The organism is Spirochaetota bacterium (assembly GCA_040756435.1).
GTDB lineage: Bacteria > Spirochaetota > UBA4802 > UBA4802 > UB4802 > UBA4802.
Genome location: JBFLZD010000012.1, coordinates 1 through 57,671 on the forward strand (window position 1 = coordinate 1; position 57,671 = coordinate 57,671).

Here is a 57,671-nt window from a genome sequence, read left to right on the forward strand (position 1 = left end):
GAAAATTCCTGCATGAAAATGAGTAGTAAATGGGATTTTTTAATTTTTTTCAGTATCAAGTACTTAAAATAAAAAAAAAGGCCGTCCCATAGTTTGTTTTGAGACGGCCCCTATATTCATTATGAAAATTTTTAAGGAATTATTACTGAAAAAGTTTAGTACCTTTGTCACAGAATATTGTAGCCTTTTATTATGAACAGTATTTAAAGGTATTCAATAAAAAAACTAATTTTTATAGTAATGTCCATCATTTTTGTTAGTAGAAATTTGCAGTTTGACAACAATTTTGTAATTTATAACCGCAAGGCAAGGAAGCTGTTTCCTGAGCGAATATAAACTGTTTTAGGTGTTACTGACAGTATTTCAGTATTTCTGGTAGGTAACGTATACGACCATAATACTTCACCGCTATCAGAAATTTGATAAAAAACATTCTCAGCTATACAGACAATTCCCTTTGAGGTATATTGTAATGAATGTATTTCTTTGCCGGGATTTATACGCCACTCTAACGTTCCGTTAGTTGTGATTTTACCTAATGTACCCTTAGCGGTTGCAAATACTATCCCTTGAGGATGTTCTACTGCTGCCACTATCTCACTGTCGTCATGTCTCCATATAATTTCATCCCGTAAAAGATGAATTTTTTGGATAGAAGCAGGTGTTACTATATATATTTCAGGGTAACGGGCAAAAATACCATTATCCAGAACCTTCCCAATATGTTTCCTGTAAATGCTGACACCTAACACAATATCTATTGCATACAGATATCCATCAGCAGTTACGACACATACCATCTGACCAAATGAAATGGGCCTTGAAACAATTGGAGCATTGCAATCAACCCTGTGCAGTATCTTGCCATTTTTACTAATAAAATACAGTAAGCCTTTTGTGGTTGGAATTACCAGTTTATCACGTATCTGGACAATACTATCGCCAATACTATTCCCTTCAATTTCTATGGCCCATTTACTGTTGCCTTTTGTATCAAGAGCCTGCAACATTTTACTCTGAAAAATAATAAAATCATCCCATATATATGGTTTAGATAATGGATAAAAATCCTGCGTCCATTTTATAAGATTATTCTCACAATAATAGATGCTGTTATTTGTTGTTACAACTACAGCATTCCTGAATGGCGTGATAGAAACAATAGGATAAAGATCATTAATACTGGAAGGTTTTTCCTCATCAATGACAACTTCACTCACATCCTGATTAAGCGCATGAAGGACGTTTATCGCTTTTTCATCTGCTACGGATACAGGAATCGATTCCTGAATTGCTTCATCCAGTGATACCTTTTTTTCTCTAATAGCTTTTTGTATGGTTCTCAGTGTACGGGTATCGATAACACAGGATTTTCCTCCATCAACCACAACACCTGTAATATCTTCCTGTTGGCTATCCTGTAAGCGTGGCGATAGAATCACCTTGCCATCAAGCACAACCAGTTTGGTTGACTGGCTATCGGATTTTACCAGAAAAGAAGTTCCGCGAATACCTGCAACTGCAGTTTTTGTTTTTACTAAAACACTATCTCCTTTTTGCAATTTCTGCACTGTTGCATAAAGTATACCTTTATCCATTGAAGTAGCAAGCGATAGCACCTGTTTTTGTTGCAGAGAATCAAGTGAAACTTTAGAATTTGCGTCAATATGTAATGTTGCTGAGCCAATCTCTATTACCGCCATTGAGCTTTTATCACATACAATAATATCAGATTGCAACACTTCCATACCGTTGGTAAGATGAATATTTTCCTTACCCCTTTGTATCATAACATTGCCAACAACAGCTTTACATAGTGCATGCGATTGAGCAGGTTTTTCCATAAAGCGGTTAAAAAGTACAATACCAAATATAACAATAGCAGCTACTCCTGCCGCAACAACTGAAAGTATCTGTTTTGAATATGATTTTGATGTTCTTGACTGTTCAATGATATCGTTATACGTACCTGTGTCACGCAAGGCAGGTAATGATGATTGCCAGTTATGCAGTAATGTAAACAAAGCATCTGCCGAATCACCGGCATACCCGGCTATTTCTGAATACAGTTCTTTATCATCAGCCCATCTATTCATAACAATCCTATAATCACAGTATATCTCTCTTTCAACACCCAGTTATACATGAAATGTTATATGGCTCCCCTTTTTTTAAGAAAGTCCGTGATATACATGATAGCTCTTTCCATACGCCATTTTGCAGTGCGTTCTGAAATATTTAAAATTGTTGCAATATCACTATATTGCAATTGCTGCCCAAACCGTAACAGGAATACTTCCCTAAATTTATCAGTTAATGTATCAACAGCTAAAGAAAACTCTTGAGCCAATTCATTATCAATGATATGTTCTTCAGGTGTTTTTACCCCTTCTGCCTGTATCAGACGCTGTTCTTCCCTTTCAATCATGGTATCAGTTTTACGTACTTTATACCTGTGATTCTTGGCACAATTAATTGCAATCTTATAGATCCATGAAGAAAATGTGCGCGTAATATCAAACTTATGCAAATGCCTGTAAGCTCTTATAAATACATCGTGCATAAGATCTATTGCGTCTTCCTCATTGTAAACATAGCTATATAACAGCTTAAAAATACGTTCAGAATAACGCTGGTAAAGCTCTTCAAATGCCTGGTCATTGCCATCAATCACACACTTAACCAATTCTTCATCTGTCAGAGCTTTAAAAGTTTGACTCATTGTTATTAGTATATATCACTGGAATGTAGTAAAAGTGCAATGCAGGTAAAATTTTTTTTGGATATTTATTATTTCATTCATACTATCTATTTATAGATGCTGACGGGGTTTCCCGGATATACTGAAAACATCTCCAATCAACCCCTCGTCAAGCATTGAAATGAGCATATTGGTTTTTTCACGGATTTCATCAGTTGCCATATACTCAGATTCTTTAATCTGAAAGAGTTCGTCCGCAATATTTAGCGCAGCAAGGATTGCAATCTGCAGTGGGCTTGCATTTGTTATGTTGTTTGCAACATCATCCATTTTTGCGTTAACAAAATCAGCAACTCTTGCTATATAATCAGCTGATGCATCTCCTTCGATTGTATAAACCTGCCCCAGTATGGTTACTTTTACCTTATTGGGATTATGCACACCTGATATCATTTTTCATCATCCTCAATAATTATAAAATCTTCATCATCAGAAATTTTGTCTTTTGATTCTTTCTTTTCCGTTGTTTCTTCATCAATGATTATCAAATCCCCATCAACATCATCAATAACTATCTCTTCATCTGTATCATCCAGTAATACGATTTCATCTTCTTCTGTTGGGAGGGTTTCAACTTCCACATCACCCTTTGAGCCTTGCGTATCATCAATAATGATAATATCCTCTTCTTCTGGTTTCTCTTCCAGAAATTCCTCTACAGGTTTTGGTTCAGGGCGTTGTGGTTTTGGTTGCTCTGGCTGCGGCTCTGGTTTTGCGTCAAATGCAGGAGCTTTACCCGATTTTAATGTATCAAGTTTACCCAGCATTTCAATAATCTTCTTTTCCAGCACTTCCTCGCGCTGCTTAATCTGATAAAGCTCATTGGTAGCATTCTCTATCTCCTTTTTAAGCCGTGCTATTTCCTGCTCCTTTTCTTCTAAGCTCAGACGCGCTTCTTCAGCCTGTACTTTTAGCGATTCATTATCTGATTCTAACTTGGCATTTTCGGCTCTAAGATCTCCAATAAGCTGTAATGCTTTTATAATCCTGCTTTCAAGCTCCTCTAATTGCTGCATTGTAATCATGAGAAAATCCTCCCGAATTAATCATTTTATAAAAGTTTTACTGTATTAAATGTCGGCACAAAAAAAACATCAATAAACTAAAATATTATACCATTCATCTAAAAAAAAAATCAGCATACTTTTAAAAATACTCAATAACTCTGGCAACCGTTTACATTGACTGACAAACAATGTACCAGGTTACCCTTTACATCAGTAACAATAAAGTATAATCATCACAGTATAAAATCAAGAGAATTTTTTTAATTTTTATTATAAAAAATTACCATACCGATGCTACCTCTATCCCAATTGCATAACGCAGGGAATAATTATAATCTTGCAATGCATTGTATACTAATCCAGAACCAATGTATGTTTTTTCACTAAAAAAATACCGGACACCTAAAGAAATAACCAGAAAGAGTGTATCATTATATCCTTTATACAAAACAGGCAATCCATGCTCTCCATATACAGAGCTGTTATTAATCCTATCTCCTACACAAAAGGATACATACGGTATCACAGGGTATATCTCATAAACAAAAGTTAAAGAAAAAGAGCCTATATCATCTGATAATTTTTTGTAATAAAGCATACTATCTTTTTTCCATGGGTTTAAACCAAATAAGCTGCTCCAGGTACTTGAACGAGTTACATTAAACGTAAGCCCTTCAAATACCGATTCACCAGGTTCGGGTATAAATGTATAACAGCCGGAAAATAGTAGAGTCATTGCATGTTTATTATATGCAGCCACAAAATGTAATGAAAATGTTGTAAATCCTAACTCGGTAGGAAAGGTTTTTTCATTAAAATATGCATCGGGAGCGGTTGGTAATCCCAATTCAATGAGCATACCTGATGCCACAGTATTCCATAACAGCCCAAAACTGTGCCAGATACCAATTGCGCAATCTCCTATGGTATTGTTCGATAGTTCATGCAGAGTGGGCTGTAACAGTGAAGCAGAAAACCTGATATCAGTCCCGGGCACTATGCCTGTTTGCATGTGCATGGTTTCTTTGCTATATGTTGATTTTGTTTGAATTACATCTATACCTAAATACCCTTCAATTGAACCCTCATCAACAGTATACATTGAAGGTGTTAATGGCCTGCCGGTAGCCTGGTTATTGGAGATAGTTACCATAAAAACAAAAAGCGCCACAATAATGGCGCTTGTAATTTCTTGTTTGAATAGCATAATCAATTACATTACTATGCAGCTTTGTTGGTTACCTTTTCAACAATTGCTTTGAAAGCATTGGTATCGCTAACTGCAAGTTCAGCCAGCATTTTACGATCAATAAGGATATTGGCTTTCTTCATACCGTCAATGAGGCGGCTGTATGAAATACCATAAAGCCGTGCAGCGGCATTAATGCGCATAATCCATAATGCCCTGAAATCTCGCTTTTTACGCCTTCTATCCTTATACGAATTCTGCAACTTTTTTCTGCGGGCATCTTTTGCAGTTCGCCACAGGTTTTTACGTGCACCGTAAAAACCTTTAACATCTTTCAATATCTTTTCTCGTCTTTTATGATGAACCTTACCTGTTGTTGCTCGTGGCATAATGTGTACCTCACTGTATTATGAATATGGCAGTAATCGCGCAAAACGCTTTGCATCTGAATCAGATACATATGAAGCCTTTCTCAACGCACGTTTGCGCTTTGGGCTTTTTGATTCCAATAGATGGCTTTTCCATCCTTTTGCACGTTTTATCTTGCCAGTAGCTGTCACTTTAAAACGCTTCTTTGCTCCACTGCTGGTTTTTAACTTGGGCATCGTATACCTCTCTTCACTTATTGGTTATTGTGCTCCTGAATCCGCTTCTTCTGTGCAGCTGACATTGGAGCCATTATCATGGTTATATTTCTGCCTTCTTTTGAAGGATTAGTTTCTACTAACGCTACATCTTCTAAAGCCTGTTTCACATCTTCCAACACCTTGAATCCCAAATCGCTATGCACCACTTCCCTTCCTCTGAACATGACAGTGAATTTTACCTTATTGCCTTCCTCAATGAATTCACGTGCGTGGCGCACCTTATGTTGAAAATCATGTATATCAATAGAAGGTCTAAATTTAATCTCTTTTACCTGAATGACCTTCTGTTTCTTTTTGGCTTCTTTGGCTTTTTTGATTTGCTCAAATTTGAATTTGCTGTAATCTATGATTTTCACAACTGGTGGATCCTGATTGGGCGATATTTCAACTAAATCCAGCCCTTTATCCTGCGCTTTCTGTAATGCTTCCTGTAATGGAATTACCTGTGGCCCACCATCTTCGCCAACTAAACGAACCATAGAGGCTCGTATCTCCTCATTTACCCTGAAACGCTTGGTATCAACCCGGTCTATGTTACCCTCCTTACACTTTTTCTATACACAAAATTTATAAACTAATTGATATACTATATACCGTAGTATAGGAAATATTTCAACGAAAAAATTTTCCACATCTTATCACTGTTATATATTAATCAACAACAATTTGTACAAAAACACAAAAAATATTATCTTATGCACTGCACCCTTAGGTTACTAAAAGTAGGGTGAATGAACACATCTTCATATTCTGATCACAAGATTACACACACCTATTGTTTATCAGCTATCTGCCTCTGAATGAATGTAATAAAATCTTCCGTTTTCATTGTTTCAGGCTTCTGCTCGCCTCGTTTACGCACAGCAATAGTATTTTCCTGCATTTCCCTGCCACCAATAACACCTATATAGGGAACTTTCTGTTCAATAGCATCACGTATCTTATATTTTATTGTCTCATCACGCAGATCAGTTTTAGCCCGTATTCCCTGCAAGAGCAGTTTCTTGGCCAGATCTCTTGTATAATCAGCCTGTTCAGGCCCCACATTGACCAGGATTACCTGTACTGGCGACAACCATACAGGAAACCTCCCGGCATAATGTTCGGTTAAAATGCCTATGAAGCGCTCCATTGATCCTAACAGTGCCCTGTGTATCATGTACGGCCGGTGCTTCTGTGCATCGCTACCAATATAGTAAAGGTCAAACCGATCAGGAAGATTGAAATCAAACTGTATGGTGGTCATCTGCCATTCACGGCCCAATGCATCTTTTACTTTAAGGTCAATTTTTGGCCCATAGAATGCTCCACCACCTTCATCAACTTCTATATCCAGCTTTTCAGCCTCTACAGCTTTTTTTAACGATTCCTGTGCATCTATCCATCGGCTACTATCGCCCACTGATTTTTCAGGTTTTGTTGCTAAATATGCTTTGATATTGGAAAATCCCAACACCTTCCACATATACAGTGAAAAACGTAACACCTCGCGTACTTCATCTTCCATTTGTTCAGGAGTACAGAAGATATGCGCATCATCCTGCGTAAACCCGCGCACGCGCAGCAATCCGTGCAACACGCCCGACTTTTCATACCGGTACACTGTGCCAAGCTCTGCCCACCGCAGCGGCAGATCCCTGTAGGAGTGCAGGCTGGTTTGATAAATCTTGATATGGAAGGGACAGTTCATTGGTTTTATATAGTAGTCATTGCCATCAATATCCATGGGCGAATACATATTTTCTTTGTAGAAATCTAAATGCCCTGATGTTTCCCACAATGTTGCACGCCCAATATGTGGTGTATATAATATCTCATAGCCATTTTTAAAGTGCTCGTCACGCCACCACTGTTCTAAGATTGCCCTTAGCCTTCCACCCTTTGGATGCCAGTAAATAAGACCACCGCCTGCATCCTCGTGAATGCTGAATAAATCTAACTCCTTACCTAATATCCTGTGATCGCGCTTTTTTATTTCCTCTAAGAAAGCTAAGTGCTCTTTAAGCATCTTTTCATCAGGAAAAGCAACACCATAAATGCGCTGCAGCATCTTGTTTTTTTCATCACCACGCCAGTAGGCACCAGCAATACTTAAAAGCTTAAACGCTTTGATGTAGCCGGTACTGGGAAGATGCGGTCCACGGCATAGATCAACAAAATCGCCCTGTTCATATAATGAAACAATTTCGTCCGATAGTTCCTGTAACAGTTCAACTTTATAGATTTCACCTAACGTTGAAAATAAATCTATGGCATCCTTTCGCGATAATTCTTTGCGGATAATGGGTATATCCTCAGTAACTATCTGCTTCATTACCTCTTCTATTTTTTCTAAATCTTCCTGGGTAAAACCGCCGGGTTTATCAAAATCATAGTAAAAACCCGTGTCGATAGCAGGACCAATAGATACCTTCACTTCAGGGAAAAGCCGTTTTACTGCCTGAGCCATAAGGTGCGATGCAGAATGCCAGAACACATCCCTTCCTTCAGGGCTATCAAATGAAACAAGCTCAACCTGTGTGGTGCCGCTTACAGGCGTTCGGAGATCTTTCAGTGCCCCGTTTATTCTGGCTGCAACAGGTTTACTCTTTCCATTAAGCTGGGCAACAACGTCAAGCAGCGTTTTGCCATCCTGTATTTCCAGTGTTTTCCCGTTTTGTAACTGTACCGTTGCCATTTTTAAAAGCCTTTATAATAAAAAATTGGGCGATACTGGAGTTGAACCAGTGACCTCCTGCGTGTCGAGCAGGCGCTCTAACCAGGCTGAGCTAATCGCCCATAAAAAATAGTAATTACTTTTAAGGATGCAATGTAAATACGAAAGAGCTTGTTACCTGTCAAGACTTTTTCATAAATTCACGCTGTAGTGACAGTATAGCACACAATCCAAAAACCACACACCAAATATTAATAAATGCGTTGAGCACTCCATCCATTACTGTGATTGTGTACATGCCATTCTGCCAGTTGAACGCCATATCAAGTAACCCTAAAAATATCAATCCACCACTTGCCGGTAAAAGTAGTACCAGTGAGGCTACCCCTTTTTTTATTGCTAGCATGCCACCTATAATTAACGATATGGCCAATACTGTATCAGGCACGGGGAAGGAATGTTCATAGGCAAAATAGCATGCTGGCGGATTTTCCGGAGCAAGCCCTACCGTGAAAAAGGCAATCCAGAATAAAAGGATCCCTATCCCGGTAACTATCGCCAAATATGCTGTTGTTTTTAATGACATAAAACCTCCTGTTATTATTTTTTACCCTTTTTCTTTTGCACCTTTTTTATTTGACTATCCATTACTGCTTCAACAAGCCACGGAGCATACCGTTTAGCAATCCAGGTAAATTTACTATCACCGTTTGCAAGGATAATAAATTTTTTCTTTTTCATGCCTTTAAGCAAGGCCTGTGCCACTTCATCGGGTGTCATAAGCTTTGCCGATTTAGATATTTCTTTGGTTTCATCAGGCTTTGTTTTATTTTCAACTTCAAAGCCAGGAGTGTCGGTGTCAGGGGGACAGAGCACCGATACGGTAATGTTATATGGCTTTAATTCACTGCGCAATACCTCTGAAAAACCTACAATAGCAAATTTTGATGCGCTATAATCGGCATATCCAAACACACCCACAAGCCCTGCTACCGATGAGGTATTAACGATATATCCTCCTTTTTGTTTCATGTGCGGCACCATAAATGAACAGGTATTCCATATTCCAAAGAGATTTATTTTCATGGTTTCTTCAAACTGCTTATAGCTTATATCTTCAAAATACTTTGGATAGGCCCTGCCAGCACAATTGATGAGAATATCACATGAGTCAAACTGACGTAAAGCCTGCGTAAAAACTTTTTTAACCTGTGCATTGTCTGCAACATCGCACTGATACCAGGCAAAGCGCTGTCCATGGCGCTTTTTTGCCTGTTCAATTTGTTTCATTGCTTCTTCAAGGCGCACACGGTTGCGGGCAAAGATAGCAATATTGGCTCCCTGCCCTGAAAGAAGCTTGGCTACTGAAAGGCCTATACCACTTGAGCCGCCTGTGATAAAGACTGTTTTACCTGCAAAATTTTCCATAGTAACTATCTCCTCTGAAAATATGATTTTATAAATGTCATTACGAACTAGATCAGGAATTACAATACCGTCATTCCGAACTGGATTCGGAATCTCTCATTGATTTGAGTTCCTGAATCAAGTTCAGGATGACTTTGCATATATTTTATTTTCATCACGTTTGATCTTTTGTGCCATAATCATGAGAAACGTTTTACTTTGTCTTCAATGATTCAAGGTCAAGGCTTTTCAGCCACTGCATGGTGCGCGTAAAGCCTTCCTGAAAAGAGATTTTTGGTACCCAGCCCAACTCCCGTTTTGCCTTATCAATGCTGAATTGCAGGCGCGACCCTAAATTTTTTACGGTATACGTGGTGAGTAGAGGACGCTTTTCTATAGCAAATAATTTCCATAACGATTCCATGACCACAGCTGCCATATATGCTGTCCAGTAGGGTATATGGGTTTTGATGGGTTTAACACCTAAAGCATTGGCAATACCTTCGCAAAATTTTTGCAACGTAACGCTTTCTCCATCATGCACCAGATAGCCATTACCAATAGCGCGTTTATCAACGGCAATCAACAATAGTAAATCTACAAGATTTTCAACATAGGTTGGCCACACCAGTACATCTTTGCGCCAGAAGATAAGCTCGCGTTTGATAATGGCATCCGCTAAAAGCGGCACAAATGTCTGGTCACCAGGTCCATACACCCAACAAGGGTATACCATGGTTACGGGGAGCTTTTTTTCACGATGGTAGCGCCACATCACTTCTTCGGCTTTGATTTTATAATCAGGATAGGGTTCCCCCCAGGGTTCAAGCGGGAAGGATTCATCCATAACCACATCTTCTCGCAGGCCAAATACATCATTGGTGGAAATATCAACAAGGCGCTTAACCTTTGCCCATACTGCAGCTTCACAAACATTCTTTGCTCCACCTACGGTAACCTCTTCAAAAAGCTTTTGCGGTGCCCAGTCAGTCACCACAGCAGCACAGTTAAATACCACATCGCAACCGTTTACTGCTTTTTTAACAGATTCAAGATCCCTGATATCACCCTGCACAACCTCTACTTTATTCTTTTTTAGTTCCGGAATTTTGGGGTCGTTGGGTAATACCAGTGTCTTTACTGAATGCTTTTTTGCCAGCAATGCTTTAACTAAATTTCCTCCAATAAAACCAGTTGCACCAGTAACACATGCTTTCATTGAAAACCTCCTTGAATGTATTATTTTTTGGATATCTTTTTTTCATCAGGTTTGATGTTATGTTTCATTATAGTGGAAACAATTTATTTCATTTTTTAAACTATCTATAGTCATATTCAAAATTTCAAGTAAAATATATGCTTTTTGCTTGCATTTGTTTACTTTACGAAAGTTGCCAAAATCTGTATGCAGGCAAGTGAGTTTGATTGAGAGCATATTGATGCTCTGACCCTCTTTTTTCTTTTGTAGTGATATTTATGGCATTGTATAACTGCATAAAAAGTAATAGCACAGAGTTAGTTACCATATGCTATCAAGCACACGTTTACAATAGGGAATATTTTCATTCATATCCCTGAAAGGCTCTGATAGGTGCTTCATCCCTGCTTTACGACATATAGCCTCATATTTACATAAAGAACATATTGTAGCATCTTTTCCAACTGTGTCCATATAATCCTGGGATGAAATGATACGAATAATTTCACCCGGGCTGTATACTCCTAATGATTGATGTATGGAATGAGCTACCGTAATGCGTTTATCAGCCAATATTGTGATTTTCCCTGGTCTTACCAGTTGTGGTGTATTGCAAAACCATGGCAATTGTAATATGTGAGCTGCAACTGTTGCAAGAGGGTTTTCAAGCAATGAAACATTAAAACCATATACATTTAACATAGAAACCATTTTTACTAATGATAGAAAATCATCAGGTGATAACAATTCATTGGATATATCAAAACCATTATTGGCAACACGAATAAGTTGTATTAAGGTAATTTCCTTTATACCTGGAAATTTCTTGTATGCCCATTGTATAAAATGTGGTACATGTGGTAAAAGGCTTTTTCCAATCACGCAGAAAAGATATACTGGAATAGTATGGTATAGTGCCATTTCAATCCCTTGTGTTGTTTTAACAAAAGAATTATAACCACGGAAAGTATCATGTATTGCTTCAAATCCCAATAAGCTGATAGAAAGATTCAATTCTTTTATAGATTCAAGTTGCTGTAATGTTTTACAATCTAACAAAAATCCATTTGTATTTAAAAAAATTGACTCATAACCCATTGAAATAGCATCTTTTAAAATATCAAAAAGATATCCCCACAATAGTGGTTCACCTCCTGTTATATGGAGATGTCGATAGCCAATTTCGTAACCTTCCATTAGTATGGAGAATACTGTTTCAAAATCAAGATCATGATATTCAATACAACCAGATCGTACAAAGCAATAGGTACAGTTACTGGTACATCGTGAGGTAACTTCAATTGAAAGGTTTTCTTTCTTTACAGCTTCCAGAATTTCAGATGGTATAGAATTAATCGCTGACATTGCATTCTCCACTATCAACTTCTATCTATCCCCTGAACAAAATGAACAAGTAATTTCATTATTTCATCTGAAAGGCCAGGAAGGCCAATATCTTCCACATGTTTTGCAGCAGTTTTTAATTCCTTAATAATCCTTTTTTTAAGAATAGGGATGACACCTGAATCCTGTATCATTTCTTCAAGCATATTGATGTTATCATTTTTATGCTCTGGTATATTTTCCCCTTCAATTACGGTGGTTCCTATTTTTAAAAATTCATTCCAGCGACAACGCACTTCCCCGGGCAGGCTAAGAGTCACTGCAGAATTCCGTCCATTATTCAGATCATCCATCATGTCCTGGATATCATCATATATCCGCCAGGCTAAACCAAAACTCTCAAGTGAATTTTTGACACTTTCTTCCATAGATATGTCCCCTGCTAATTCTACAGCAAGCAGTGGGACAATAAGCCCCGTAGCCATTTGATCCCTGAAAATATGTAGATATTCTTCCAGGTCATCAATGACTTTATACGTGATCATACTTGCATAATATCTATCCAGACAGCTATTGACTATCTCCTCCCCTTTATGAATAATTGGGCATAAAATTGAAATAGAATCCCAGAATAGTTTCCATGCCTGACTTCGGATCAGGAGAGTCAAATGATCTGGTACAACCTGGCCATCATTAATATGATTATCTAATGAATGAAGGAACATAACCATTGCATGAGCTATCGCAGCACGATACATAAACTCCTGTTTAACCTGTGTATCTGTACTCCTTGTTATGATATGAGGAATAATTGACCATATAGGTGAATAATAATTCCTGAAAAAATCCATATTTTCACCAGGCTCAATACCGGTATGTTGTATAAAGAAGATCATTGCAGATGTTTGAACTGAACGGGGCAGAGAACGTACAAGGGTAATTATTGCATCGTTCAAAAGCACATAGAAAAATGCTCTGTATTCTTCACAAATGCTCCCATTTTTGGCATAAGCATGCGAATGTTCATTATCATCCCATGATTGCATGAAGGACACCTATGAATTTTGAATGAAATAGTAATCTATAATATTAAAAACCGTAAACTTTTTTTTGACAATCAATAATTCTATTTTTCTTAGATATGATAAAATTTTGATTGATTTATTTCAGTATATCTACTCTATTTTAGAGCATAAAAAATGTATCAGGAGGTAACCAATCATGGCAGATTTTATTGATTTTATTGCAAAAGAAGCAGGGAATCGTGACGTTGGAAAGAAATTCATTGAGCTACTAAAAAAAGGTGATGCAGCAGAACTAAAGAGTTTTTTTGATTCAATTGATTATACTGGTGTATCACTTGATGATTGCAAAACTTTAATTAATAATAGACAGAATATTATTAATTCAACTGAAACAAATCTTAAGGATTATTAAATTGTGATTGTTTTTTACAGAATATTTATAGTATTATCATTTTTGCTCTTTGCATTTCATACTCCAGTTTTGCCATTTGATCTTAAGGAAGATCATGTTTTTTCTTTTTCGGAAACAATTATGCCTTTACCAAAATTATGGTATTTCCGGGCTGAAGATTCAGATAGTTATAAAGAAAAAAATTTTGATCATTCTAACTGGCAGATCTGGGCTATAAATCAACCATGGCATACTCAAAAAGAATTTCGAAATTATAAGGGAAATGTTTGGTACAGGCTTGTTTTCAACTGCATTCTTTGTAATGACTATAAAGGTGACCTTGCACTGTTAGTGCCAATACATTATCGAGGAGCTCAATTTTATTTAAATGGAGTATTGGTTAAAGAAACACGTCCTTTTATAAATGGCATTTCACCACTGAAGCTTGGCAAACCTGATATTATTGTTCTTCCCCATGATATACTAAAAAATGAACACAATGTAATTGCTATACGAATGGGCTCTTTTGACTATAATTCTGGTTTTGAAGGCATACTGCACATAGGGACTCTGCCAGAAATAACTAAAAAATTTGTTCAGAATAATTTATATTACGGATTATTGTTGGGAATTAATTTATTTTTATCATTATATTTCATTATTCTCTATTACTACCGACGAAAAGAACGATTTTATCTTTATTTTTCAGGTATGGCTTTTTCATTTGCGCTATGGGCTGCAGGATATGTTGGTATCATACTATGGATTATTGACTCAAGAATTGCCTATCTTGTTTCAGCATATTGTGGTTCTGTGAGCATTGTTATTTGTGCAATTTTATTTATCCATTCCTTTTTAACATTACGATACAACCTGTTTTCAAAAATTCTTCTTTCACTATTACTGTTTTTATTAATCTACTGCACTACGGAAATCGTTATTAGAGGATTAGTTGAATCATACCGTATGTATCTATTCAGGATTTTCCTGTTAACCTGCCTGATATATATGATTTATACTGCTATTTTATGTATGTATGCAATCAGGATACGAAGACCTCATGCTGTAAAAATATTAATAGGAATTGGAACAGCTTATTTATTTATATTCTTATCAATTCTTACATGGCTTCATATTATAGATTATACCCCTTCATCAATTGAACCATTTATGGCAATGATATTTGTTTTTTCTCTTGTCCTTGCTTCACGCTATGCACAGGTATTTTCCGATCTTGAAAAAGCCCATTCAAAACTTCTTGTTCTTGATAAGATGAAAGATGATTTCCTTGCTACTACCAGCCACGAACTTAAAACCCCACTCCATGGAATAATAGGGATTGCAGAAACTATTATGGATGGTTCATGCGGACCGGTGACCGAAAAACAAATACAAAATCTGGCACTTATACGGGATGAGGCATCGCATCTCAACACAATGGTAAGTGACATCCTTGATTTCAGCAAGCTGCGTGCAGGGAAGGTTGATCTATTCCTTGAGCATATACTGGTGGAACAGGTTGCAGCAACGATTGTATCACTATTAACTCCTGAAGCTAATAAAAAGGGACTATCGCTAACAGTAAAATCTTCAGGACCCTGTGAGATAGTTGCTGACCGTACCCGCCTAAGACAGATACTCATTAACCTGGTGGGAAATGCTATTAAATTTTCAGATAAAGGCACTATTACCGTAAATGTAGAATCATATAACGAGGGTGTAATAATTTCAGTGAGCGATGAAGGCCCGGGTATAGACGATAGCGATAGAGAAAGGATATGGAATCCATTTGTACAGGCAGAAAGCGCAGACAGTCGTCATTATGGAGGTACAGGCCTTGGACTCCCAATAACAAAATATTTAGTGGAACTTCATGGTGGGTCCATTCATATTGAAAGCCAAAAAGGTAGGGGAACATCCTTCATTGTTACACTCCCAAAAGAGCCCAAAACCCGTGGTATACAAAAAATCAAACAAATTGAAGCAGAAACTGATAGCCTTGTGCTACCTCAAGAAATTGCTCCTTCATCTTTTGAACAGGATGAAGCTCTTGAAAAAATCCCATTTTTCACAAAAGCTAAAATCCTGGTTGTTGATGACGATGAGGTTAATCGCAAAGTAATTGAGGGTTTCTGTACAATAGCAGGATATGAACTAATACCTGCATACGATGGACCAACAGCTCTTGAACTTATGGAAAAACACAACATTGATCTTGTACTTCTGGATCTCATGCTTCCTGGAATGAGCGGATATGAAGTATGCCAGAAAATACGCCAGGCAGAAAAATTTATTAACATCCCCATTATTATGGTAACAGCTCGCGATAGTGCATCAGATATGGTGCGGGGTTTTGTTACCGGTGCCAATGATTACATTACCAAGCCATTTACCCGAAGTGAGCTACTCATCAGGATTGAGAATCAATTAGCCATTAAACAAATGCTGGAAATAGAGCGTTCAATTGTGCATGAACTCAATAAAGAGATGGAATTGAACAGAGGTCTTTATCAAAGAAGTATTGAGTTAAAGCAGATGGCAACGCAAATACTTTCCTGGGAGCGGGTAATCAAGGAAGATATGGAAGTTGCCAAAGTTTTCCAGAAACGTCTCATGGCATGCCCCACACATATACCAGGACTCCAATTCCATGTTATGTACCATCCATTAGCAGAGTTAAGTGGTGATGTGTATGATATTATTACACTCACTCCAGATATCATCAGGATATTTATAGCTGATGCTACCGGTCACGGGATTACTGCTTCACTTAATACTATAAAAATTCTTTCAGAGTACTCATCTGTTAAGGAAACAATGCATTCACCGCAGGATTTGCTCACCTTTCTAAACCAGCGATTCATGGAATTATTCAAGGATTATGCAATAGTTTTTACCTGCCTTATTGCTGATATTCATCTGAATGAAGGCAAACTATCAATAGTTTCAGCAGGTCACCCTCCTGCATGCGTAATATCAGATGGGATAGTTAATTTTATTAAACCCCATGGCCCAATCATTGGGCTTTCTTCCAACTATAAATATCAGCCAACAATAGTTCCTTTTAAAAAGAAAGATACAGTGCTTCTTTATACTGATGGACTGCCCGAATTCATTTATGCTCAAAGTAAAAACTTACAAGATTCTTTTAAAAATGAGTATGATAAGCTAAAAGAAATAATTGAAGGGCAAAATACTACTGGCTCATTAGAAAATCTGTGTAGATCACTTATGGGATTAAATTCTAATAGTTTTAACACATTTATCAATGACGATATAACTATCATTGCTTTTCAGAAAGAATAACTTTAGGCTCTGACCCCTTGATTGTGCAGCTTTTAAAAGGCTCTTTATAAAATATTATTTGACAGCTTATACCTTTCTGCTTTAGCATATTAATATTAAAAAATCACTAAGAAGGTTTATCATGCATTATAAACTCTCTTTAGTTAAAAATGTATTATCACAGCATATTATATCATTACGCAAAAAAAAGGTATTCATAGTATTCTATATTTTTATCACAATTTTATATGCCACCCATTTATCAGGACAATCATCTGAAAAAAAAATAAATATACTTGTATATCCTTTCACTAATTCCGGCAATGCTCAGTATTCGTGGATATCTACTGGCATGACACAATCAGTCATATCCGATCTTTCCAAAATCTCCAGCATATCTGTATTTACTGAAGAGGACAGAAAAAAAGCCATTCAAGAGATTGAATTAGGCATGACTGGTCTTGTAAAGGAAAGCGACGTTGTCAAGGTTGGCACCATTATGGGTGCGCAGCTTATATGTTCTGGTAATTATACCGTTACCGGTAACAGAATACGAGTTAACGCAAAATTGGTTTCTGTTGAAAAGGCAATTGTTGATAAAGCAATTTCTCTTGATGGTACTGTTGATAATCTTTTTGAATTGCAGGACAGGATTGTTACGGAGCTTATGTCCACTGCACAACAAACAAACATTCCCGGAACCAGGAAACCTGTTTTTACATTAAAAGATAAGGAAAATATCAAAAAATTACCTCGTCCTGATATAAAAGCATTTGAGCTGTATGCAAAAGGCCTTGAAAATTACGATACAAATCCTCAAGAAGCTTTGAAGTATTTTAACCAGGCACTTTCAATTGATACAAACTATTTTTATGCATACCTTGCTGCTGGTGGGGTATGCAGTATTCTGGGGAATCTTGACAATGCTGAAAACTATTATGCAAGAGCAGTAGAAATATTAAAAAAAGAAGGGCTTGATAACTCTTTTGAATCAGCATCTCTGTATTATACCATGGGGATTAATTTCTGGAATAGGGGCGATAGTGACCATGCAGTAACCTTTGCTGTCAAGGCATTCAATATCCTTGCAGCATTAGGTGAAGATAACTCCCGACTGGCAGCTGCCGTCCTCATGCTGTGTGGTGCAGGATATAGAACCAAGAACAGAATAGATGATGCACTCAAGTGTACTCAACAATCCATAACAATCTACGAATATCTTGATTTGCAGAATACCAGCGATTATGCATGGGGGCTTAACAATCTGGCGGTAATCCATTCAATGGTGGGAAATCACAAAAAATCTGTGGAATTGTATAAGCAATGTTTAAAGATATGGGATACTTTAGGGTTAACAGTATCAATGGGGACCGCTTATACCTATTGCCAGATTGGATATGAATATTATGTGTTGAAACAATACGAAAAAGCATACGACAATCTTATTAAAGGGAGAGATTATTGTATTAGTTTAAAACTTGATAATTCATTTAATTTTGCATATTACATGTGGTATCTTTCCCTTGTCTACAGCGAAGGTTTTGGAGACTATTGCATCGCAGCTGAATTCCTTAATACATCAGTGAATATCTTCCAAAAACAGAAAAATCCTGTTGCAAATGATGCGCAAAAATCATTGCAGGAATTAGAAAAAAAATGCGGATTTATTAGTGCAAAAAGAAAAAAAGAGGAAGAACTAATCTCTGCAGCTGTCAATGGTAATATAACAGGCGTTCAGAAGCTTATTAAAGAAAAAGTTAACATTAATGCCAGAGCATACTGGAAAGGCGAATCAGCACTGTATAACGCCGCATCTGTAGGCAATATGGACATGGTTAAATTCCTTGTTGAAAATGGTGCTGATGTTAATATTCGTATGTATAAAGGATTTACACCACTTATGGTAGCTATATATAAAGGACATTATGATGTTATCCAATATCTCCTTTCAAAAAATGCACTGGTTAATATGCCTGACTGCCGCGGAGAAACTCCATTGATGTTGGCGGTCAGTACAAATACCAGTGATAAAATTATTGAACTTCTTATAACAAAAGGCGCTGACGTCAATGCCAGGGATGATAAAGGTGAATCTGTAGTACAGAAGGCAAACTCAAAGACAGCATTAATATTACGAAAACATGGGGCAAAGTAGGTGTACAATAATTCATTTTCATAAATATAAGGGATTTTGAATTGGCTTATCCGTATTCATAACTTTTATTAAGAGGTAATCATTATGAAAAAAATGATTTTGCTTTTTTTTCTTGTTTTTGCTCTATCATTTATACTATCATTGTATGCACAAAGTACAGTTAGTGACAACTGGATACTTATGTGTTTGGATGAATGTACAAAAAACAACCCATCACATAAAGACTGCAACCAGAATTCTATTGCCTTTATTGGTGATGAGTACGTACGTGCACGAAAAGGCGAATCCTACTGGCCATCTGATGGGGGGAAAACTTTTTCATTTGCTTTCCAGGCTGCTGACCACAGGTTTTCTCAACTTAAGGAAATTTGTCCCAAAGCTGCAGATGTATTGAAACGTAGCATCTATTAAATAGATGCTGTAGCCATCTACCACACTATTACTGATTTATACTTATTTGTTTTAACAACAATATCCCCGGTTGCTGGTGTATATTGCACTAAGTTGCAATTAATAAGTTGCTTATGCTGTTTGGGGATTCGTGCTCGTATATAATAACTGTGTCCTGCTCCGCCGGGAGTGTATATTTCAATGCTATTACCCCTAATTTTAAAATTAACAGCAGAAGAATTATATACAACAAACTCATAGAAAGCATCTTTCACAGTCATCCATCGTATCCATGGGTAATGTTGTTTTAATGTACCAAATTCTTTTTCAAAGTTGCTTTTTAGCCAAAGCCACCCCTCATAGGATTTTGAGCGCATTTCATCAAAAACATCGTCAGGATGGATAAAATGGCTTATTACACCAAAGTTATGAAATGCATCATAGAGTGCAAATTTGTCAAAATCCTGAAAATAATATCCAGAAGTAATGCGTGGTATCTGGTAAAACCTGTTATCTGGTGTCCAATCAAATTCCTGCTCAACCTCACCACTTTTTGCAACATACAAAGTAGCTACTACACGTATGCTGGGAAACACCTCACCTAATGCCTGCAGGCCTGTTGCATCAATAATGTTATGGGGTGCAACATACGTGAATGGTAAAGCACTTTCTCCATATAATGCAATCCATTCATTTTTTGCTACCGTCAAAGCCTGTATTATTGTTTTCTTATCAGGCCATGGTACTGAATCATATTCCTTGGGTTTTGTTAAAGTTAATGACATGTGATTAAACCCATGAAGGCCAAGTTCAAAACCATTCTCAAGTGCAGCTAAACCCATTTTAGCGCTCAAGCCATTTTGTGAAAGATAAAAATCCCTTACAGAAAATCCAGCTTCATCTGCTTTTGTGTCCCTGTTATAATTGAATATCAGAAAACTTGAATAAACAAATCCAAACTGCTTTTGCCATGCCAGTATGTCTTTAAACCATACATCAGAAATAAAAAGGGTGTCTGTTTCTTCAGGTAGTTTCTTTAACTTTTCAATGATCTCCTCTAATTTCTTTCGGTTAAATTTATCTTTTTCATTTTGTAATAAATCGCTGTAGTATTTGATTCTATAAGGCTTATATGCAACATTCCACCATGGTGCAGGGAAATCATCAATCATCATTAAACCAACATTTATCATCCCTGTTGCAAACACATCTGCTATTTTATAAATGCTCTGAACAATCATTCCACGAGTCAACTTAGATTCATCCAGCAAATTAGTATTCCAGTACAATATTTTGCCTTTCTTTATTGTTCGTTCCCATACTACAGGATATTTATCAGCATCAAATAATGTATTAACTGTACCAAGAACTTTTACATCATTTTCCAGAACTGCTCTGCGTACATTACAGACTATATCATCACCAGGCACATTTACTCCATTTAAAAACAATGAGGGTTGTAACGTAAAACCCTGTTTAAAATATTCTTCTTTTTTTATATATTCTTTAATTCCTATAAACGTATTCAATTCACTATTTGGTTCAACATAATTTAGAAATATACATTTTCCACCATTTTCCACATAACCTTTCAATAACTTTAATGGAACAGCATCTGCAGTTTTAGTTGCCACCAGTAGCGCTTCATATTCAGTTAAATCATTTGCCACCAATCCTTTTATTTCTTCTTTTGTATACACATCACAGCGAATCTTTGCATATTTAAAGGCATAGAGTATATTATTGTTTACTACATTTGATCTGTCTATGTCACCAATTATCACACCCACATTAAGATAGCCATCATCATAAAAGAGTGCTTCATGTATAAACCGTGATGTATTGAGCATTACTTTGCTCCCACGCACCACGTAGTTTTCTAACGCAAATGCTCCCGTCTTTGATATAACAATAACACTTGATTTGCCATCCCCTGCTTGAGGTGGTGCATCAGTTCGTTGTAGCTGTAAATATGTCTTCACATCTTCACGCAATGGGATAATCTGCTGATAGTGCAATGATTTTGTTACATCCTGCTTTTCATCCTTTTCTACCATTGCACTGTCTTTATATATGATCTTTATATTGTTTGGATTGTTGGTCCAGAATCCCTGGAAGTAAATCCCTATCTTTGTAAAAAGAGGGCGTATATAGGGAAGTAAATCCCATTTTGTTTCGTTGCCATCCTTATAGCCATATGCACCGTAGGAATTGACAATGATAATTTTTATCCCTTTATCAGCTGCATCAATCATGAACTTTGCATAGTTTATACCTATGTCCTTGCTTGCCACAACGCCGCCATTATACCAGGTAACTATCGCCCGTATATCATCAAGATTACTTAACGATGAAAAGCCCTTATCAAAATCATAATATTTTACCTGCAAACCATTTGCGGTAATATCCTTTTCAAAAAACCATTTTAACGGGTTACTATCATCGGTATACCCTTCGGATGATTTATAGATACACAATACCGAAAGCCCTTTTGCTTTTGCAAAAGAACTCACTGTGCTAAATATAACAATACAGAAAGATACTGTTATTAAAGCGATAGTTTTAATAAAGCTCAATTTCATAACGTATATCCCATTTTGAAGGTTTATCTTTAAGGTACTGTACTTCTGCACCTGCACCAACAGTTTTTATTTCTGCAGCAAGATTTTTTAATCTTTCAGCTATTACTGCAGCCTGTTTTTGCGATAAAGCCATATTGGATTGCTTGCTTCCTACAGCATCAGTATAGGCAACAATATTAATCCGTGTAAAGCCACCCATCTTTGCCAGTTTACCTGCAAGCTGGTCAAGTATCAGCACCCCATTGGTTGTAAGCTCATCACTTCGTCCTTTAAATATTGTATCCTGATTGAACATATATACAATACGTTTGCCTTTCTCCTGCTTTATCAGAAATCCCACCATAAACGGTACTTTCTTTGATACTGCGGTATTGCCTGCATCATCTGTTATCTCCATTTGGGCTTCTAATTGCATATTATACACTGCAGGTTCACCTTTATCATCGGTCCCATCCCAGGAAATTACTTTAGGCGGCATGCCTGCACCATTAATTACTTTAACAACAGCACCATCATCGCGCATAAATCTAATCTGCCACTGCGCAACATCTCCATCAACTGATGGAGTAATACGCAATGGTGTTTGCAGCGGTGTAATTTCATTTGGCTCAACTTTTATGTCAACTGCTACTTTAGTAACGACAGTAACAGTAGCAGCTGGAGACTTAACGACAATCCCATCATCATATTTTATAGTAAGTGCAGCTACATATTCTCCATCAGGTACTGTTTTGAGATTATCATCTAATCCGTCCCATAATACATCATACGGGATAAAGTCATTTCCTCTAATTGTTTTTACAATTCTATTTTTATTGCTTATAGAAACAAACCAACTGGCTATATTTTTCTTGTCCGTTGCCTGAATAGTAAAACTTACTGTATCCTTAATTTTATCACCGTTTGGTGAAAATTTGGGATATGATGGGTTCAGAGCTATAGCACGTTTTGCTGCAGATAGTACAATCTCCTGCTTTTTAGAGTTGAATCGCTCACCTGCAGAATTTTGTATGGTAAGCTGAACATAGTATTTGCCTTCCGCAGCCAGCACATTGTTTCTGGCCGTACCATCCCATCTGAATGTTCCCGGCACCGCACCAGCAAGGCTATATTCCTGAATCTTCTGCCCTTTTTCATCATAAATTTCAATCCACCACTGCTGGATACCTTTTTCATCAAATGCAGTTAAACTCAACGTTGCAAAGTCATCCTTGCCATCGCCATCAGGTGTAATAAGCGTTGGATTGGCTGACACAAATAGTACTGGTTTGCCACCGGCCCCTTTTGGGCTATATATGCTGAAGAATTTACCTGTTGCACCAAACTTCAGGTCATGTGAGATATATGTTTTATCAGCAGTAGATTTGGGCAGGGTAACATTTGAATACGTATACTCTGCAAACAGATTAAGTTTATCCCAGCTCTGTGAAAGTGAGATTCCTGGCATCATTATGCGCTGATCAAGTGAATCATATTGATACTGCAAAAATACAGAATACAACAACCGCCCGCTAAAAAGATTTTCAACCTGCTGCGTTATTTTAACCATTGGGCCATAATAAGAAACCCCCCGTGGAGCCCAGTATGGAACAAGCAGTATATCTCCGGAAGAATACTGGTTAAATTTTGTATCCTCGTACGAATAAATACCTGCAATATCAAAAAACATATTCCATTGCGGTATACGATATACTCGTACTGTAAGCTGGTTAAAGCTAGACAATCGAGTATTGGTATCCGATAGCATGCGGTATTGAAGCGCATTATACCAGAAAAGCCGTTTACTCAATGGGAAATCATATTCAGAAAAATTTATATCAAGAATACCCTCAAACATATCATACGTAATGGCATCTCTAAACTTCATCTTTAACGACTGTGAGAGATCATTTTCATCATCATGACTATACGCTACTTTTACGGTAACTCCAGTACCTGGCGGCATCCACCAGAACCCAGCCCCATAGGACAATGACATATAACTTAGTGATGTATCATACAAAGGATTGCCGTAATCTACCGTACCCGAATACATGGTACCGCCCAGATGTGCAAAAAGCCGCATATACAAAAACCTGAAGGGAACTGCAATTTCAGCAAAAGCTTTATGCATTGTCACATTCCCTTTAGATGGATAAAAGAGCTGCCCGGTTGTAGCAATGCCTCCAGAATCAGTTTGTTTATTCAATTCATAGCCCGCCTGTAATGCAAAATACTGGCTGGGCTCATATAGACCACTTAAGCCAATACCATAGCGTGTGCGTATATTGTCACTAAAATATATACTATTGCCAGTAATAGAAGGAGCATGCTGTTTTTGTAATTCATAATGAGCCTTACGTGCATATTCAAAATCCGGTTGTGCATTAATGCATATTTCATAGTTTCCCTTAGCATCCTTCCAGTATCCCAAAAATTCATTGATATTGCCCATAGCAAAATTTGCTTCCACGTTCAACGGCTGCACTTTTAAAATATTTGAATAATATTCTCGTGAGGCATTATAATTGCCGTTTTGCAAATAGAAGTTGGCTATCTCTTTATAAATACGCGCATTGTCTATCTCCAGGTCTAAGAACTGCTTTTCATACACATTGCGCATTGTGGCAAGGCCAAATGAAAGCTTCTGGTTAACATCATCATCAATAGATTCCAGCAATGAGTCTGTATTTGCCAGTAAAACTTCAATATCCTGAAGTGAGCTTTGAGAAGATATTTCTCCTTTACTTAATTTTACCAGTGAAAGCATTTGTTCAATATCATTCTTATATGTTGCAGATACTTTTTTACTCTGCAATGACTCTTCTAAAAGAGCTATCGCCTCATTGTATTTTTTTGTTTGTGCATAGGCAAGGGGCAACCCGGGAAATTCAGCGCCGGCAGCCAATTTTTTTACCAACTCAAAAGAACTGACTGCATTTGACGGTTTATCATACAATAAATCAATGGTTCCCTGAACCTTATATGGTTGATACATTTGTGGATTTAATTTCTTTGCAGTTGCAGCATACCTATAAATCCTGTCAGACTCAAAGTGCCAGCCTGTTGCCGCCTGCATTGCTGTATACGTCTGCACATCTTTGCCAAATGCCGCAGTGATATCATTGTATACATACAGCTCTTTCTGTATTTCTTTTAATTTTGCGTTGTACCATTCAAGCTTTGCTTTATCGCTGGCAAGCGACGATGGCTCAATGACAGCCTTGCCTTTCTTTTTATCATCTATCAGTTTTGCATATCGTTTTTTAATTATGCTACCATCATCCTTAATGGTTTTAATCAAAGGCATTAATGATTGCAATCCAACAGTATGTATGGCCAATCGTGTTACCTTTTGTTCGGCCTGCTCAATTGAGTGAAACATCTTATATGCAAGCAGAGCATCATATTCCTTAACCGCATCACCATACATTCTGTTCCATATATACGTATCAACAAGCCCTTTGCGTAAATTGACATCATCAGGATTTTTTACCAGTGCCTCTTTATAACTATCTATTAATGCCCGACGCTCTTTTGCAAGCTCATCTTTAACATCTAATGATATACCCGATAGTTCCGGATATAAATCTACAACCTGTTTTGCATCATTAATTATTCTTGCTGCTTTTGTACTTTCACCTAAATCAAGATATATCTTAGCCAATTTTTTATATGCTGATATCTGCTTTTCATTTATATCGATTATGCGGTAATATTGTCGTATGGCATCATACGCCCTTCCTGCCCAGTAATAATTATCACCTAAAACCTCAAGCACTTCAATATTACTGGGGGCAATAGTTTCAGCCTTTTCAAATGTGGCGATAGCTCTGTTCATTTCACCTTTCCACGAATATTGTGTACCCAGTGAAATATACGCATCCACATTTTCCGGATCTATGGCAATAATTTCCTGATAATACTTTATTGCTTCATCATAGCGATTGTTCCAGCCTGCAAGTACTGAAAGAAGCTTTCGTGCGGTGATATTTTTTTCATCAATAGCAATGATATTTTTATATTCACTGATGGCTGCATCTAATTGATCTGACCATGAATAAAATGCAGCAAGCTCTAGCCGCATATCAAGATCACGTGGATTTTTTTCCAAATATTTTTTTAGTAAAAATATTGCTTTGTTATAATCATATAGCCAACCATAAATTTGCACAAGGGAAAATAGTGCTTCTCTATCACTAATATTTGCACGTAATTTTTTTTCATAAAATTCAGGAGCATTAAACAGTATGCCATCACCCGGAGTGGCAAAATCTTTTGGTGCAACCTCAGGAAAATCCATAAGCTGTGCTATACCTGTACTATATTGAGGCAATAATAAAATGGCATCAACATAAAAGTAGTAATCCCAGCCGCTGCTTCTTTTTTGTTTTACTCTAATTGTCAGGGTGTGTTTCCCAGCATTGAGTGTACCACTGGCAATTTTTACCCAGTAGAACCCACCAATACCATAAAAACTTTTCACATACACATTCTCAGCTGATGCTGTCTGAAACGGGCCGTTGTCAATTTGCCATTCAATGGGGGATGCATAGCCAGGCCTATCCTTATATGCTGATCCGGGAGGGGTGCATCCCATCCAGAAATCATATTCCTTGGTATGGGTAACATAAAAAACATAGGTAGCAAAATAACCGTCCTGTGGGGGATCAACATCTTTTGAAAGTTGTAACGCAAACTTATTACTGCAAAAGAAGTTATATATGGGTTCACGAGCAAAATTCGTTGATACCGCGTTTTCACCTTCTATCCATATATAATTTTTATATGTTATCTTAGAAGTGCGGTTTTTTTCATCGCTTTGAGCATTATCGGTAAATTGTGCATAGGTTATTGCTGCTATAACCAGAGCACTTATTATTGTAAAAAATATCTTTAATCTTCTTTTTATAATCATATATACCCCTCATCCCCAAATGGTGTCTTACTTTACTAATTTTTGAAGTATCATTATTGCCTGCAATCCTGTTACTGATTCATCAGGATATGCATCCTGGCTCAAGGAAGCAGTCATAATACCCATATCAACGGCCAAACGCATAGCATTATAATATTCATTATCATTTTTTATATCATTGAAAAAAGGAGGTGATTCATTTTTAAATTTTGACCGTAATCCTTCATTATTACGTGATAGTACTAAAAAATCCTCAACTAGCTTTGCCATCTCACCACGAGATACTACCATAAATGGTTCAAATGCGCTCCCCTGAATATACGAAAAGAATCCCTTCTGTCGTAAAGAGACAATTGCACTTTTATACTGAGACTTCTCCAGATCAATAAAATTGGCATCAAGTGGCTTTGCAGTAGCAATATACTTTTGCAATTCAAATATTTCATATAATATATATGCAAGCTTATCTCTTGTCATTGTGGGCTCAAGAATAAAGTCAGAAACTTTTGCTACATTGATGGACAGTGTCTTTATACGGGATATAACTTCAAGTCGGTTGGCAGCAACAACCTGCAATTCCCTGTTAAGCAATAAGGCTTTTGTGTAATTATCACGTGCCTTATCATAATCTGCTTTTAAAAAATACGCATCACCCATTGCTATAAATGCCATTGGATTATCCAAGCCTTCCACTGCACGTAAGATATCAAGTGCACCCTGAGCACCCGCTTTCCCTTTTGTAGAAAGCAGTACACGTGCCTGTATAATTGCCCCCAATGGATTATTCCCTGATGGAGAAGAGGCAAGTTCAACCTGTGATGATGCATCCTGATAGTTCCCTTTTAAATAATAATAGTAGGCCAGTAAAGCAGCTACCGTTGTATCAGATTTTTTTTCTTTTATCAGTTCTGCCTGCCGTTGCATCAAAAGAGTATACGCTTTGTTAATAAGCTTATCTTTTAGCACAGGATTTTCCAGTGATTCCGCATTGGTTAAATTTTTATATATACGTTCATAATCCTTTTGTGGGCTCTGCTTTATTAATTGCCCGCAAGAAATAAAAATTAGTAGAATAAAAATAAATATCTTTTTCATAACACACCACCATCATATTATTTACACTAAGCTCAAAGTATTATCAATAAATTATACTAAAAATAACTCATTATTTACAAGAAAAATAATGATAATTTTTTACATCACCAAAGATAGTGCACTGAGTTAATAATCTTTTTTTCATCAATAATAGCAGGATACTGCAAACAGAAGCTGTGCAGGTGCATACAATGACCATGTCACAACAGTGCTATGAGGTACTTTGTGTACAAACTGGTTAAATGCAAGAACACCGTCAGATATGGCAAAAAGGATTGCTGCTATGGTTACAATGGCACCCCGGGGGTATACATTTTTCATAAACGTACCAATAGCCAGGAGTAATACCAAGGATAAAACAAGCATATACAGTATGACCGGAATATATAGTTTACCTTTTGCTTTGTGAATTACTAAATAATACAAAAAGAAAATCAATAGAATAATCATTATAATAATTATATCAATGGTTCCAAAATGATAATTAATACTCAGCGCATACACATAGCACAGATGGGTTAATAAAAAGAAAAAAAGTCCATGGATAAAAAAGCTTATCTCTTCAATCATAAGAAAAGTATCCGCAATCAATGCAAAGACAAGTCCGGCAATAATAAAGATATTATACACGGTAAAACCACGGACATATGACAGATACAATGCAATAATAATGACAATATAGGTGATAAGGGGGGTGAAAATATATTTAAGCTTCAAAATCTTTTTAAAGGCCACTATCTCACGGAGAATAAAAATAATAAAAAATATACCTACAAGATATGCAACATTTGTCTGTACAATAATATCGGGCATTTTCCCTTCCCCAAAAAATAGGATTTCACCACCATCATTCCCAACATGATATGGATTCAATCACGTGATTGTAAGTCCTGAATCATGTTTGAAGATGACAGGATAGTGTTATCATTTACAGCAGGTACTTATGAACTGTGTTACTATTATTTTTTTTGGTTGTCAATGTTTTTTTCTTTATGAGTCTGCAATATATCAGTAATATCTTTGAGTGTTTCGGGTTTAAGCTGAGATTTCATTGCGGCAATATTTTCCTTCTGTATTTCTTCATATATCTCTTTACGGTGCACTGCCACCGATTTTGGTGCCTTGATTCCTAATTTAACCTGATCACCTTTGATATCAATAATAACTATCTCAATGTCATCGCCAATCATGATACTTTCGTTTACTTTACGCGCCAGTACCAGCATGCAATCACCTCTTCACCTGTGCTTTTTTTATCTCTTCCAGGATGTAATGGCGCACCGTGTATTTATCGCTTAATGATATGGCCTGTTTGCCACGTCGTGTTTTAGGATTAATAAGAACAGGCCCCTGTAGATTGGCGGTCATTTGTGAAGGATCTTCTGGTATGGTAACTATCGCAAACACTATGACTTCATCAGGGCTTTTTGCACCTATATCCTCTAAATCTTCTGACATAACGTTCAGTTCATACTGCATCATAAAATCTATGGGGCGTATAATCACAAATGCTAAATCAGGTTCATCATACGCCTGCAGCCATTTAAATGGTGATTTTTCATTGGCATCCAGAATGACAAATTTTTTAATGTCCTCAAAACCATAAATGCCTTCAGGGAAATCAATAATCTGCCGTTCATCAACTTCAATTTGCCCAAATGGTTTTGTTGCTATTGTTACCAACGGTTGCACCTCTTCATAGCGTTATTATCGCAGGAAATCCATAAGTGTGGGCTTGATTGACCGCGCACCAACTGCCAGTGCATAGTTGTGTACTGATTCAAGCCACCTAAAGTTCATTATGGTTTCAGGAAAATCAATCCCTTCAGATTTTGCCAGTATGTCAAGTATATTACTCTTTGCATATTCCGAACGTTTTGCAAGTTCCTCAATCCTGTTTTCTTTTGCACCAACTGCAGCAATGTGGCGCAACACATTATCAAGCGCCATATCAATAAGTCCCAGGTCACGTCCACCAACAAGCTCCTGATCACCCCGCACCAGGTCATCACGCAATTGTATAACCATATCAAAAATTGACATACCACTTACTGACACCGTGGGATCAACATTGTTTGGCGGATTGGGAAAATCAGGATTTACCATGCCAGCATCGCGCAAAAATGTCCCGCTACCTTCATCTTCAAGCCATATAGCATGCGGTACCGTTGTTTCAAGCACTAAATTGTTTCGCGCACCTAATGATGCTTTTACGCTCAGGCCAGCATTATTAATCTTGTCTATAACCATATCAATGGTATCACCGGCGGCAATCTGAATTGAAACGCCATCAATCTTAAATGATTGTGTGGCAAGGGCTCTGTATTGCGACACATCTTTGTTGGCCGATAGCACCTGATTGGTTGCCCAGAATGCCCAGTTTCCCGGAACATTAACATCCAGATACTCGCTGTTTGCAACCTCGCGCAGTATTTTGCCTATATTTCCACGGTACTGCACACCAATCATAGCATTCCCCTGATTGCCTGCAGTGAGTGTTTGATAGATGGGGACAAATGGGTCAGGTATATTTTCAGTGCCTGTTTGATAGCCACCAAAGATGGGCTTACCTGTCGCCCCCCTGATATTTGCAATGTTAACAAGTTCTTCTAACATCTGATTGATTTCGGTTGCTGCAGCCTCTTTTCGTTCAAATGAAGTGTAGATGCCATGTGCACCCTGAACTGCCAGAACACGCAGGCGCTGAAAAATGCGAATAACCGATTGCAGTGCTGAATCCACCTCGCTTAATTTTGATTTTGATTCATCAATGTTTTTAATATACTGCTCTATCTCAACCAGTGCAGTCTTGTACAGCATCTGATTGGTGGCAGCCACAGGATTATCACGCGGGAACTGCACATTTTTCCCTGTAGCCAGCATATCCTGCATTTTATCCATTTCCTGCTGATGCTTATTCAGGTTGTATATCATGGTATTATTAATCATCTGGTTGGTTACGCGTTGCATGGTTTATACCCCCTGGCCTAATTTAATGATAGTTTCAAGCATCCGGTCAATCATGGCAATTACTCGCGCTGAAGCATTGTATCCATGCTGGAACTGTACCATATTTGCCATCTCTTCATCTAAGTTAATCCCTGATACTGACTCACGGAGATTGGCCAAATTTTTAAGCAATGTTTCCTGGCTTGCAATTCTGTCTTTTGCTTCTTCGCCCTGCGAACCAATGCGCGAAATAAGCGAAGTATAAAAATCATTGAACGTTGCATTTGAGTCTATCATTGCATGCTTGTGCTTGAGAGCTGCCAGTGCCAGTGCGTTAGATCCATCACCAACACCATTTGATGTATTGTAGTCACCGGTACCACCTAAATCTTTTCCTTTTGCAGCAGCTATTGAATCAATATCGTATTTGATTGCATCATCAATATCCATGTACGATGCAGGATTAAACATTGGCGTAATGGTGATATGTTCTCGCGATGCAATTATCTTGCGTATATCATCCACCCTGCGATAATCAAATGCACCCTGTGGACCTGACTCTTTCAAAATGCCTGCATACCCCACTAATAGTTGCCCTGAATCTTCTAAGTGCCGTATAATAAAATTTTTCTTATCAGTGTCTTCGGCGATAGTAGCTTTGAAAGCTAACTGGCTGTTGTGATTAATGTAACCCACAACGCCAATCTTTGCATCATTCACACGCTTGATGACATCAAGCAGCGTGTCAGTTGCATAATAATTTATCTTGATTTCCTGATCCATTGCGTTGTTTTTCACGAAGGTAAGTGTACCGGTAATTCCAATGGCAGCGGAAGCATCAACCTTATTGTTACCTGAGATTTTAAAAAGTGCTGTTACATCATAGATGCCATCATTGTTCAGATCAAAGTTTCCTTCGACATTGTCGCTTACCGCGATGTGTTTAAAGAAATTATTATTTGTTTGATTGTTTTTCCCAAAGCCATCTCGGTGCACTTCATTTATTAAATCAGCCAAATTTATTGCAAAAGCATTCACATCATTAATATTCTGGCGCAAAACTCCATCACGTATAGAAATAAGACCTGCTAACTCACCGCTCTGAATAGTAACATCGGTGAGTGTCTGTTTCCACAGTACCTTATACATGCCATTATTGTCGGGATCCTCAATGGCAACAAGTGGCCTGAATACCTCACCCTGCACCAGGTTTTCCCCACCAATATACACTATAAGCTCATCCTTGTCCGTGCGGCTGACACTAATATTTATAAGCTGGGACAGCTTTTCTATCAATGCATCACGCTTATCTTTAAGGTCATTGGGATTATCGCCTAAGGCTTCAGCTTTCAATATTCGTTCATTCAAATCACGGATTGTCTGCGCGTATTCGTTTATCTGCTCCACGGTATGCCCAATCTGCCTGTTTGCCTGCTTCTGCAGTTCATATAATTTACCATACGTATATTTCACTTCATTTGCTAAAGCTATTGCCTTTTCTTTAACCACCTCACGAGTTGAGCGCTCTTCGGGGTATTTTGACAATTCCTGAAATCCTTCCCATAGCGCATCCAGGCGGCTTCTAATTGACTGGTCAGAAGGTTCATTATATACCATTTCAATCTGATAGATAAAATCATTGCGGGCTTTCCAGTACCCAAAAGCCTGCTTTTCAACCATAATGCGGTCATCAATAAATTCATCACGAATGCGCTGAATCATTGCCACTTCACTGCCCTGACCAATATTGCCAGGCTGGTTAGCCCTGTTTAAAGCCGGTACATACAATGGATCAGATGCTGTTATCACCACTCGCTGGCGTGAATATTCTTCATTTGCAGCATTTGAAATATTGTGACCGGTCACATGCAATGCCTGCTGGTGGGCAAGTAACCCTTTTTTACCAATTTCTATTCCCATGAATGTTGAATTCATATACCACCTCACACTGTTTTATTCATCAGTACTGCCCCGCTGGCACTGCGTTTTGCTAATCCTTCTGGTCCATAGCCTGTTTCAATGGTTACCGCTTTTCGTAGTGAAGTCAGGATTACATTAAAAAACTCTATATTATCATTAATAAGCTTTTTGTTTGCTTCATGAAGGCGTGCAAATTTTTCAATAGTAGTTTTAAGCTTTTGAGCCTGTGCTACAAGATTTGCGTCATCATGCATCCTGGTTAGCGTAATAAAGTCCTTGAGTGTCATATCGTGTGATTGAAATGTACGACCGGTTGCATGGGTTTTAATTAACTGTTGTCGTGACTTTTCCAGCTTTTCCAGAGTAAGGATTAATGTTTCCTGCTCTTTTGATAATGAAAAAAGTAAATCACCGTTAAAAGCCGTTATAGCTTCTTTCTTCTGTTCTTCCAGCTGTACTAACCGGCTGTATATTTCTTGCTCCTGTGAAAGGATAGATTGCAGGGTTTTGGTACTCATGAACTCCCTCCTTGGATATAAGGATACTACTGTTTCCTATCGGAATATTTGGGCAGTTCATGAAGATTTTTATTTGGCAGGTTAGTTAAACTTTCACACCAGCAGATTCTAAATATTCGTGGTAATGGACTTCGCTCAATGCATCTATATCTTTAATCTGACAACCAACTTTAATGATCTTGTTCTCCATCAAAGCAATATTGCGCACCACACACAATACATTTGCCCTGGCACCATTGGGCAGTAGAATATCCCCAATGACATAGCTTCCTTCTTTAAAATACCGTATATACTTTCGTTCCCTGAACACAATGCCAATTCCGCTAAATGATGCATCAGCAATAAGCAAACGATCAGTTTCGGGGATAAATAGCTTATTTTTTTTAAAAAGCTCATCAGCAACAACACCCAACCGTTTTATAACTGAAAATATACCATCAGTCAGTGGCTTGTCACTGTTAACCTGTATATAGCCATAGGGGATCTTGCCATGATACAATACCGGCACTGCAATTTCAGCAATAAGATTTTTTCTGTTTTGAAGAGCATGATCCTTTGCATAAATCTCGTTTATATAGGTGTTAAATATCTTCTGACTTTTTGCATCAGGTTGTGCATTGATATTTGGTATAAAAAAAGGAATCGGGTTGGCATAAAAATATTTCATTCGTGGATCGGCCATACCCTCATTTAAAAAATATATTTTTACATACGGGAAGCGTTTTTCTAAATCAAACCGTAAAATTTCCTTAACATTATCTACTTTTTTAAGCGATAGCGCCAGCGAATTTTGCAATATATAATCAGAAATCAGGTTAGTAATAAACAATACTGCCTTTCCTGCACCTAACTCAATTCTTTCTTCTTTTCGGGGAGTTGAAATTATCTGAAACTGTACAGGATAAAAGACATACATATCGTCAACATCTTTTTCTTTTAACTTAAACACACCATTAACGATATAACTGTCTTTACGGGTTAATATAACACATGAATCAGGCATATTTTTAACATAGGGAATTTTGAATGCAACCGTGCCGTCAGCAAAACCCATATAGACTATCTTTAAATCCCCACTGGCAGTTCTTAAAAAAACATCATTATTGGCAAAAAAAAGAGAAAATATTTTTGGAAACTGCCCTTTATCTGTTATAGTGCGTATCTGTTCTGACATGATTACCTTGCATTTTTTACTACTTGGACAATTTTAGTACAATTGGACTGATTTTCAATAATTTTTTTGATACCTTTAAATGTTGCATACATTGAATATACTTAATTTTCAATCAATAAAAAAATACTTATCTTTGATTCTGCCCAATCTTTATAATTATATATTAAGAGCTCCATTGATACTCTCACTCACTCTCATCATTTGTGTATAATATATATAATACTATGGGAACAGGATAATAGTCTATCTAATTTGTTAAACTTCTTCAATGGGTGTAATTACCTATAGGTCAATTTTTCCAATTCTTCTGGGTATCTATCTCCACACACAGAGATTTTTGCTAAAGCATCGTCAATTTCTTTGAGTTCATCTTCAGAAAATTTAACTCTAACTGCACCAATATTTTCTTTAAGTCTTTCCAGTTTAGTTGTGCCAGGAATTGGGACAATCCATGGTTTTTGCACCAACACCCATGCCAGGGCAATTTGAGCTGGCGTTGCACCTTTTCTTTTTGCAATGTCTTTAACAATTTCCACCAGAGACATATTTGCCTTTCTTGCTTCAGATGAAAATCTTGGGACAATGTTTCTAAAATCAGAACTGTCAAAATTGGTATTCTCATTAATTGCACCTGTTAAAAAACCTTTGCCAAGTGGACTAAAAGGGACAAAACCAATCCCTATAAAATTTAGTTCAAAATTCCAATGGCGTGCAACCACTCAGTAATATCTTTGTCAGCATTGTGGACGCTCCCTCCACGAATTGCCAGTCCCTTTAACACCTTTGAATGTGGGCATAGTCTTTTAATATCACTTTCACTTTTACCCATAACACTTCCCTCATGTGTGCACACTGGAGCAATAATTTTCCCTGAAAAATCATGCCTCTCAAGAAATGTAAAAACTACCATCGGCATAGTTCCCCACCAGTTGGGATAACCAAGAATTACAATTACATAATTGTCTATCGATTCAAGGTGATGCAAAAGTTCTGGTCTGACGTTTTTCCTTTTCTCTTCCTTTGCTATTTCTACTACCTGGTAATAATCTTCAGAATAAGATTTTATTGGTTTGATTTCAAAAATGTCACCTCCTATTAAATTTTGAATTTTTTGAGTTGCCACCTTTGTATTACCACTGTGCGTAAAATAAGCAATGAGAATTTTTGAATTTGGCATTTTCTACCCCTCTTTAGATTTTTAACAGTATTACTTTGTCATGTGTTTTTCCCAAAATTTTATAGCATTATCTATCCAGCCTTCTGCGACTGTTCCTTCCCCAAGCCCAAATCCATGTGAAAGTCCCTGAAAAACCTCTATTTCCGCATCGGTTCCATTTGCCTTAATCCTGTTGATTCTATCCTCCATCGTTTTGTACGATGCAATTCCGTCATTCGTTCCCACGCATGCAAATGTCGGGGGTTCCTTTCCTGTCACTTCCGACAAACCGGTATACTGCAAAATGACAGCCACAGGACGCGGATACCTCTTTTCTCCAAAGCTCTCAGTTCCGTAGCTTCCAAGCCATGCTGCCATACGCGCTCCGGCAGACCCTCCCCAGAGAGAATAGTCTTGCATGTCTATTCCGAGTTTGCTGGCGTTCTTATGCAGGAAAGCAATTGCCCTTGCAAGGTCCTCACAGGCAGTACGCGCACCTGGGCGGTAAATTAAAGCAAATGCGTTATACCCCTTTTTGCTGAGTTCAAGAGCATGGGGAAAACTGTCATGCATTGCTCCGACATATACAAATCCTCCGCCTGCATTGACAATTGCTGTTTTTGCGCCTTTATTGCCGCGAAAAAAAACAGCCCTGTATCCTCTTTGGTAGGGTCTTGTACTTTTTCTTTATCAGAATAAATTTCATAGAAAATTGTATCTCCTGATTCGGTACGTTCTTTCAAGTAATTAACGATTTCCACTGTTTTATTCGGGTTAATGTTGCTATACCATGTCAGGGAGAGTTTTCCAAGAGTATCTCCACTGTAGTACCTTTTATCAGTCGGAAAAAGCAGCCTTCCAAAATTTCCAAAAGCTGGATCCTTAATCACATCTTCAATCCTTGTATCTGCAGTAAAAGCTTTATAGGATTGATCATTTCCTAACACTGACCTTACTCCTTTATCCTGTGAATTCTTCTTACCACTCCATAATACTTTCTTCCCGTTATAGGTATATTTAATTTCAGCGTTTCTACCAGGGGAATACACTTTTTTAAAACAATACAGAAAATTGCCGACCACATTATCCTCAACATCAATAGAATAAACGGATGTTCGCATTAGATCCGTCCTGTTTTTGTCGTAGGTGTACGCAAAATCATCGGTTCCTGTCATTACAAAGACGAAGTAATAATTCTGTATTATCCCTAAGGCACCAAGCAACAGTGCCATGAGCAGTACCAGTACAGTAATGGCATTTTTCCTCATTTGCTCGCATACCCTGTGTAATATACAACATTTTAAAGGACTTTTTTACTTTAAGTCCTTTCAACTGCATCTATAACCTATCTCTTTAATGAACAAATAAACTTGACCGTTTCAGGATCCCTATGAGAAAAGAAAGCGCTTTCTTTTGCATCCAGTGCCGCAATTCTATCCATATCTTCAAAAGAAAGCTCAAAATCAAATATGTTGATATTCTCAATGATCCTTTCTTTGTGCACTGATTTTGGAATTGCAACAACCCCCCTCTGCACAAGCCAGCGCAGTATAATTTGAGCAACCGATCTACCATGCTTTTGGGCCAGCGATACCAGCACCTCATTTCTAAACATGTTTTTCCTGCCCTCAGCAAAAGGAGCCCATGATTCTATTTGCACTTTGTATTCTTCCATTATTTTTTGACTGTCAATCTGCTGGCAGAATGGATGCGTTTCCACCTGATTTACCGCAGGAGTTATTTCATTATGGAGGATTAGATCAACAAGCCTGTCTGGGTAAAAGTTGCTTACTCCAATTGCCCTTACTTTTCCCTCGCGGTACAGCTCCTCCATAGCTCGCCATGAACCATAAACATCGCCAAAAGGCTGATGAATCAAATAAAGGTCAAGATAATCAAGCTGAAGATTCTTAAGCGATTTTTCAAAGGGTTTTTTGGTTTTTTCATAACCGGTGTCCTGAACCCAAAGTTTTGTAGTGATGAAAAGTTCTTCTCTCGGGACACCGCTTCTTTTTATTGCTTTCCCAACAGCTTCTTCATTGCCATATGATGCAGCAGTATCAATAAGACGATACCCTGCTTCAATTGCATCACAAACACAGCGTTCACATTCATTAGCATCATTTATTTGATAAACGCCAAACCCTAAAATCGGCATTTCTACACCATTATTTAAAATTACATTTTGCATAAAAATACTCCTTTTACTCCAATTCTGTTTCGATCGACAATTTTCTGAAGTCCTAGAAAATCTACAGCTGCACTGAAATCTTCTGTGAAAATCTCAACAGATGCTACATGTCTGGGTTTCCCACTGCTCTCTCCTGTGTATGATGGGTCAAATGCAATGCAACAAAACCACGTTCTGCCATTTGATTTGCATATAAACCCGATGATTGTTCTTTAACAGCACCAAAAGGTCCACTAATGACAATTGCGGGCAAAGATCCGCTTTGTCTGTTTTTAGGAATATACAAGTCTCCTGACAAAATAATTCCATACCTGTTTTTGAATGTTACTTTTTGTCTGGTTACTTTGTCACTTAATTGAAAGGTGTAATGTTCTGATTTTTTCAAAATATTCATATTGACTGAATTTTGATTTTCATTGCAGGCTTGCCCCAATAACATTACTGAAACGATAGCCAAAATTGATAATGCTCTCATATTTTTCCTCCTAACGTTAAAATATTTTACTAGCCTATTTACAAAAAGAACAAATATCTTTTCATTATCCTCAAAAATTACAGTGCTGATTTTAAAACTTCAATAATATCTCCCTCACTCATTGGCGGAAGTCCTGGCAATTTACCATTTTCATCATGTATAATGCGAATTGTATCAGCAGCATATTGAGGTATCAGTTTATCATCAATAGTAAGTTCAGATAATCTTGTTGGGCATCCAATACTTCTAAGAAATGATTCAAAACGATTTATTCCTTCAAAGGCACAATCAAGATCTGAGGAAGATTTTGCCTTTAAGCCAAAAATTCTTTCGGCAAACTGCACAAATTTTTGAGTATTATACCTTGCTGCAAATCTCATCCATGAAGGATTGATAACAGCAAGTCCTGCCGCATGAGGGATATCATGATATGCAGACAAAGTATGTTCTATCATGTGGACGGGATATCCACCATTTACACCTGCTTGAACCCATCCATTTAATGCAACAACCGATGCCCATTGAACCTGCTCACGTGCTTGCACATTGCTGCCATCAGCCACTGCTTTTGGCCCCCATTCCATTGCAGTCAAAATAACACCTTCGGCAAAGCGATCCTGAATTGGCGTATAATCACTGCTATTAAAATAACCCTCTGTTACATGGGTGATTAAATCACATATTCCATACGCTGTATGATCCGCAGGAACAGTTATTGTAAGCTCAGGATCCACCAGTGCAACCTTTGGGTATAAACACTCTGCCTGAACAAAGGATTTCTCTCTTGTTTCTTCATTTGTTATTACTGCACCATCGTTCATTTCTGATCCCGTAGCTGCTAATGTTGGCACAGTAATTACTGGCAGAGCTTTAGTTGGATAATATGGCTTTGCCTGTCCATGATAAATCATATCCCATGGATCTCCATCATAATAAAAGGCTGCTGCCATTACTTTTGATGCATCCATGGTGCTACCTCCACCAAGAGCTATAATGACATCACACTTTTCTTCTCTTGCAATAGAGGCTCCTCTTTTTACTGTGGTAAGTCTTGGATTTGGTTCAACCCCACTGCACTCAACCCACTTTATCCCTGCCTCTTCAAGGCTTGCTACAGCTTTATCAAAGGTCCCATTGCGTTTTACACTTCCCCCACCTGTAACTATCATAGCCTTTTTACCATATAGACTAACGAACCCACCAAGTCGTTTAACCACTCCTCTTCCAAAAATAAGACGTGTTGGGTTATAAAATTCAAAATTCATGAAATCCCTCCTTATTAATTAAAAAATTTTGACTTAAATTAGCGCATTTCCATAATTCTGTAAATATCTGAATTTACAAATAATTGCCTGATTCTACAAACTTTTAAAATATTTATTGCATTAATTAGCTATTTTTTGCTAAATTATACAAAATGCTATAAATCAGGTATAATTTTATGAATCATAACAGAATGGTTGAGCTTTTAAGCTCCCTTGTGCCAGAAGAAGGTGTTATACAGAATGTTATTGAAGGAGTGGATTTATTTCGTATAACATCATCAACACCAAGAACACCAGTAACTTACAGCCCGGCAATTATTATACTTGCACAGGGACAAAAGAAGCTTTTCATTGGTGATGATATTGTTATCTATGATCCACTTAACTATCTGGTTTTATCTGTTCCACTGCCGATGGAATGTGAAACAACAGCTAGTGCAGAGAAGCCCTTGATGGGTGTTAAAATCAAAGTAGATACAAAGACAATAGGGGAGATTCTTCTTGCAATTGATAATGATAATCACAACATGACATCCCTTCCTAAGGGCATTCATTCAGTTCCACTTGACGAGCAGATAATAAATGCAACTATCAGGCTTTTAGAATCGTTACATTCATTAAGAGACCGTCGTTTTCTTGGACCAATAATTGTAAAAGAAATTATATATAGGGTCCTCTGTGGTGAAAAAGGAGGGGCCTTGATGGCACTGGCTTATAGAAATAAGCATTTCTTTCAGATTGCACGTATTCTTGATAAGATACATGAATCATACATCGAAAAGCTTGATATAAATTCTCTTGCTCATGAGGCAGGTATGAGCATATCTGCTTTTCATGATAACTTTAAAAAAGTGACGAATATGACTCCCCTCCAATATATAAAAAATGTCAGACTGCATAAAGCTCGCATATTAATGATGGAAGAAGGAATCAGCGCCTACAGTGCAGCCTACCATGTGGGATATGAAAGTCCATCACAATTCAACAGAGAATACAAAAGGCTTTTTGGCATAACACCAGGAAAAGATTCTGGAAAAAAGTTGATAAATCTTTAATGAAAGATGTATCAATAATTTAGAACTTATGAAAAATTACCTAAAAGCAACATATATCTTTTCGCTACTGCCACAGCAGGTAAAAAGTCATTGCCTGACATCATTGAACAATACTCAGCGTTCATTGCTGGAGAAAGGCCTTACAGAAATAAGCACTTTAACCACTAAACAGCAGATCACTATACTGACAGAATATATCAACTATCTGCAAAGGATACAACTCCATTATATTCATCTGCGGGATATATGCGTTATAATTTCTTTTTCTATTTTTGTGGTGCTCATTATGTTGTCGGTACTCTTATCGTATGGAAGTGGTCGGGCACTCTCTAGTATGATGTACATATTGCAGTACGGTGGTGCACATGCAATCATATCCCCTTTTATTGCTGTGTATGCATACAGGGTAATGCAAAAGCAAATCATTCTACTCTTGACACCGTTACATACTTTTCGTGATCTGCTGGGTGCTCTGGGAGCTACTATCGCAATTATACTTCTTTTTTCCGTTACAATTCACGCGCAGGCGATAGTTGTTACAAAAATATCTATTGCTACTGGTATACTATCAATTACAGCAGTACCTTTTACCGAAGAATTATTTTTCAGAGGGATAATCTTTTTGCATGGTGGGAAGAAATATGGGTATGGTGCTTCGTGGATTTTTACTTCGTTTGTATTTGCCACTATTCATCTGCCGCCAACACCTATGGAATTTTTAGCATATTTTATGTGCAGCAGCATTTTATGTTATGTTGCTTACAGATATTCATTGTTTGCATGCCTGGTTTCCCATGCACTATCTAACGGCCTACTATTTTTACTATAATTACTATAGCATTTAAAATAGCAGGAATTATTGCAAAAAACTATGCTGCAGGAAGATACAGACTCATCGCAGTACCCTTACCTGGTACAGAATCAACATGAATAAATCCACCACCATTGGTAATAGTTGAATACACAATTGAAAGCCCCAACCCCGTGGCAATGGATTTTTCTTTTGTAGAAAAAAATGGCTCAAATATACGCTGCTTTGTTTGTTCATCCATACCCACGCCATCATCGCTGATCGTAATAATGGCATATTCAACATCTGGGTTTGCCTCGGGATGCACTGCTACTACAGTATCAGAACACCTGCTTTTTACACATTCAATAGTTATTGTGCCTCCCTGAGGTTCATTTTTTCTCATTAAAGTTACTGCATGCGAGGCATTAATGCAACAATTAATAATGGCCTGCGTTAACAATACTTTATCGGTAGCAACATAAATTTCCCTTTCTGGTATCTTGTATATAACAGTAACTATTTTTGGGAAACTGCTGGTGCATATAGTTTTCACATCATTTATGACATCCTGTATTTTCACATTTTCTACATTACCGGTTGTTTTGCGCGAAAAACTTAACAGCTTTTTAACCAATTCGGCAGCCTGTGTTGCTGATGCTGTTGCAGCATCAATAGATTGTTGTAGGGACCTGGTAAAATCAAAATCTTTTTTTTCTAAATATATTGTGCTCAGATTCAGGTTGCCAATAATGCTGGTAAGCATATTGTTAAAATCATGCGCAATACCACTGGCAAGTGTTGCCACTGCCTCCATCTTCTGCAATTGATGAATATGCTGGTTTAATTCATTACGCTCTTTTTCATATTGTACTATGTTTGTGATATCCTTACATGTAACCAAAATAACATTGCCCCGTTCAGGATGTATCAATACAAGAGTAATATCCGCCCAGAAATGATTGCCATTTTTTTTCCGGTGTACCCATCTAAATTGTATCTTCTTGTTGGTTAATGCCTCTTTAATATACCTGTTTGCTGATGCCCGTGAATCATTGCCATCAGGCTGTTTGGGTGGTGATATATCTGCAGGATGAAGACCTAAAAGCTCATCTTTTGAAAAGCCAAAAATCTGTTCTGCTGCTTTATTGCAATCAATGATACCGTGTTCATCAATAATCAAAAGCCCATCGGTAAATTCTTCAAATATTGCTTTAAAGCGTTCCTCGCTTGCCTCCAATGCTTTCTGCAACTGCCGTTCACGGGTAATATCATGCACCACTGCCATAATGACTGTTTTATTTGATATGGCAACCAGTGAAAGGTGAACTTTAAGCCACATAAGCTCACCACTTTTTTTATAAGCACTCCATTCAAATATATCTGCACCATTTGTTACTGCTTTATCTATATGTTCTATTGCATTGGCAAGTGTAAATTGGGTATTGGGAGGATACGCAATTGAGGGATTTTCGGTCATAAGTTCTGTACGCGAATAGCCAAATAGCTCCGTAGCAGCTACATTCACATCAATCACTTCACCGGTATGGCTATCATGTAAAAAGACAGCATAAGGAATGGTTTCAAAAATATCATGATAGTGGGTAAGCGCATACGGATACTCTTTTACCGTGGCAAGGTTTTCCTTCTGATCTGAATAATCGGTTCCAAGCAAAATTGCCTCAACATCTTTTACAAGTTCCTGAGCCTGGAGCATTGTACAGTGAGAATTTTCTTTACGGTATATTACGGGTAATACCGGCACTTCACTCCAGCGTACAATATCTAAATACAGTAAAAAGTCTTCATCACTGTGCATGCCCACATCAAACAACACAATATCAGGCATACGTTTGTTAATGGATTCTTTACTGCATTCATCGCGTTCCACCAAAGACAATTGAAATCCCTTCTGTGTAAAAACCTCAGAAATCTGGTCACGCAGCGCTTTGTTTAACAACAATACTATTAAGCTGGGCATTGGCACCTCGTTTTTAGGCATTTGCCTAACATACATAATTTTAAAATTAAATCAACAAAAAATTATACTATAAGCACATTTCTTGTTTGCCTGGTGATTATCAGGGATGTCTGGAAGTATAATAAGAGGGGATTATGGTGAGTGCATACTATTTGAAAATAATATACGAAACCAACCTTTTATTCAGTTACTATCGCTCAATAACACCATTTACAATATATCACAGTATAATGAATTAAACAACTTAAAAAACTTTAAACTTTGCCTTTACATCAAGGCTTATTAAAAGCTGAGTATACCTATACGGTATCTGTGTATCAAGCGGGTTGTAGTAAAACCAGCGGTGCCGTATTGTTAATGACAGCCATGTATTAATCTTAATGCTTACGGCATTACGTATCTCAGTCCTGATTTGATAGGTACTATCGCCACCTTGAGGAACCGAAATAAAATTGTCTACGGTAAAGGTGTATGTAAAATAATCCCAGAATGGGAACTGCAATTGGAAAATTGACTCTGCACCATACAGCAAATCTTTTTCAGGATCCTGCGTCTGCTTTTCAAAACCAAAACCTAATCTTCCACTAAAATAGCTATACAAAAACGATGCACCAACCGTTTCACGAAACAAAATTGGGCGCAACCCGTCTTCTTTTTCTACCACCACAGTATCAACCTGAGATTTGTGATAGGGATTTATATAGGGGTTAAAGGTAAAAGTATAAAAAAGAGTCCCGCGCAGTAAATTTTGTAAATATAGCTCATCCTGCCGCATGTAATAGATATAGGGAGTTAGTGTCAATCGGTGGTATTGATTATACACTGTAATATCAGCACTATCCTCAATACCCCACTTTTTATATGTTTGTGATGGCATGCCAGGAGGAGTGGAAGCAGTATCATTGGTTGTAATAACGGAGTTATCATATATATTTGAAAGGTTAATATCAACCGTAAGCCTGAAACGGTTATCTAAGTATGAGAAATCATTTTTAGCAATATTTTTATTCCCCTGTATGTCATTTGTAATAATCGATGACAGTGGAGTCCACGTATTGATATATGAAACCTCACCCACCACAGCAGCTATTGTATCATAGGCTGACTGCGTTGAAACAACACGATACATCCTGTTAGGATCTACCGCCACACCCTGAATTTTCCCTGCCGAAAGCCCGGAAAAAATGAGTGAAGGGGCAGTGCTTATTGCTTGTATCTGTTTACCGCTGAGTCTATAGGTAAAAATGGTGTAATCGTTTTGAATAAGCCGTTGCACATCAATGGAGGTAACTTTTCCGCTTAGCGTTGTTGCAAATATATCACTCACAGTGACAACAGCAACCTCAGCAGTATAGTAGTGGCGCAGCAAATGTGCGATAGTTACTGATGATACACTGGTTGCCGGGAAATTGTCAGCCAGTGTTACTGTTCCAATTTCAGCATAACGCTCCTTCCACAGATTAACCCGTTCAACCAGGTCAATGTAGGAACTATCGCTTACCTTTTTATCTACACTTGAAAAACTTATCTTTTCACATATAAGGTTATCTTTCAATCCCAGCCTGATAGTATAATGACCATTTGATTTTGAAAGTGTAATCACCGAGCGCCCGTCTTCCAGGTCAACACGTGGTGCATATACATCATAGTACAAACCTGCGGCATCACCTCCAGCTAATATAAGATTTATATCAGGATACTCTTTCAAAAGCAGCATGTTCTGATCTGCAGAAAGGCCTGATAGTACAATGATATATTTACACCCCATTCCTTTGAGTGCTGCAATAGTGCTGGTAAGATACTCACCATACCCTGCAAGCGAAATACTTAATGTGCTTTTCTCTGCAACATCGAATATACCTTTTGATGAAGTAATACCAACAAAGCCAATGGCAATATCATTTTTTTTGTGCACCCAGTATGGTTTAAAAATTGGTTTATTGTCTACCGTAATATTAAGAGATAGAAGCTGTGTAAAGCGGCTCCGCGATGCCAGTTCCAGGTTACGCAATCCAACAGCAATATCGTGTGAACCAAGTAGCACAGCATCACACTGTAAAAATTCAAAATAATCAAGCATGACAGCACCATAGCTGTACTTTGATAGCACCCCGGGCGAAAATGCATTGCCTAAATCAATATAGCAATCAACCTGTTTTGTTGCACGCTCTGCAATGATACCGCGGGCAACGGTTAACAGTGGATCAGTAGCATCATCCATATCCAGTGAAAAATTGCCCCGTAAATTGCTGGTTGCAATAATAGTGAGAGTATCATACGCAAACGCACCGGAAAAGAATGCCATAATAAAAATCAGACAGAATGTACAGTAGTAACCAAAACGCATTGTTTATTTGCTTTCTTCTTTTTTTTGCTCGTCTTTCTTTGTTTCACTTCCAGTATCCAGAGCCTTCTTTGGTTCTGCAACACTGGATTTTTTCATCTCATCCAGTTCTTTCTGGATTTTCTGAATGAGTACCTCGGCCTCAGCTAACCTGCTTTTAAGCTGTTCTTTTTCCGAAGTTAATGATGTCACCTGCTTCTGTAAATTATCAATAGTAGTTTGATATTCTATCTCCTTTTTTGCATTCTGATTTACTATATTTTCTTTTTCTTTAATAAAATCAACTTCCTGTTTGCGGATAACTTCATTTAACCGTGCTATTTCATCTGCCATCTTTTTTTCAAGTTCTTTGTTGCGCTGATCCAGTTCCTGCAGTTTAACATCACTTTGCTTTACAAACACATCATATTTTTGCTGTAGCGCAGTATACCGCTGATTCCACATAGCAATATCATTAGTGTACTTTGTTTGCAATGCATTTAAGTCTGACTGCAGCAGATTATTCCTTGATTGAAGATTTACATTTTCCTTTTTATATTTTGCATTTTCAGCTTTCAGAACATCATTTTCGCGCATAAAGAGGTTCAGGTTCTGTGAACATACCCTGTTTTCAGCTTTGAGTTGATCCACAAGCTTTGTATCCTGGGTATTGAGTGTTGCACATGAAGATGCAAAAACAACAATTGCAATGATAAATGTTGAAATGCTTGCAAAATTTCTCATTAATAGCCCCCACTTGCCTGATAAATATAAGGGAACGTCTAAAAACTGTTTTTTGGATATTCCCTTGAATATTAGGATAAAACCGCTTTCTTTATACAAATAAATTTTAGGAAGAAAGCAGTTTTTAGATGTGCCCATAGTCTGTATACTTTGCTGCTAAAGAGGGTGTCCCAAAAGACACCTCATTACAATTACTTTGCACGCGCGTCATTGCAAGGAACGAAGTGACGAAGAAATCCTGTCTTCTGAAGCATAGAGATTGCTTCACTTCGACATGCTCAGTGCAAGCACTTCGACATGCTCAGTGCAAGCACTTCGACATGCTCAGCACAGGCGCTACGTTCACAATGACATTGTACTCACGTCATTGAAAGCCCCACAGTTTGTTTTGAGACGGCCCCAATAGCAATACAATAATCATAAGCAACCTTTACTCAGATTCAACCTTTTTTTATCTTAATCCAGAAAATTATTCCAAATAAAAGCCGTATAAAGGCTCTGACCCCATAGTTAAAAAATTTTAAATAAAAACCGACTAATTGGTATTTTTTTATTGACAATTTTTAATTTTAGCATTAAATGTACCAAATTCCACCGCACTGAGTGAATAATCACTCAATTCGCAAATGATCCTATTTTCCTATCTCACGGTGAATAATATTTCAATATACTAGGGGGGTTCTATGAAATTTTTAACAAAGGTTTGTTTTATTGTGGTTATGCTCTTTGCCAGCACAACCATTTTTGCAGCATGGGTTTATGTGCCCATGAGCATTAATGCCCAAAAAGGCGATATTGTCCTTTCAACAAGTCCCGGATTTATTATGGACCTGCTTGCTATTCTGGGTTGTTACTGGAGCCATAGTGGCATGGCAGTTGATAATGGATATAATATTCGCCACAATACCATGTATGTTAGCCAGATCCCAATAGAGTACAATTACATCTGGTTTATCAAGACTACACCAAAACGTCTTGATCCCACAAGATTAAGCAATGGGCTTCCTGGCATTTTAACTGAAGATATTGATACCGCGTACAATACAACACTAAACTTCCATGCTGCAGGTGGAGCTATACTAAAACCCACTGCTGCCAATGAAGCATTGTACAGGCAATATCTAAATGCTGCTGCAGATGTCTTCAATTACCTCAAAGCGTACTACCGTGTACATGCATACGTCAATATGTATCAGCTTGACTATGCCAATTATTATATAACAGGCCGTGGTAATCATTGCTCAGGGACCTGCTGGTACGCTAACTACTTTGCCGGTAAAACAATGGCAGTGGCCACCATACCGTCTGCTCTTGTGACACAATGTGCCAATTCACTCTATACATCAGTTAAAAATATGGTCCGTGATGAGGCTGGCGGATTTGGTGCATTCATCATTGATATAGAAGGATTATTTGGTACAGGTGCAGATGAAAAGATAGCCAACCAGATTGTTAACACATTTGGTTTTGACAGGTCAACAGATACATCATCATACTGGAGAAATTACATTAATCAGGTAACAGCTACCGCAAATGCACCTGATCATCTCATTCTATCATCATACACCAATCCATCCGGTCACAATGTAGGTGTACAGACAACTTCAACTTCATATTATGGCCAGGTTGAGCCACTTGTAATAACTGATGGATATTATGTTGAAGTCCCTTAATGAGCAAAATCATCTTTAAATAAAAAGGGGGCCCAAAACAAACCGTGGTACTGGCAATAACGCAGGTGCAAAGTCATTGCGAGCGTAGCGCATATGCTGAGCTTGTCGAAGCAAAGCAATCTCAATACCACAGAAGACGAGATTGCTTCGTCACTAGAGTTCCTCGCAATGACAATAAGGCTAAAGTTATTATATATTATAAAGAGGTGTCTTTGGGGACACCCCTTTTTTTACATTTTTCCACGCTTGCTGAAATGAAACCGTAAAGCCTGCATGATTTGAATACACCTGCCAATTTCACCAAATACAGGAATACCACTACGTTCAGCATGTATCTTATAATTTTCAACTACGTCTTTTTCACCTACAAGCCATAAAACAACTGGCTTTTTATGGATACGCATCATTTGCCCAATATCATTGAAAAATGCAGGGTCATAGTAACGGCTTGCAAAACATTCAACGATTATTGCATCAACCGCTGTATCCTTCATCAACGCATCAACCGTTGCTTTATACACTGTATCAAGGCCATTCTGCTCAACAGCAGGCCACAGATCAAGCGGATGCGTTGCCCCCATCCATGAAGGATATAATTTCTGAACTGCCTGTAGGGTATCATCGGAAAGGTTTGCAAGCGGAATAGTATAATCAGCCATTAAATCAGTTGTGACAATGCCTGCACCACCAGAAAATGTCATCAGCGCAACACCTTTATCAGGGCGATAGTTCTTTATATACGAAAACGCTTTCACAATATCAATAAGCTCATATAGATCTATCACCTGCACAACGCCCGCCTGTTTAAATGCTCCAGCCTGCACCGCTGTATTGCCGGCTAAACTTGCCGTGTGGCTCATTGCAGCCTTTTTACCCTGTTCGCTTCGCCCTGATTTTAAAACAACTATCGGTTTTTGCGTGCTTTTCACAATCTGCAAAAACTTCTTCCCATCAACAATTGATTCTAAGTAGCAACCCACCACTCCCGTTTCACTATCGCCGCAAAAATAATCAAGAAGATCTATTTCATTGACATCACACTTGTTGCCAATAGAACACACTTTGCTTATGCCAATGTTGTCACGTTCCAGTACCGACATCAAAAAACCTGCCGACAGCATACCACTTTGCACAATAAGGGACACATCCCCCGGCTTCATTAATGTTTTCCATTTATCAGAGTACATGAATGAAAAGACATTGCGGGTATGACCATCTAAATACCCCATGCAGTTTGGACCCCACAAACGTATGCCAAGGCTTTTAGCAAGTGCCACCGCTTCTTTTTGCAATGCATCACCATGGTTGCCAACCTCAGCAAAACCAGCTGACTCAATTATTATTGCTCTGACCCCTTTTTTTGCTGCTTCTTTAATGGTATCCAGAATAAACCGCGCGGGGATGAAGTAAATTAAACATTCAAAGGTATCCGGAATGGATTGGATATCCGGATAACATTTTACACCCAGTAGCTCAGAGTATTTTGGATTGATAGGATATACTCTACCGGTATAACCACCCAGCACATTTCGCAGGATATGAAAACCACCGGTGCGTTGATTTTCACTAGCTCCTAATACTGCCACCCCATCAGGATGAAAAAAATTATCTAACTCATGCTTCATAACTTCCTCCGTTAACTATTGCTGCAGCCGCATGATATATTGTGTTGCTTTTTGATAATCACCCATCTTTTTATACAGTGAGGCTATTGCTTTTATATACATTTTGTTTTCTGGCTCTCGTTGTAAAGCTTTCCTGTACCATGCAAGAGCATTTTTGTAATCTTTCAGGTGGTAATAGCTTGCCCCAATAAAGTAATCACATTCACGCATTCCCCGTTCATAGGCCTGTTTTAAAACTATCAAAGCCTGCCTGTCATTACCCATATAGAAAAGTGCTTTTCCATAACACAACTGCATTACAGGAGTGTGTGCACCTTTCTTTGCAACAACCATGATAACTTCTTTATAGGATCTGTTAGCATCAAGAGTGGTAATTATTTTTTCTAAATGATGGGTGTCATTGGGGATGTCATCTAACGCAATAAGGATAAATGCACCTTTCACATTGTCTTGCGATAGTAGATATAATCCGGTATATTTTTTAATTTTTTTATTTGCCGGGTACAGCATGCTGCCATGTTCACAATATCGCTTTACCCTGGCATAATCTTTGTTGTTATACGCTTGTTCAATTTTTTTTACCAATGCTGCTTCATCTACTTTTTCAATTTTTTGATAATAAAATGCAAGATAGTACCTGTACACTTCAGGTGCATAGAAATAAGAAACTGCAATTGCTGCACAACCCACAAGAAATAAAAAAAATTTAAATTTCATAGTTTAATTACCAATCATTAACCTGACGAATTCTTTGAAATACAGGTAATTCGTCAAGAAAAAAAGAATAATATACTTATATCATTTTGCAAGTTCAAGTTTGAAGTGCAACATTGAGCCATCCCCGTAAAACTCATACCAAGATTTCCATCCTTTAGACTCCCGTGGATGGTTGTTTTTTCATACGTACTTTTTCAAGCTTCTTTATCCTCTCTGAAGCAATTTTTTAGGATTGTCTTTATCCCACTATGCACTTTCTTTTGTCCAGACGGCAACAAAAGAAAGTGCCAAAGAAAAATGCCTTTTGCTTTCTGTATGTATCATATCTTTGCCAGCGTGCTGCGGACGCCCTCCTGGCTATGTCCTCGCACCCAACATATGACGCCGTACCTCCTGTACGGCTGACATTGCCATACCATTGCTTATGAAAATTTTTAAGATTTCCTTGTCCATTATACTCACTACCCACTGGTATTCCACTGTATCTTTGAAGTAAGTGTTGAGGAATGCCCCCTTAACGTTTGCGATATTTCCCATGAAGATGTTCCTTTATGATATACCATTTTTTGATGACAATTCTTTCTCCCAAGTCTATATGCCTCAAAGATACATCATTTAATTTTTTGTTGTGAGAACATCCACTGTAAAGGAAGTATTATGTATGATGCTACATTTTTTTTATTTTGTGTTGCACTTCATTGTTGAATTTGCCTTAGAATATAATGTTTGTCTAAATAATTTGATAGGGGGTTATATCTAAATGAAAACATATATATTTTATACATCTGAAGGTTTTACCCAGGACAGTAACTTTGAACAGACCGAAAATTGCCAGATTTTAGATTGGCAAAAAGGGAATAATGAAAAAGAAGCATTTGAAAATTTTAAAAAAGAAAATCCAGATATACCATTTAAAAGTATTTGATGCCAGGAATTAGCAAATGAGAGAGTTTATTATTTTGAAATTTGAGCAAGCAATGTGTTTTTTTTACTTCATGAAGAGGATACCCTATATTATCTATGTGATTACCTTAACTGATGTAAATAGCTAACATTTAGGAAATGATTATAAATAAAAGATTAAAAAATCCGTTTTTTTGAGTGAATTCAAAAATTTGATAAATAAATTACTAAACTAAAAGCTACTGCTGGTGAATACAGAAAGATGGCAGAATACTGGAAAAAACAAGGTTTTACATTTATCTGGATAACTGATGGAAAAGGATGGAAAACAGCAATGAAGCCATTGAAAGAATATTATGATGATGGTAATTATTTACTTAACATTACTATGTTGGCAAATGGATACTTAAAGGATATAATTGAATAATAAAAACCAATATTTACTAAATATAACAAACAATTTCTCTCTTGACTTATTAAAAAATAATAGATACCATTTATATATAAATATCAAAAATTGATTATCAAAGTTTTATCATTTGGTTTGCTATAAAAATTTGAATTGACAGAATTAGTAGCTAAAATATTTTATATACAATCTGCTAATATTTATACATAGCAGATTGAAAGGGGGGTTATGGAGCAGAATACTGCAAAACTGGAAGATTTTAAAAGGATTTATCCAGAAAAGTTTCTTCCAGAAGAAAAGATTTTTAGCCACATCAACAGGGGCGATAGAATCTTCATTGGTACTGCCTGTAGCGAACCCCAGTATTTAGTCAATGCACTTGTTGAATATGTAAAATCATACCCCAAGGCATTCTTTGATACTGAAGTCATCCATGTGTGGACGTTAGGCGTTGCACCATACGCTGATGAAAAATTTAAGCAAAACTTCCGCCACAATTCATTTTTTATTGGCAACAATACCCGTGAAGCCATCAATCAGGGCATAGCCGATTACACGCCTATTTTTTTATCCCATGTACCAACATTGCTGCGCAAGGGAATTATTGAAATTGATGTTGCACTAGTTCAAACATCATTACCTGATGAACATGGTTTCCTTAGTTTAGGCGTTAGTGTTGATATTGTAAAAACCGCAGTGGAAAGTGCACGGCTTGTGGTGGTACAGGTGAATAAACACATGCCTCGCGTGCATGGTGATGCATTTATTCATATTAAGGATGTTGATTTTATAGTACCCCATGATGAACCCATTCTTGAGTTTACCACTAAAGCCTCAGATGAAATATCAAACCGCATTGGCAAATATGTATCACTTATAATTCAGGATGGTGACACCATACAGGTTGGCTATGGCAGGATGCCCAATGCAATTCTCAAACATCTTATCACAAAAAAAAATTTGGGAGTGCATACGGAACTGCTTACCGATGGCATTGTGGAGCTCATGAAAGCCGGTGTTATCACCAATTCTGAAAAAACTGTGGATAGAGGCAAAACTATTGCCTCTTTTTGCATGGGCACACAATCTACCTATGAATATATACACGACAACCCATCAATTGAATTTAAAACTATCGACTATACTAACAATCCGCTCATCATTGCGCAGCAACGCAGGATGACTGCAATAAATGCTGCACTGCAAATAGATCTAACAGGTCAGGCCACTGCCGAGTCGCTGGGCAAAATGTTCTTCAGCGGCATAGGTGGTCAGGCCGATTTCATGCGAGGTGCTGTACTTGCCCCTGGTGGCAAAACTATCCTTACCCTTCGTTCAACCACAGAAAATGAACAGGAATCACGTATTGTGCCGTTTATACCAGAAGGTGCCGGCATAACGCTTAACCGCGGTGATGTCCATTATGTGGTAACCGAGTACGGGATAGCCTATATCCATGGCAAAAACATCAGGGAACGGGCTATGGATTTAATAGCGATAGCTCATCCTAAGTTCAGACCATGGCTTATAGAAGAAGCCAAGAAAAACGGTCTCATTTACCGCGATCAGGCTTTTATACCGGGTAAAAAAGGCGAGTACCCTGAACACCTTGAAACATACCGTACCACAAAGACAGGCATCAAGCTAAAGCTGCGTCCTGTCAAGATCAGCGATGAAGAACTCTTAAAGGACTTTTTCTATTCACTATCCGACCAGAGCCTCTACAGGCGCTTTATATCAACACGTAAAGACATGCCCCATGAGCGGCTTCAGGAAATGGTGGTAATTGATTACACCAAGGAAATGGTAATTTTAGCTGTGATTGAACAAAACGAAAAAGAAGTTGTGGTCGGCGTTGGTCAGTACGGTATTCAGGAATATCAGCATTGGGCAGAAGTGGCATTTGCTGTGCGTGATGATTATCAATATAAAGGCATTGGTCAGGTATTGTTATCATATCTGACTCAAATAGCAAAGAGAAATGGTTTACTGGGATTCACGGCAGAAGTGCTTGTGGAAAACAAGCCCATGCTGCATCTATTTGAAAAAATGGGGTTCAATATAGAAAAGAGGAGTAGCGCAGGAGTATATGAATTGAAGATGGAATTTAGGGGAGATGAACAATGAAAGCAAAAAAGGATAGTATTGTATCTTTATTCCAGCCCAAAAGTGTTGCAATAGTTGGCGCTTCATCACAACCAGGCAAAATTGGGTTCAGCATCACCCGCAATATCATTCAGGGTGGTTTTAAGGGGAAAATTTATCCAATAAACCCAAAAGGTGGTGCAATTTTAGGCGTTGATTGCTACCCAAGCATTTCAGACGTTAAGGATGAAATTGACGTAGCAACAATCTGTGTTCCTGCAAAATTAGCATTTGATGCAGTTAAGGAATGCGCTGATAAAGGCGTCAAACATGTTCAGATTATTACCTCAGGCTTCTCTGAAGTTGGAGAGGTTGAACTGGAACACAAAATTGTGGAATATGCTAATTCCAAGGGAACACGCGTACTTGGCCCAAACATCTTTGGCGTATACTCTGCATCAGGTAATTATAATTCAACATTCTCTGCCACAGATATTTTACGAGGGAATGTTGCTATCCTTACCCAGAGTGGTGCATTGGGAATAGCAATGATAGGAAAAACTGCAGTTGAGAATATGGGATTATCCGCTATCGTATCATTGGGCAACAAAGCAGATATTGACGAAGCAGACTGTTTAGATTTCGTCATGCGCGATCAGGAAACAAAAGTTATTTTAATGTACATTGAAGGCGTAAAAGATGGCGAACGTTTTATTGAAGCTGTTCGCGAAGCAACAAAGTTAAAACCAATTGTAGTATTAAAATCAGGCCGTTCAAAACGTGGCGCAATGGCTGCTGCAAGCCATACCGGTTCACTGGCCGGTTCTGATGAAATCTTTGATGCTATTGCACGGCAGACTGGCCTGCTGCGTGCAGAAAGCTTACAGGAAGCATTTAACTGGTGTAAATTTTTAGCATATTCACCACGCCCCAAAGGCAAAAATACTGTTATCGTTACCAACGGTGGCGGTATTGGTGTTATGGCAACCGACGCATGTGAAAAATATGGTGTGGAGCTTTATGACGACCAGCTTGTATTAAAAGAAGTATTTGGTCCGGCAACACCTGACTTTGGTTCAACCAAAAACCCGGTGGACATTACCGGTGGAGCAAAAGCTGCCGATTATGACCTGGCACTAACCGCACCAACACGTTCTGAAGACATGCACGCAACACTGGCATTGTACTGCGAAACAGCTACATTTGATGCCGAAAACTTAGCGCCAATGATCAGAGATACCTATGGCAAGCATTTAGCCAGCGGTAAGCCTGTTGCGTATGCGATAGTTGGTGGCAAAGTAGTTGAAGATGCAGTAGTACAACTGCGTAAAATGAATGTGCCAGTTTTCCCTGAAGTATACGAAGCAGTTTCCTGTATGGGTGCTTTGTATAAATATACCAACATGTTAGCCGAACGTGATGACAGTGTAGAAGATGCACAGATGGACATAGCTACAATTAACAAGATTATCGATGGCGCACTTGCTGACGGAAGAACATTCCTTCTTGCTAATGAAGGCCAGGCTGTCATGAAAGCCTCCGGCGTCATGATACCAGGTGCAGGTATTGGCAAATCAATAGACGAGTGTGTACGATTGGCCGAACAGATAGGTTACCCGGTTGTTATGAAGGTTGTTTCCCGTGACATCTTACACAAATCTGATGCTGGCGGTGTAGCATTAGATATATTGAATAAACAAGAAGTAATGGATGCCTATGAAGCTATTATGAAGAACTGTCGCGCATACAAGGAAGATGCAGTCATAGATGGCATTGAAGTATGCGAAATGGTTCAGAAAGGTGTTGAGCTCATCATAGGAGCCCGCAGAGACCCACAATTAGGACCCATTGTCATGTGTGGTCTGGGTGGTATTTATGTTGAGGTCATGAAGGACGTTGCATTCAGGGCAGCATCAATCAATAAGAAAGAAGCCCGCTCAATGCTTTCTGAAATACGCTCATATCCATTACTGTTAGGCGTTCGCGGTGAAGAGCAGAAGGATATTGATATTGTTGTTGACACAATTATCAAAGTTGCAACAATCATAAGGAAGATACCGCGAATCACAGATATCGAGATTAATCCTGTCGTTGTCTATGAGCAGGGCAAAGGCCTTAAAGCTGTAGACGTCAGGATAATAATTTCTAAATCGTAAGCGAGGTGTAATTATGAATAAAATAGTATTTGCGTGTACACGAAGAAGCGCCGGGAAAACAACTATTTTCACTGGTTTGGCAAAAGCAATGGGGAAGGAAGTGGCATATATGAAGCCCTTTGGCGATAGATTGATATACCGTAAAAAACGCTTGTGGGATTATGATGCTGCACTTTTAACAAATCTTTTTGGCTTAGAAGAAAATCCTGAAGATATGACCATTGGTTTTGAACATGCCAAGCTGCGCTATGTGTATGATGAAGCCAGGATAAAAGAAAAGCTTCAGGAAGTGGCAAAATCAATTGCCAAAAACCGTGAAGTCCTCTTCATTGAAGGGGGCAAAGACTTAGCCTATGGCGTTTCAGTATATCTTGACCCAATCACCGTTGCAAAATCACTTGATGCCAAGCTGGTTCTCGTCGTAGGCGGCAATGATGACGTCATCATTGATGACATTACACTTTTCAAGAAGTATGTAGATACAAGCGATATTAACTTCCTGGGTGTTATCATCAACAAGATTCACAACCTGGATGATTTCAAGAGTACCTATGCTGATAAAATTGAAAAAATGGGTGTTCCTATTTTAGGAATGATTCCCTATGCAGCTGACCTTACCTACTTCTCTATGGACTATCTGTCAGAAGCATTGTTTGCCAAAGTAATAGCTGGTGAAGCTGGCTTAAATAAGGTTGTGAAGAATGTATTTTTAGGCGCAATGTCGGTTAATGAAGCGCTACGAAATCCTCTTTTCAATAAAGAAGGTAAGCTTTTAATAACAAGTGGCGATAGAAGTGACATCATTATTTCTGCGCTTGAAACAAATACTGTTGGTATCATTTTAACCAACAATATTCTGCCGCCTTCAAACATCATTTCAAAAGCAGCTGAAAAGAACATCCCGCTGCTTTTAGTTTCAAGTAATGCATATCAGGTAGCAGGCCAGATTGATAAAATGGAAGCGTTATTGACCAAAGACAATAAAGAAAAGATTGCACTGGCAGAAAAACTGGTAAAAGAAAATGTAAAGGTATCTGCTCTATAGACGCAATTGACATTGGCAAAAAAAGGGGCTTTTATAGCCCCTTTTTTTTATGCATTTATTTTAATTTTAGATTATACTGTGCCAACAAAACGGCAGCAATGGAGATATTGATTATAAACATCATTTTTTTCAATGCATTATGATAGATAGTGCATCACAGTAAATGCTTACGTTCACATCAAATAATTATTTGGTGGTATAAACTTCCTTGACAGGGCATAACGTTGTTATGCTATAGTACTTTCAGTTTATCATAACTATACCAATGTGTCATGTATGGCAACACCCTATATGTTACAAAATATGTACGATAGTTCTGTTTATTTGTGCCAGGAACGTATCTGGCATCAAATAATTGATACAGCATTTCAGCGTGGATTTCAGCCTGTGGGCACACGGCTTGATTATTATTACGAGTTAGATCTGGTATGGGATGCTGAGACTACATTTATGGAAAAGATATTCATGTCTATAATGACACATGCACG

The 57,671-nt window shown here is 37.9% G+C and carries 45 protein-coding genes, 1 tRNA gene and 3 pseudogenes (1 of these 49 running past the window's edge); 13 read left to right on the plus strand and 36 right to left on the minus strand.

Annotated elements, in window-relative coordinates:
• Positions 1-293 precede the first annotated feature (293 nt).
• From AB1444_05100 to AB1444_05170, 15 genes are all read right to left on the minus strand, one after another.
• Positions 294-2,096, minus strand: a complete 1,803-nt coding sequence (locus tag AB1444_05100; protein MEW6526032.1) for a PQQ-binding-like beta-propeller repeat protein — start codon at positions 2,094-2,096, stop codon at positions 294-296.
• 56 nt (positions 2,097-2,152) lie between these two features.
• Positions 2,153-2,722, minus strand: a complete 570-nt coding sequence (locus AB1444_05105) for an RNA polymerase sigma factor (protein ID MEW6526033.1) — start codon at positions 2,720-2,722, stop codon at positions 2,153-2,155.
• A 90-nt stretch (positions 2,723-2,812) separates the two neighbouring features.
• Complete coding sequence (locus AB1444_05110) at positions 2,813-3,154, minus strand: cell division protein ZapA (protein MEW6526034.1); 342 nt, start codon at positions 3,152-3,154, stop codon at positions 2,813-2,815.
• Positions 3,151-3,786 carry a hypothetical protein gene (locus tag AB1444_05115; GenBank protein ID MEW6526035.1) on the minus strand — a complete coding sequence of 212 codons (636 nt, stop codon included), beginning with the start codon at positions 3,784-3,786 and terminating at the stop codon, positions 3,151-3,153. The genes AB1444_05110 and AB1444_05115 overlap by 4 nt, the downstream gene beginning before the upstream one ends.
• A gap of 262 nt (positions 3,787-4,048) precedes the next feature.
• The gene (locus AB1444_05120) at positions 4,049-4,975 is read right to left on the minus strand and encodes a hypothetical protein (GenBank protein MEW6526036.1); all 927 of its coding nucleotides are present in this window, start codon (positions 4,973-4,975) and stop codon (positions 4,049-4,051) included.
• A 14-nt stretch (positions 4,976-4,989) separates the two neighbouring features.
• A complete protein-coding gene (rplT, locus tag AB1444_05125; protein MEW6526037.1) occupies positions 4,990-5,346 on the minus strand; it encodes a 50S ribosomal protein L20 in 357 nt (118 codons plus the stop codon).
• Between the two features lie 18 nt (positions 5,347-5,364).
• Positions 5,365-5,562, minus strand: coding sequence for a 50S ribosomal protein L35 (gene rpmI, locus AB1444_05130; protein MEW6526038.1), 198 nt, complete (start codon positions 5,560-5,562; stop codon positions 5,365-5,367).
• A 17-nt stretch (positions 5,563-5,579) separates the two neighbouring features.
• Positions 5,580-6,137: a translation initiation factor IF-3 gene (gene infC / locus AB1444_05135; protein MEW6526039.1), complete on the minus strand. Its 558-nt coding sequence runs from the start codon at positions 6,135-6,137 to the stop codon at positions 5,580-5,582.
• Between the two features lie 239 nt (positions 6,138-6,376).
• Positions 6,377-8,281: a threonine--tRNA ligase gene (gene thrS / locus AB1444_05140; GenBank protein ID MEW6526040.1), complete on the minus strand. Its 1,905-nt coding sequence runs from the start codon at positions 8,279-8,281 to the stop codon at positions 6,377-6,379.
• 26 nt (positions 8,282-8,307) lie between these two features.
• A tRNA-Val gene (locus AB1444_05145) sits at positions 8,308-8,382 on the minus strand.
• 59 nt (positions 8,383-8,441) lie between these two features.
• Positions 8,442-8,846, minus strand: a complete 405-nt coding sequence (locus AB1444_05150; protein MEW6526041.1) for a hypothetical protein — start codon at positions 8,844-8,846, stop codon at positions 8,442-8,444.
• 14 nt (positions 8,847-8,860) lie between these two features.
• Entirely contained in the window at positions 8,861-9,688 is an 828-nt protein-coding gene (locus AB1444_05155) for an SDR family oxidoreductase (GenBank protein ID MEW6526042.1), read from the minus strand.
• Between the two features lie 193 nt (positions 9,689-9,881).
• A complete protein-coding gene (locus AB1444_05160) occupies positions 9,882-10,886 on the minus strand; it encodes an NAD-dependent epimerase/dehydratase family protein (protein ID MEW6526043.1) in 1,005 nt (334 codons plus the stop codon).
• Positions 10,887-11,186: 300 nt separating this feature from the next.
• Positions 11,187-12,230: a radical SAM protein gene (locus AB1444_05165; GenBank protein MEW6526044.1), complete on the minus strand. Its 1,044-nt coding sequence runs from the start codon at positions 12,228-12,230 to the stop codon at positions 11,187-11,189.
• Positions 12,231-12,244: 14 nt separating this feature from the next.
• Entirely contained in the window at positions 12,245-13,255 is a 1,011-nt protein-coding gene (locus AB1444_05170; GenBank protein ID MEW6526045.1) for a hypothetical protein, read from the minus strand.
• A 175-nt stretch (positions 13,256-13,430) separates the two neighbouring features.
• Between AB1444_05170 and AB1444_05175 the strand changes: the two genes are divergently transcribed.
• From AB1444_05175 to AB1444_05190, 4 genes are all read left to right on the plus strand, one after another.
• Complete coding sequence (locus tag AB1444_05175; GenBank protein ID MEW6526046.1) at positions 13,431-13,646, plus strand: hypothetical protein; 216 nt, start codon at positions 13,431-13,433, stop codon at positions 13,644-13,646.
• A gap of 120 nt (positions 13,647-13,766) precedes the next feature.
• Positions 13,767-16,931, plus strand: a complete 3,165-nt coding sequence (locus tag AB1444_05180) for a SpoIIE family protein phosphatase (protein ID MEW6526047.1) — start codon at positions 13,767-13,769, stop codon at positions 16,929-16,931.
• 121 nt (positions 16,932-17,052) lie between these two features.
• Positions 17,053-19,065, plus strand: coding sequence for an ankyrin repeat domain-containing protein (locus AB1444_05185; protein ID MEW6526048.1), 2,013 nt, complete (start codon positions 17,053-17,055; stop codon positions 19,063-19,065).
• A gap of 84 nt (positions 19,066-19,149) precedes the next feature.
• Positions 19,150-19,476, plus strand: a complete 327-nt coding sequence (locus AB1444_05190) for a hypothetical protein (protein ID MEW6526049.1) — start codon at positions 19,150-19,152, stop codon at positions 19,474-19,476.
• Positions 19,477-19,493: 17 nt separating this feature from the next.
• On the opposite strand, the gene AB1444_05195 is transcribed toward AB1444_05190, so the two are convergent.
• The 16 genes and pseudogenes from AB1444_05195 to AB1444_05270 all read right to left on the minus strand — a co-directional run bounded on the left by AB1444_05195 (position 19,494) and on the right by AB1444_05270 (position 39,677).
• The gene (locus AB1444_05195) at positions 19,494-22,037 is read right to left on the minus strand and encodes a DUF2194 domain-containing protein (protein MEW6526050.1); all 2,544 of its coding nucleotides are present in this window, start codon (positions 22,035-22,037) and stop codon (positions 19,494-19,496) included.
• On the minus strand, positions 22,018-26,934 hold the full coding sequence (locus AB1444_05200; protein MEW6526051.1) for a tetratricopeptide repeat protein: 4,917 nt from the start codon (positions 26,932-26,934) through the stop codon (positions 22,018-22,020). The genes AB1444_05195 and AB1444_05200 overlap by 20 nt, the downstream gene beginning before the upstream one ends.
• Positions 26,935-26,961: 27 nt before the next feature.
• On the minus strand, positions 26,962-28,029 hold the full coding sequence (locus tag AB1444_05205; protein MEW6526052.1) for a hypothetical protein: 1,068 nt from the start codon (positions 28,027-28,029) through the stop codon (positions 26,962-26,964).
• A 144-nt stretch (positions 28,030-28,173) separates the two neighbouring features.
• Positions 28,174-28,842: a lysoplasmalogenase gene (locus AB1444_05210; GenBank protein MEW6526053.1), complete on the minus strand. Its 669-nt coding sequence runs from the start codon at positions 28,840-28,842 to the stop codon at positions 28,174-28,176.
• Positions 28,843-28,988: 146 nt separating this feature from the next.
• Positions 28,989-29,255: a carbon storage regulator CsrA gene (gene csrA / locus AB1444_05215; GenBank protein ID MEW6526054.1), complete on the minus strand. Its 267-nt coding sequence runs from the start codon at positions 29,253-29,255 to the stop codon at positions 28,989-28,991.
• A 4-nt stretch (positions 29,256-29,259) separates the two neighbouring features.
• The gene (gene fliW, locus AB1444_05220; GenBank protein MEW6526055.1) at positions 29,260-29,712 is read right to left on the minus strand and encodes a flagellar assembly protein FliW; all 453 of its coding nucleotides are present in this window, start codon (positions 29,710-29,712) and stop codon (positions 29,260-29,262) included.
• Positions 29,713-29,736: 24 nt separating this feature from the next.
• Positions 29,737-30,999 (minus strand): flagellar hook-associated protein 3, encoded by a 1,263-nt coding sequence (locus tag AB1444_05225; GenBank protein MEW6526056.1) that lies wholly within the window; start codon positions 30,997-30,999, stop codon positions 29,737-29,739.
• A gap of 3 nt (positions 31,000-31,002) precedes the next feature.
• Entirely contained in the window at positions 31,003-32,913 is a 1,911-nt protein-coding gene (gene flgK / locus AB1444_05230; protein MEW6526057.1) for a flagellar hook-associated protein FlgK, read from the minus strand.
• An 8-nt stretch (positions 32,914-32,921) separates the two neighbouring features.
• Positions 32,922-33,416, minus strand: a complete 495-nt coding sequence (locus AB1444_05235) for a flagellar protein FlgN (GenBank protein MEW6526058.1) — start codon at positions 33,414-33,416, stop codon at positions 32,922-32,924.
• An 85-nt stretch (positions 33,417-33,501) separates the two neighbouring features.
• Positions 33,502-34,590 (minus strand): hypothetical protein, encoded by a 1,089-nt coding sequence (locus AB1444_05240; protein ID MEW6526059.1) that lies wholly within the window; start codon positions 34,588-34,590, stop codon positions 33,502-33,504.
• A gap of 278 nt (positions 34,591-34,868) precedes the next feature.
• Positions 34,869-35,273: pseudogene (locus AB1444_05245) on the minus strand (aldo/keto reductase).
• 5 nt (positions 35,274-35,278) lie between these two features.
• The gene (locus AB1444_05250) at positions 35,279-35,767 is read right to left on the minus strand and encodes a flavodoxin (GenBank protein MEW6526060.1); all 489 of its coding nucleotides are present in this window, start codon (positions 35,765-35,767) and stop codon (positions 35,279-35,281) included.
• A 30-nt stretch (positions 35,768-35,797) separates the two neighbouring features.
• Positions 35,798-36,693, minus strand: a pseudogene (locus tag AB1444_05255) (alpha/beta hydrolase).
• Positions 36,694-37,091: 398 nt separating this feature from the next.
• Positions 37,092-37,937, minus strand: coding sequence for an aldo/keto reductase (locus AB1444_05260; GenBank protein MEW6526061.1), 846 nt, complete (start codon positions 37,935-37,937; stop codon positions 37,092-37,094).
• Between the two features lie 5 nt (positions 37,938-37,942).
• A pseudogene (locus tag AB1444_05265) lies at positions 37,943-38,412 on the minus strand (alpha/beta hydrolase).
• Positions 38,413-38,489: 77 nt separating this feature from the next.
• A complete protein-coding gene (locus tag AB1444_05270; GenBank protein ID MEW6526062.1) occupies positions 38,490-39,677 on the minus strand; it encodes an iron-containing alcohol dehydrogenase in 1,188 nt (395 codons plus the stop codon).
• Positions 39,678-39,853: 176 nt separating this feature from the next.
• Between AB1444_05270 and AB1444_05275 the strand changes: the two genes are divergently transcribed.
• Positions 39,854-40,732 (plus strand): AraC family transcriptional regulator, encoded by an 879-nt coding sequence (locus AB1444_05275; GenBank protein MEW6526063.1) that lies wholly within the window; start codon positions 39,854-39,856, stop codon positions 40,730-40,732.
• A 28-nt stretch (positions 40,733-40,760) separates the two neighbouring features.
• Positions 40,761-41,561, plus strand: a complete 801-nt coding sequence (locus AB1444_05280) for a type II CAAX endopeptidase family protein (GenBank protein ID MEW6526064.1) — start codon at positions 40,761-40,763, stop codon at positions 41,559-41,561.
• A 40-nt stretch (positions 41,562-41,601) separates the two neighbouring features.
• Here AB1444_05280 and AB1444_05285 read toward each other — a convergent pair whose 3' ends face one another.
• From AB1444_05285 to AB1444_05295, 3 genes are all read right to left on the minus strand, one after another.
• Positions 41,602-43,503, minus strand: coding sequence for a PAS domain S-box protein (locus AB1444_05285; GenBank protein MEW6526065.1), 1,902 nt, complete (start codon positions 43,501-43,503; stop codon positions 41,602-41,604).
• Between the two features lie 244 nt (positions 43,504-43,747).
• The gene (locus AB1444_05290; GenBank protein ID MEW6526066.1) at positions 43,748-45,808 is read right to left on the minus strand and encodes a hypothetical protein; all 2,061 of its coding nucleotides are present in this window, start codon (positions 45,806-45,808) and stop codon (positions 43,748-43,750) included.
• A 45-nt stretch (positions 45,809-45,853) separates the two neighbouring features.
• Positions 45,854-46,570: a hypothetical protein gene (locus AB1444_05295; protein ID MEW6526067.1), complete on the minus strand. Its 717-nt coding sequence runs from the start codon at positions 46,568-46,570 to the stop codon at positions 45,854-45,856.
• Positions 46,571-47,253: 683 nt separating this feature from the next.
• On the opposite strand from AB1444_05295, the gene AB1444_05300 reads away from it, so the two are divergent.
• Positions 47,254-48,243, plus strand: coding sequence for a hypothetical protein (locus AB1444_05300; protein ID MEW6526068.1), 990 nt, complete (start codon positions 47,254-47,256; stop codon positions 48,241-48,243).
• 230 nt (positions 48,244-48,473) lie between these two features.
• Here AB1444_05300 and AB1444_05305 read toward each other — a convergent pair whose 3' ends face one another.
• Both AB1444_05305 and AB1444_05310 read right to left on the minus strand, forming a co-directional pair.
• The gene (locus AB1444_05305) at positions 48,474-49,868 is read right to left on the minus strand and encodes a CoA-binding protein (GenBank protein ID MEW6526069.1); all 1,395 of its coding nucleotides are present in this window, start codon (positions 49,866-49,868) and stop codon (positions 48,474-48,476) included.
• A 15-nt stretch (positions 49,869-49,883) separates the two neighbouring features.
• Positions 49,884-50,585: a tetratricopeptide repeat protein gene (locus AB1444_05310; protein ID MEW6526070.1), complete on the minus strand. Its 702-nt coding sequence runs from the start codon at positions 50,583-50,585 to the stop codon at positions 49,884-49,886.
• 760 nt (positions 50,586-51,345) lie between these two features.
• Between AB1444_05310 and AB1444_05315 the strand changes: the two genes are divergently transcribed.
• From AB1444_05315 to AB1444_05340, 6 genes are all read left to right on the plus strand, one after another.
• Positions 51,346-51,510: a hypothetical protein gene (locus AB1444_05315; protein ID MEW6526071.1), complete on the plus strand. Its 165-nt coding sequence runs from the start codon at positions 51,346-51,348 to the stop codon at positions 51,508-51,510.
• A 201-nt stretch (positions 51,511-51,711) separates the two neighbouring features.
• On the plus strand, positions 51,712-51,915 hold the full coding sequence (locus AB1444_05320) for a DpnII family type II restriction endonuclease (GenBank protein MEW6526072.1): 204 nt from the start codon (positions 51,712-51,714) through the stop codon (positions 51,913-51,915).
• A gap of 210 nt (positions 51,916-52,125) precedes the next feature.
• Positions 52,126-54,024 (plus strand): GNAT family N-acetyltransferase, encoded by a 1,899-nt coding sequence (locus AB1444_05325; protein MEW6526073.1) that lies wholly within the window; start codon positions 52,126-52,128, stop codon positions 54,022-54,024.
• Positions 54,021-56,138: an acetate--CoA ligase family protein gene (locus AB1444_05330; GenBank protein ID MEW6526074.1), complete on the plus strand. Its 2,118-nt coding sequence runs from the start codon at positions 54,021-54,023 to the stop codon at positions 56,136-56,138. The genes AB1444_05325 and AB1444_05330 overlap by 4 nt, the downstream gene beginning before the upstream one ends.
• Positions 56,139-56,151: 13 nt before the next feature.
• A complete protein-coding gene (locus AB1444_05335; protein MEW6526075.1) occupies positions 56,152-57,183 on the plus strand; it encodes an AAA family ATPase in 1,032 nt (343 codons plus the stop codon).
• A gap of 276 nt (positions 57,184-57,459) precedes the next feature.
• On the plus strand, positions 57,460-57,671 hold the 5' portion of the coding sequence (locus AB1444_05340; protein MEW6526076.1) for a hypothetical protein. 157 nt of this gene lie beyond the right edge of the window; the window shows 212 of its 369 coding nt (coding positions 1-212); the start codon lies at positions 57,460-57,462; its stop codon lies off the right edge, out of view.

Excerpts from the sequence above, each read along its gene's own strand:
- AB1444_05180 (MEW6526047.1), top strand. The coding sequence starts at position 13,767 with ATGCCTTTACCAAAATTATGGTATTTCCGGGCTGAAGATTCAGATAGT.
- AB1444_05235 (MEW6526058.1), bottom strand. The coding sequence starts at position 33,416 with ATGAGTACCAAAACCCTGCAATCTATCCTTTCACAGGAGCAAGAAATA.
- AB1444_05330 (MEW6526074.1), top strand. The coding sequence starts at position 54,021 with ATGAAAGCAAAAAAGGATAGTATTGTATCTTTATTCCAGCCCAAAAGT.
- AB1444_05335 (MEW6526075.1), top strand. The coding sequence starts at position 56,152 with ATGAATAAAATAGTATTTGCGTGTACACGAAGAAGCGCCGGGAAAACA.
- AB1444_05310 (MEW6526070.1), bottom strand. The coding sequence starts at position 50,585 with ATGAAATTTAAATTTTTTTTATTTCTTGTGGGTTGTGCAGCAATTGCA.
- AB1444_05295 (MEW6526067.1), bottom strand. The coding sequence starts at position 46,570 with ATGAGAAATTTTGCAAGCATTTCAACATTTATCATTGCAATTGTTGTT.
- AB1444_05260 (MEW6526061.1), bottom strand. The coding sequence starts at position 37,937 with ATGCAAAATGTAATTTTAAATAATGGTGTAGAAATGCCGATTTTAGGG.
- AB1444_05120 (MEW6526036.1), bottom strand. The coding sequence starts at position 4,975 with ATGCTATTCAAACAAGAAATTACAAGCGCCATTATTGTGGCGCTTTTT.
- AB1444_05110 (MEW6526034.1), bottom strand. The coding sequence starts at position 3,154 with ATGATATCAGGTGTGCATAATCCCAATAAGGTAAAAGTAACCATACTG.
- AB1444_05325 (MEW6526073.1), top strand. The coding sequence starts at position 52,126 with ATGGAGCAGAATACTGCAAAACTGGAAGATTTTAAAAGGATTTATCCA.
- flgK (MEW6526057.1), bottom strand. The coding sequence starts at position 32,913 with ATGAATTCAACATTCATGGGAATAGAAATTGGTAAAAAAGGGTTACTT.
- AB1444_05100 (MEW6526032.1), bottom strand. The coding sequence starts at position 2,096 with ATGAATAGATGGGCTGATGATAAAGAACTGTATTCAGAAATAGCCGGG.
- AB1444_05225 (MEW6526056.1), bottom strand. The coding sequence starts at position 30,999 with ATGCAACGCGTAACCAACCAGATGATTAATAATACCATGATATACAAC.
- AB1444_05210 (MEW6526053.1), bottom strand. The coding sequence starts at position 28,842 with ATGCCCGATATTATTGTACAGACAAATGTTGCATATCTTGTAGGTATA.
- AB1444_05300 (MEW6526068.1), top strand. The coding sequence starts at position 47,254 with ATGAAATTTTTAACAAAGGTTTGTTTTATTGTGGTTATGCTCTTTGCC.
- AB1444_05305 (MEW6526069.1), bottom strand. The coding sequence starts at position 49,868 with ATGAAGCATGAGTTAGATAATTTTTTTCATCCTGATGGGGTGGCAGTA.
- AB1444_05275 (MEW6526063.1), top strand. The coding sequence starts at position 39,854 with ATGAATCATAACAGAATGGTTGAGCTTTTAAGCTCCCTTGTGCCAGAA.
- AB1444_05150 (MEW6526041.1), bottom strand. The coding sequence starts at position 8,846 with ATGTCATTAAAAACAACAGCATATTTGGCGATAGTTACCGGGATAGGG.
- AB1444_05160 (MEW6526043.1), bottom strand. The coding sequence starts at position 10,886 with ATGAAAGCATGTGTTACTGGTGCAACTGGTTTTATTGGAGGAAATTTA.
- AB1444_05175 (MEW6526046.1), top strand. The coding sequence starts at position 13,431 with ATGGCAGATTTTATTGATTTTATTGCAAAAGAAGCAGGGAATCGTGAC.
- AB1444_05200 (MEW6526051.1), bottom strand. The coding sequence starts at position 26,934 with ATGATTATAAAAAGAAGATTAAAGATATTTTTTACAATAATAAGTGCT.
- AB1444_05155 (MEW6526042.1), bottom strand. The coding sequence starts at position 9,688 with ATGGAAAATTTTGCAGGTAAAACAGTCTTTATCACAGGCGGCTCAAGT.
- thrS (MEW6526040.1), bottom strand. The coding sequence starts at position 8,281 with ATGGCAACGGTACAGTTACAAAACGGGAAAACACTGGAAATACAGGAT.
- AB1444_05285 (MEW6526065.1), bottom strand. The coding sequence starts at position 43,503 with ATGCCCAGCTTAATAGTATTGTTGTTAAACAAAGCGCTGCGTGACCAG.
- AB1444_05240 (MEW6526059.1), bottom strand. The coding sequence starts at position 34,590 with ATGTCAGAACAGATACGCACTATAACAGATAAAGGGCAGTTTCCAAAA.
- csrA (MEW6526054.1), bottom strand. The coding sequence starts at position 29,255 with ATGCTGGTACTGGCGCGTAAAGTAAACGAAAGTATCATGATTGGCGAT.
- AB1444_05105 (MEW6526033.1), bottom strand. The coding sequence starts at position 2,722 with ATGAGTCAAACTTTTAAAGCTCTGACAGATGAAGAATTGGTTAAGTGT.
- rplT (MEW6526037.1), bottom strand. The coding sequence starts at position 5,346 with ATGCCACGAGCAACAACAGGTAAGGTTCATCATAAAAGACGAGAAAAG.
- AB1444_05250 (MEW6526060.1), bottom strand. The coding sequence starts at position 35,767 with ATGCCAAATTCAAAAATTCTCATTGCTTATTTTACGCACAGTGGTAAT.
- AB1444_05315 (MEW6526071.1), top strand. The coding sequence starts at position 51,346 with ATGAAAACATATATATTTTATACATCTGAAGGTTTTACCCAGGACAGT.
- AB1444_05165 (MEW6526044.1), bottom strand. The coding sequence starts at position 12,230 with ATGTCAGCGATTAATTCTATACCATCTGAAATTCTGGAAGCTGTAAAG.
- AB1444_05115 (MEW6526035.1), bottom strand. The coding sequence starts at position 3,786 with ATGATTACAATGCAGCAATTAGAGGAGCTTGAAAGCAGGATTATAAAA.
- AB1444_05170 (MEW6526045.1), bottom strand. The coding sequence starts at position 13,255 with ATGCAATCATGGGATGATAATGAACATTCGCATGCTTATGCCAAAAAT.
- AB1444_05280 (MEW6526064.1), top strand. The coding sequence starts at position 40,761 with ATGAAAAATTACCTAAAAGCAACATATATCTTTTCGCTACTGCCACAG.
- AB1444_05205 (MEW6526052.1), bottom strand. The coding sequence starts at position 28,029 with ATGAAAAAGATATTTATTTTTATTCTACTAATTTTTATTTCTTGCGGG.
- AB1444_05195 (MEW6526050.1), bottom strand. The coding sequence starts at position 22,037 with ATGAAATTGAGCTTTATTAAAACTATCGCTTTAATAACAGTATCTTTC.
- AB1444_05190 (MEW6526049.1), top strand. The coding sequence starts at position 19,150 with ATGAAAAAAATGATTTTGCTTTTTTTTCTTGTTTTTGCTCTATCATTT.
- AB1444_05270 (MEW6526062.1), bottom strand. The coding sequence starts at position 39,677 with ATGAATTTTGAATTTTATAACCCAACACGTCTTATTTTTGGAAGAGGA.
- rpmI (MEW6526038.1), bottom strand. The coding sequence starts at position 5,562 with ATGCCCAAGTTAAAAACCAGCAGTGGAGCAAAGAAGCGTTTTAAAGTG.
- AB1444_05290 (MEW6526066.1), bottom strand. The coding sequence starts at position 45,808 with ATGGCATTCTTTTCCGGTGCGTTTGCGTATGATACTCTCACTATTATT.
- AB1444_05185 (MEW6526048.1), top strand. The coding sequence starts at position 17,053 with ATGCATTATAAACTCTCTTTAGTTAAAAATGTATTATCACAGCATATT.